We start from the raw sequence: 43395 nt of genomic DNA, 5'->3' as shown, positions 1-43395 counted from the left end.
AACGCCGGCAACTTTCGCAATGGGACGTGGTATCCGAAACTCACCCGAGGTTTGGCGTTCCGTGCATCCGAGGAGATGCCCAGAGAATGGGCACGCGGAACTGAGCTAATGCGGGTGAAAGACAGATGGTATGCCATCTTCCCTGAGCCCGTGAACGAGCAGTGTTCGTTAGCAAAGGGGGTGGTTGCGCTTGACCCTGGGGTAAGAAGCTTCCTTACAGGGTTTGATGGGGCAGGTTTTGTAAATATTGCCAAGGGGGACTTTGGCAGGATCGTTCGGCTGTGCTACCACCTAGACGATCTGCAATCTAGGCTGAGCAAAGCACCGAGACTCAAACGTAGGCGAATGCGGCAAGCGGCGTTTCGTCTGCGGGAGAGAATCAGGAACTTGGTGGACGAGTGCCATCGCAAGGTAGCGGCGTTCCTAACGGATAACTACCGATTGATATTCCTCCCCACTTTCGAGTCAGCCAAGATGGTTGCCAAGGCAGGGAGGAAGTTTGGTAGCAAGACAGCAAGGGCGATGCTCACCTGGGCGCACTATCGGTTCAAGCAGTTCCTGAAGTTTCAAGCCAAAAAGAAAAACGTGGTCGTCGTGGAAGTATCGGAGGCGTACACCAGTAAAACCTGTACCAAGTGCGGGCACATCCACACCAAGTTGGGTGGCGCAAAGGTGTTTAGATGCCCAAAGTGCAGCCATAGGCTACCACGAGATTGGCAAGGCGCTCTGGGTGTTATGCTCAGAGCTTTGCGGGATACCGCCTTTCTGTTCGGAAACGGACAGAATGCTATCGCTGCACCGTTGAGCAGTAATGGTCAGCAGTGTTCAGCGTAAATGTATCAGTTTTGCCTGCTGCATCAGAAGTTAACTGGGGATCCCCTGTCTGGGCAAGATGTCCATTAGGATGAGTTCCAGGGGCTGGCCAGCGCAGGGAACCGGCGTAAAGTGGGCAAAGTGGGATCTGCCGAGCGCTGGGTTATGGGGAAAGCTTCAACAAACTCGCAGGCGAGGTTGCAACACCATGGCACCGACTTGGCAAACGGATGGGCATACTTGGTTCCTTCTGCCCCCTCAACCCCGCGCCGTCGTTCACTTTCTGGGTGGAGCTTTTGTGGGAGCTGCCCCGCAAGTGTTCTACAGCCGCCTGCTGGAAGAACTGGCCCGTATGGGCATGGCCGTTGTTGCTACTCCCTACACCACCGATATCGATCACGCCCAACTGGCGCTCAGCGCAGCCCAATCTTTGCACAGAAGCCTGCAAAGCAAGGGTTTGCTGGAGTTGCCCCTGTTTGGTTTGGGTCATAGCCTGGGCTGTAAGTTGCAGATCCTCTCTTGTCTAGCCGTTCCTTCTCTGGGATCCCAGCGGCGAGGCAATATTTTCCTGGCCTACAGCAATGCCGGGCTAGATCGGGCTTTGCCATTGCTGCGGCTGTTGGCTCAAGCTTGGCCTCAACAACAGCTTGCCGATCTGTGGCGGATGTGGATGGGATCCTCCTCGCCACCTGTGAATCTGTGGTTAGAGTTCGAGCCTTCCCCAGCAGAAACCAACCGCTTAATTGAGGAGCAGTATCCGGTTAGACACAACCTGCTCGTAGAATTTCGACAGGATGATATTGACGACATTCCTCTGCTCTACCAACAGCTTTGCCGCAAGTATCAAGGCCACACCGAGTGGCAGCATCTCGAGGGGGATCACCTCACTCCACTGGGTTTTAGCTATCCTTTCCAAGTCGGGCAAGAGTTCAGCCCCATCGATGCTTTTGGACAGTTGATCTACCAGAACCTACTGGCCCCCAATCACCAGATGATTCGAAGCATTCAAGCCTGGCTAGCAACCCAATTGGCCTAGTCAAGCCAGCTCAAATCGGAGAGCAGATCTTGAGAGTAGGAAGAGGGGGACTGCGCTTGCAGATGAAACAACATCTGCAGGGTATCGCTCATCAAAAAGTAACAGGTCAAGACGCCGCCGGCAGCCACAGCCACCAGTGTCCCTGCCAACATGCGCGAGAACTCCTGACTCTGAAAAGCCTGCTCCATCAAGCGCAGCGCCCAGAATCCCAGGAGGACAACAATGGCAAGGATGATCAACATATCGTAATTTATTGTAACAAGCCTGCTGCTCAACGGCCATTGACAGAATTGAATAAGAACATAGGGACTCCCCTTGTCCCTCATGCTCCATGACTCTGAGTCAGCTAGAAATCGCAGGAGCCCCGCACTGTACCCATAGGGTCAGTGTCGGGAGGAATGCGGAAGTTATGATAGAACCATGACCCACGTCCTGACCGTCTCCTGCAAGCTCAAGGCGTCCCAGTCGCAAGCCGCAAAGTTGGATGCGACAATGGATGCCTTTGTGCAGGCGTTGAACTGGGTCAACCAAAACACACCAGAAAAAGTAGTCAACGCAGTCAAACTCCAGTCCCTTTGCTATTACCAGATTCGCGCTCGGTTTGGCTTGTCCAGTAATCTGGCCCAGCAGGTCTGCAGACGGCTGGCCGGTGCCCGTAAAGTTGCCCGACAGAAAAACCGTCCGGTCAAAGCGTTCAAGAGAGGCTTTGCGACCTACGATGCCCGTATCTTTTCGTTCCGCGAGAAAGACTGGACGGTGTCGCTGACCACGGTGGAGGGTCGGGAGCGCTTTGAGCTGGCGATTGGCCGCTACCAGAGAGAACAGTTGGCAGGCTCCAACCCCAAATCCGCCACTCTGGTCAAGCGTAAAGACGGTTCCTACTCTATTCAGATCTGTGTGGAAGCGGAGCCATCCCCACCGCAACGCACGGGCAGAGTGCTGGGGGTGGACTTGGGGAGGACGGATATTGCCCATACGTCAGACGGGGACAATTGGAATGGACAGCAGTTGAACAGAGTCCGAGACCACTACTCCAAGCTGAGGGCGGCACTCCAACGCAAAGCCAGTAAGGGCACCCGCAGTTGGCGGCGCAGATGCAGAGAACTGTTGCAACGGCTGTCTGGCAAGGAGAGGCGCTTTCAGGCGTGGGTCAATCATCGCATCTCCAAAGCTATTGTCTCTAGGGCAAAGGCGACAAACAGCGCTATTGCTCTGGAAGACTTGACAGGGATCCGGGAAAGGGTCAATCAACAGCCACGCAGCAAAGCCGAACGGCGCAGGGCCAACGGTTGGGCGTTTTATCAACTCCGTCAATTTTTGGAGTACAAGGCTCTGCGTGCGGGGGTTGCTCTGATTCTTGTTCCGCCTGCCTACACGTCGCAGACCTGCCACCGGTGTTTGCACATTCATCCCGACCCTGCGCAATCCTACCGCAGTGGCAAGTCGTTCAAGTGTGGGCACTGTGGATGGGAAGGGGATGCGGATTTGAATGGTGCGAATGTGATTGCGCTTTTGGGGGCTGCTGTAAACCAGCCTAGAGGTTCGTGGTTGGCTTGCCAACTGCAGGGCTACCGAAAGCCCGCCCTGTACTGCGAAGCAGTCAGGGTCGGGTAGTTTACGAGCTGATGTGGCTGATTCAGGTGGGGCTGTTGCGGCGGGAAGTGGATGGGCAGGGGATCACCGACCGGTACCGTCTGGCACCTCTGGGTCGGCAGTTGCTGCAAGATCTGGAGAGGGATGAAACTTTTGCCGGGATCTCGGCAAGCTGGGCAGACCACCTGCAGAATAGGCTGACCCGCTGGCGGCTGCTCCCCTGAGGATCCCCTACACTGGATCCAACGTTCAACGCTGCTCCTGAGGTGGGACATGGTACGGCCAAGGTTGATGCGTGCGCCCGGATCCCTGGCACTCCAACGTCCACTCCAAACCTCTTTGCATCGGCGCAGCCAAGCAATTAACCGGCGCAGCAAGTCTATCTACCGCAAAACCCGCTCCCTCTACCGACGCAACTTGCCCCTTTATCTGCGCAATTTGCTGTTGCAATACCGCACCAGCCTTATCTACAACCTCAAAGCCAGGCCTGTCAGCAGAACCCGTCGAGGATAGCAAGCCCCCCTCTGGATCCCAGCACAACAGTCTTCACCCCGTCGGAGTTGGTGATGGAGATTGTCCACCCCCAAGCCTGTGTAACCCCGTAGGAGGGGTACTTCTTGCAGGAGACTATTGGATTGTGAAGCGGCCAACTCCCACCTTCTCGCCATTGACATGAATCTCGACGCGGTAGCGGCCGGTGTAGGGTTGGCTGAAGCTCAGAAAGCCTCGCACGGTATCGGCCAAGGGATCCCAGGGAACATCTAGCCTGCGGATCAGTTGCTCGCCCCCAGCTTCTCCGCCCTCGTAGTACCAGAGCATCTCCACCTTGGCGTTGGCAGGAAGGTTGCCCACCGGCAAGATGGCCCAGATCAAGGTGTCAGTGGTCTTGAACTCGGTTGTGGCCTCGCCAGGGCTGCCGTCCCCCCGACCTCGGTACAGGCCGATTGTCCTTAGCCCCGCCTCTTTGGGGATCTCTCCGCTGTAGGCACGGGCATCCGCCTGCGCTTCCTGACCTAGGCGATCCAGCTCGGCCAGCAAATCTTCCTGCTGCTTCAGGGCATCGGTTGCTTCCTGCAGCCACCGGGCGATCTGCCGCTCTGCGGTTGGGGCTTCCGAAACCGGGGAAGAAGGCTGTGCAATCGCCCCGCTGAGGTTGCGAATGGGAAAACCCTGAGCTGTCCCCACCTCGCTGCCCAGTAAGTTCAGCCAGCGGCTTCGCACTTCGGACGTCATCTCTGGCTTTGCGGCATAGGCAATGCGCACACTGCCGCTTGGGCCTCGGGTGATCCGGCCAATCTCATGTTCCTCAACTCCACTCACCGTTCCACGACAGCCAGCACTGCGAAACTCGTAGAGCACATCTTCTTCGCTCTCCCGATGGAACTCCCAAGTCGTTTGGGGACAGTTGGCCAGGAGGTTGTCCCGCATGTGGTTGGCAAGAAAGCGCGGCGATCCCTCGACATGAACGTCCATGACGGAGAGCATCTCTCTCCAAGAGGCCAAGCTCTCTCCGGGCCGTGTGAGAAGGGTTAGAGTAACCCCTTCTAGGACTTGATGATCGGCGAAAACCCATTCCCTCGAATCCCCTTCGATAACAACGTTTCCCGAGGGGCTGATGAAAGCGGATGCAAACAGCAGGCCGGCAAAAAGATTCAACACAATGCCCTTCCTTATCCTGGGATTTGCACCTGAAAACGGGACAGGAGAGCTTTCAAACTGCTCACTGGGCAAGCAAAGAAGGGCTGAACAAGGTCGTTGCCGTTTACAAGGCTCACCTCAGAAGAATCTTGATAGATTCCTATAGCTTGATTTTGCTAACCTTACCCAAATGTTATTGACTCCCTAGAACGCCGACTAGCTTAGCACAATTTAGCTCAATTCTGAACCCTATTATGCAGAAATGTTGTGTTTTTCTGATGAGTATATCCATTTACATTGAAAAGACAGCAGCCTGTTCGTTCAGAAACCTCATGGCAATTGAAAGCTGGTTACTGTAGTAAGTCACTGCGGCCAACTGAAGAGGAGATCTTTCCGGTAATTAGCCAGTTATCCCCCAAGGTCTCCAGCCGCGGCTCCACCAGTTGCCAGCTTTGGTTGACATCAGGGATCCCCTCGCCTGCTACCGGGGTTGGCGCAGCGGCTCCCCCCAGGATCTTGGGAGCGATAAAGGCGGCTACTTTCTGGATCGCCCCATCTTTGAGGGCTGCCCAGGCCAGCGTGCCCCCGCATTCCCAGAGGGCGCTCAGACACCCCCGCTGAAAGAGCACTTGTGCCACCCGCGAGGGGGTTACCTGGGGCAGATGCAGCAGCTCCACCCCCTGCTTGGCCAGGGATCCCCACAAAGGATGGGTTGCCACAGCTTCTGTGATCACCAACGTCGGCGCTTCTTCCACCTGCCACAGATGGGCGACGGGAGGTAGGTTCAGGGAACGGCTGAGGACCACCCGCAACGGCTGGGATCCCTGCAACTCCGCCAGGCGACAGGTGAGGCGCGGGTTATCCTGCCAAACGGTTCGGGATCCAACGATGACGGCATCATGCCAGGCCCGCTGTTGGTGTACCCACTGCCGCGCCGGAGAGTTGCTGATCCAGCGGCTGTGGCCGGTGGCGGCGGCGCTCTTGCCATCCAGGGTCATGGCGTATTTCAGCAGGCCGAAACACTGTTGCCGCACAATGGCGAAGGCAAACCCCTCGTTCAGCTCCTGGCACTCCCGCTCCAGCACTCCCACTGTCACGTCGATCCCCGCCTCCTGCAGGCGGCGGATCCCTTTGCCAGCCACCAAGGGATTGGGATCCTGCATCCCCACCACCACCCGCCGGATCCCGGCGGCCAGGATGGCCTCGGTACAAGGGGGAGTGCGCCCATAGTGGTTGCAGGGCTCCAGGTTGACGTAGAGCGTTGCGCCTCTGGCCAGGGATCCCGCCTGTTGCAGAGCCAACACCTCGGCATGAGGCTGCCCTGCCCCCGGATGAATGCCTTCTCCCACCACCCGATCCTCCTGCACGATCACGCAGCCCACCCGTGGATTGGGAGAGGGACGCTGAGGTGTGGAACGGGCCAGGGATAGACACCGTTCCATCCACTGCTGATCCGAAATCATAAAATGGGCATCCGCTCCAGAGCGGCTCAAGCCGGTGACAAGGCTGCCAACTTGCGGTTGAAAGCTGCAATTGCCTTGGATTCTAGCTCTACCACCTGCAATGCGTAGTCGCGGGCGCGGGCCTTTTGTTCGTTGCTGACAATCTCTCCCGAACGCAGGCGATCCAACAAATCGAAGGGATCCAACACCTCATCCATCGGGAAGCGGCCCAGATGAATCATGATCGGCAGGCGATATTCCTCCCCGAGAATCAGAGCGGAAGTGAGTGTGGGCGATTCCGTCTCTCCCGGCCTGAGGGTGGGGCGAGCCTTGAGGCCAACCACCACCTGGCGATGGGTCTCGATCACTGCTCTGGCCCGATCCAGATCTTGATTTTTCCAATCCACAGCCAGCCTGAGGCGGTGGGCGATGAAATCCGCAGTGGCGATGTAGAGCAGAGAAGGATCAAAGCATAAACCCGCGTCTGGGCAGTTGACGCCACCGTTGCACAAAACGCCGGGAAGGTGATCCCCGCCTCCACCACCGTGGTCACCCCTGAGCGGATCCCCGCCTCATCCGCAGGCAGACAAAAATCCCCCACCGACGTGAAAACCCAGTTGCCCGATCTCGTCCAATCCCTGGTCGGGATCCAGCAGATGTGCGTTGATAAACAGGGTGGCAGCCACCAGAACTCCTGTCAACAAGGCGTTAGACCGGTATTGCGGCAAGGTAAAACACTTTTTTCTTGCAATTTGTAGGCTCAACTACAAAATCCGACGCGGAGAAGACCGCAATCTGAGCGTGATACCTGCTACATCTGCCGTTTCGACAAACAGGCTCTAATATTGGGATGGTTATTCTAGGAGCTGCCTTCATGACCTCTTCCCCCCACCTGACCGCTGCAGAGGGGGCAGCGGGTTCTGCCAACGGGCTAAAGGAGGCATCCCTGTTTGGGGAACGGGATCCCTTGGCCCATTCCCTTCAAGTCAACGAAGCCTTCAACCGCAGGAACAACCTGTTGAACCGTCGCCTGCAATTGGTGGAAGAACTCTGGGAATCGGTGATCCTGCAGGAGTGCGGTCAGTCTCTGGTGGATCTGTTGCAGCGACTGCGTTCCATGTGTTCCCCAGAAGGACAAGCCCTGGAGTACCCGATCCCAGAGGTACTACAAATTATCGAGTACCTCAGCCTCGACGCCACCATCCAAACGGCACGGGCCTTTGCCCTCTTCTTCCAGTTGATCAATATTGTTGAACAGCACTACGAACGGGCAGAAGACTCGGACATGCGCATGGTGGATAGCCAACAACGTACCGTGCGAGAAAACGAAAAATTTGAACGGCTGTTCCCTTACCTGCGGGCTCAAGGGGTGCCGCCGGGCCTACTGCGCAGATTGCTGGAGCAGTTGCACATTCGCATGGTCTTTACCGCCCACCCCACCGAGATCGTCCGCCACACCATCCGCGAGAAGCAACGAGCTTTCTCTCGCCTGCTCGGCCAACTGGATTGGGCAGAACAAACCCAGCCTTTGCAGGCCCAGATGATAAAAGAACAGATGGCGGAAGAAGTTTTGCTTTGGTGGCGCACCGACGAGTTGCATCAGTCCAAGCCGACTGTTTTGAACGAAGTCGATTACACCTTGCACTATTTTGAAGAGGTGTTGTTTCAGGCCATCCCCCTGCTGCACGAGTACCTCAGCCGCAGCCTGAAAAAAGCTTTTCCCAGCGTCGAGCCGCCGCCGGCAGGATTTTGCAACTTCGGCTCATGGGTAGGCGGGGATCGGGATGGCAACCCTTCCGTCACCGCCGATGTTACCTGGCAAACGGCTCGCTATCAGCGCAACCTCATCCTGGGCAAGTACATCGAATCGGTGAAGGCTCTCACCAAAACCCTGAGCATTTCCCTGCACTGGGGGGATGTGGACAGCCAACTGCTGGATGCCCTTGAGCAGGATCACCGCCTCATGCCTGAGGTTTACGAATCGTTTTCGCTGCAATACCGCCAAGAGCCCTACCGCCTCAAGCTCAGCTACATTCAGCGGCGGCTGGAGTTGACGCGGGAGCGCAATCGCAACTTGGCCGACTCCGCTTGTTTGCCCACCCCTCCCCCTGTGGACAACGCCTATGCCAACGCAGAAGAATTTCTGGCCGACTTGCAGCTTATCCAGAAAAGCTTGAAAAACAGCGGCCTTTCCTGCCGTCAGTTGGATCATCTCATTCAACAGGTACAGGTGTTTGGCTTTCACCTGGCCCATCTGGATATCCGCCAAGACAGCAGCTACCACGAAGCCGCTCTCACGGAGATTTTCGAGTACTTGCGCATTTTGCCGCGTCCCTACAACGAGATGACGGAAGAGGAAAAAACCGCCTTTCTCCTGCAGGAGCTACAAACACGTCGGCCTCTGATACCGCTGGAGATCGCCTTTTCCGAGAAAACGGCAGAGCTGATCGCCACCTTTCGCACCCTGCGCCGCATGCAGCAGGAATTCGGCTTGGCCATTTGCCAAACCTATGTGATCAGCATGAGCCGCCAGTTGAGCGACCTGTTGGAGGTGCTGCTGATGGCCAAGGAGGTGGGGCTCTACGATCCCATTAGCGGTCGCGGATCCCTGGCGGTGGTGCCGCTGTTTGAGACCGTCGAAGACCTGAAGCGGGCCCCGGAAGTTTTGCGGCAGTTGCTGGAGATCCCTTTCTATCGCCAGTACTTGGCTCAGCAGGGAAATCTGCAGGAGGTGATGCTGGGCTACTCCGACAGCAACAAAGATTCCGGCTTTTTGAGCAGCAACTGGGAGATTTACAAAGCTCAACAACGCCTGCAGACGGTGGCCGAATCCTATGGCGTGAAGCTGCAAATCTTCCATGGCCGGGGCGGTTCGGTGGGCCGTGGGGGGGGCCCGGCTTACGAGGCCATCTTGGCTCAGCCAGGGCGCAGTGTGGGGGGCCGCATCAAAATTACCGAACAGGGAGAGGTGTTGGCCTCCAAGTATTCCCTCCAGGATCTGGCCATTTTTAACCTGGAAACCGTCACCAGCGCCGTGATCCAGGCCAGCCTACTGCGCACCTACCCCAACGATCTGCACGAGTGGTCGCGCCTGATGGAATCCTTGGCGGAGCGCTCCCGGCAGGTGTACCGTAACCTGGTCTACGAGCAGGAGGGCTTTGTGGAGTTTTTCCACGAGGTCACCCCCATTGAAGAGATCAGCCAACTGCAGATCAGCTCCCGTCCCGCCCGCCGCAGCGGTAGCCAAAAAGACATCGGATCCCTGCGGGCCATTCCCTGGGTATTCAGTTGGACGCAAAGCCGCTTTCTCCTGCCGGCCTGGTATGGAGTTGGCACCGCCCTACAGGAATACGTGGCCAGGGGCGAGCACAACCTCAACCACCTGCAGCACCTGTATCGCGAATGGCCTTTCTTCCGCATGGTGATCTCCAAAGTGGAGATGACTCTGGCCAAGGTGGATTTGCAAATAGCGCGTCACTACGTGCGGGAGATGAGCTCTCCAGAACGTCTAGAGCGGGCGATGGAGCTGTTTGAGTGTATTGCCCAAGAAATGCACCGCACCCGCACAATAGTGCTGCAGATTACGGGTCACAGCGAACTGTTGGAGAACGACCCTTATTTGAAGCGCTCGGTGCAGTTGCGCAACCGCTCTATTGTGCCCCTCGGCTTTATCCAAGTCTCCCTCCTCAAGCGCCTGCGAGAGCATCAGGGATCCCGCACCGGACGAACACGCTACGACCGAGCTGAACTTCTGCGTGGAGCTTTACTTACCATTAACGGCATTGCCGCCGGGATGCGCAACACAGGCTGAGGGATCCGACTAATTGACCCTGGCGCTGCTTCTATCAAGTTCAGATCGGCATTGAGAGCCTATCAGAACAGATCGTCATCATACTCTTCTGGCTCCACCTCTACTGGCTCTACTTCGACAACGCGGCGGGAAGGACGGCGGGGGGGTTCATCTGCGTAGCTTTCCCCTTGGTCTTGGGGCAACCGTGGGGGACGGCGACGAGTAGCTGTACCTGTGCTGCGCTCTTCCTGCACATCCACATCCTCTGGATACTCTTCGGTGGCAGGACGACGGGGGCGGCGGGCCTCTGGCGGCGGTGCTGGTTCATCGTAGTCCGTATCCTGACGCGGGCGGACCCCTGGCTCCTCGTAATACTCATCCCCTTCGGGTCGGCGGCGGGGACGCACACGGGTATCGCTGGTCAGTTGGGGCCGCGGGCGACGGCTCGGCTCTGCGCTGCCTTCGGGAATGGAGCGGGTGGAGGAGGTGTCGCGAATACGGGATCCCTCGGCTCGAGTGGAAACCGTGCGTCCTTGGGCATAGCCATCCGGGGGATAGGTGCGGCTGAAGCCTTGCCGCCGAACGGTCGGACGAGCCCCGCCCACCTGCCGTGCTTTTTCGCTTAAGAGAATCCGCAAACGGAAGGTTTCGATGGCAAACCAGCCGGCCATCACCGCCAGCAACACCTGCGCAAAGAACAGCAACGGGATGAGCCGCTGACCTTCCAAGAGCAAGCAGACGGAATAGATCAGGCCCATCGTGGCAAAAATCACGTCATACTCAGCGGAGGCCTCTCGCTTGATGAACCGAACCGCGAAGATGGCTCCACTGGCAATCGCCACCAGCGCTGCCATCAAGAAGTAGGGGCTTTGGGTGAGAAACATGCCAGGGATCCCTAAACGATGAAGACGGGAGAGCGTTGAGCCTTACCCATTCCACAGCCGATCCTAGCATTGATCCTCCTGGTGGCACGGACAACAAAACCCAGGTTTGGGTGTAGGGACGGGATCCCTCTTCAATAAAAGGGATCGGTGCTAAAATCGGCAGCATCTTCCTGCATGTTCCATGCTGTATTTGGCACGGGTACACAAAAAAAGTCTCTTCGGCCAGGGGGAGCTGCAGCTCTTGGCCCGGCAGGCCGAGGACGGGGTTTGGATGCCGCTGCGCAAGCCAGAAGGGGTCACCTGCAAAGAGGTTGGCCCTTACAACATTGGGGTGTTGCTGCTGGTTGAGCTTTCGGAAGAGCGGCAGGTACGGCGGGTGGAAGAGGCAGCCATGAAGCTGGTGGAGATGTTGCACAACCTATCCCGAACCCACAGTCTGGTGGATCTGTCGGAGATTGAAAGCTGGCGGCAATCCTTGACTCGGCAAAGCCAAGAGCTGAGCCGTCGCGAAGCAGAGGTGGCCGCTCGCCAAGAGCAACTGCAACAGTGGGAAAACCGTCTGCGAGAAAAGCTGTCTCCTTGAGCTCTCAGATCTACTCTTATCTTAAGTAGAGTCATTTTAAGCTAATTGAGAAGCCCCCCAAGTGCTCTGTGCCGCTGCCATCACCCCATCTCCCAAAAAGAAAGGGGAGCTGGATGGAAATGTTTCATACCTGTTTAAAATGACTGTAAGTCCAAGTAAGTCTATGAGTGAATCTGGATGTTCTGCGCCTTCCCAAATCAGTAGTGATACGACCCGGATCAACTTGAGTTAAGCCATTCTTTTCCCCCAGAATAAGCGGGGCAAATCCGGGATCCATCATGCCCCACGTTGCCCATGGCAACAGACTGTCCCACCTCCAGTGTAGAAATCCCCCGACTTTAGTCGGTGAGAGTGTCAACCCTGTGCTGGTGCTGTATGGATCGATCAAACAGTGCTGAGATCTGGCCTTAACTCGCGGGCACCTCGCAGATAAACATGCTGCATGTCCGCTTGAGCAAGTGGAGTATTCAACTGGATCAAAACCCGAATGCAACGGGGTAAGTCGCCGCTCACCTCCATCTGTTGCACATCCAACAGAGGCACCGACTCCCAGCCAGGGCGACGACGGGCAAATTGGGCAGGAAAAGCTGCATTTAAATCAGGAGTAACAGAAAAAATAACGCTGACCAACTCAGCCGGATCGAAGGCGTTGCGGTGCTCTAGCGTATCCAGCAGCTCAGCCACCGCCGCGCCAATGGCCTCGGCACTGTTTGTAGGTACGGTGATGGCTCCCCGAATTGCTCTGACTCGCCACCCCAATGGCCACACCCTCGTGCGCTTGAGCTCGCCTCGCTTCCAGAAAATTATACAGACTCATCTCTACTGGGATCCCATCCCTCTGGGGAAAACCAGCCCCCATCGCCTAGCTGGGCTGCAGGAGCTTTTCCAGGATCTGCTCGTGGCTGAGGCCGGAGTCCACCCAGGCTTCTCCCTCTTTGAGGCGGGCAGCAGCGGTTACGACAAACAAATTGCTCTTCGCTCCCAAAGCCTCGCTGGCGGTTTGCACGCAGAGCAAATCCTGGCCGGTTAGCTGGCTAAACCAGGTGGCCAACAGCCCTGCCTCCAAAAAGCCCATCGGACGCTTGAAATGGGGAGGGGTGACAGCAGCGAAGGGGGAATTGCGAATCGACACCACCAGGACTCCCTGATCTTTGTAAGTCCAGTCGATCTCGATCAATCCCCAGCCATGAGTTTTCCAAGCTTGTCTCAGACTTTGCAGGAAAAGGCCCATCTCCAGCTCGGCCAAAGGCTTCTGGTAGTAGTCGGAGAGTTCTTGGGCAAAACGGCGGAAAAACTCCTTGCCCCACATCCGACCACAGTTGCGCAATACCAAACGAGCAGCCTGGCCAGTCTCGTATTCCAGGCCCGTGTAGATGCCCCGCAGCAATGCCTCTGGAAGGGCCAAGAGACGCTCACCGTGGCGACTTTCCAGCAAGCCCGATTCCAAATCGCTTCGCAGATAGGCGCTGGGTGCATAGTAGTTGGCCAAAACAGGCGTATAGGGATCGAAGTTGACTGAGCCATTGGAGATAGAGCTGGTGCCGTTCATAAGGGATCCCCTGGTTATCCAATCCAAGTCGTTATTGAGCTCTAAGCATCCAAATAGGAGCAGGGTGCAGTTGACAGTTCGTTGGTTGTTGAGCTGGGAGAACGGTTGTTTACGCTCCAAATCTTATGGCGATCCCTCCAGCAATTGAATACCCCTTGGGCAGATTTACTACAACGCTAACATTAACTCCAACGACACTGAAGTCTCCGGCTAGTTGAGATAGAGCGCTCTAGCACCGAAAAATGCAAAAAGCAAAAAAGTATCTAGCTCTAAAACAGCAAGGCCACCTGTACCTGGGTGATTAAGGGGCGGATAAACTCCAACTCTCCAGGGGCCAGATGGTCTCTCAGCTCCTGCTGGAAAATCCGATAGGCAACCTCATAAACCCTCTGCAGCCCGTACAGGCGCACCTCTTCTTCCATCCACTCGATCAGCCGCTCCTTCAGGAGGTTTTCGTCCTGCAGCAACATGGCCATAGCGCTGTGACGCAGCAGCAACAGCAGGTGTCGCCGGCACAGATCCAACACTTGGGGAGAAAGGTCGGGCATCTCCTTTTGCAGGGCATCTAGGGTTTTGCTCACCACCTGGCTCTCCCGTTCCCGCAAAACTCGGTACACATGTTGTCGTTTTGGCCAGCCGAGAACATAGGCCTTCAGATGCTCCAGCTCCTCTGGCTTGAGGTAGCGGGCTTCCGACTCGATCAGCATCTGCTCCAAGGGGCTTACCATCTCGCTTCTTCCGGATGTCAGTGGGTGCTAGGAGACTCAAAACAAGCTGAACAGATCTGCCAAGGTGATCTGTTCTTCTGCCGGCTCGGGTTCTGGTGCTGCCGACAGGGATCCCAGAGAATGCGCGGCCAAACTCAGGGGATCCCCCGCCCAGGGGATGGAACCAAAATGCTCCCGCACTTGCAGAAAAGGCATTGGCAGAGAGCGCATCTGTAGGGGGCGGTTATCCCAATTTAGACGGGCAAAAAAGCTCTGCACCGAATCTTCTAAAGCAATCTTCCAGGTCATGCCTTGGCTACTCCCTGGCCTGAACGCAATTTTTGGGCAATTTCGCTGGCACTGGCCCCTTCGTTTAGCCAGAAGGCAGCCGCATCGATGCGATCTTTGCTGCCGAGCAAAAACTTGCAGTAGCTTTCTCCCATGGAGTAGCACTGGATCTCGATGCAGTTCAGTTGCCGTTCCACCATGGTGCTAAAAAAGCCGGCAAACAATCCGGCGTAAAGATGACAGACAGGTTTGCCCACATCCCCCAGGGTGCGGGCCACGGCGGAGTCAAAGAGGTTGATGAAAATAAACCCTTGCCGCCGACTCTCGGTTTCTACCTCCCAGCGCCCCCATCCTTGCGAGGTCAGAGGCCACCACCAGGTTTCCAAGAGAAACATGAGATTACTCTGCTTGGGCTGGCGCCGATATTCCTCCTCAAACCAGCGGGAAAAATGGAGGGCATCGTTGCGTCCCCACTCTCGGCCAATGGTGTACATCAGAGAAGCCGAGGCATCTCCCACTTCTTCCTCCAGGCCCTGCTGTAAACCCAGGATAAAGTCTTCGCTCACCAAGACATTGCGGGCGCCCGTCCAGTCCACAAGGGATCCCTGGGAGAGATTAAAGCGGAAAAAGTCTTCGCGGCTGTAGTGGTTATGCCGTTGGGCGGCAGGCTGAAGAGGTATCTCAATGGGGGTAGTCGTCATGGTTGGGTGAGGAGAGATCAGATTTTTTAACACTCCTTATCATACCCTTCTTAATTGGCATTTTTACCAAAAAACTGGGTCTAAAGCCTCGTCCTCAAGGCCTACGGCCCGCTGACGCAGTTGCAACAGCGTTGCGGAGCAATGGGGGACGGCTTTGGGATAGACTCAGGGCGACGGCAGGGTAGTCAACCGCTCCAAAAACCCAGCAGGAGTGGGTCAACTGGAGAAAACTGCCCTCAGAGGGAGACAGAAAAGCCCTGAGTTGTTGTAAAGATTTATTCAAAAATTGGGAAGAAGAGCTGTACAGGGATCCGGAGCAGTACTTAAGACTGAGGCCTGACCTTGATGAAAGCAATGGCAGACCGCCACAGCAGCGACTCCCGCCCCTCGGCATCGGCTAAACAGAGGCAATCGGGATCCTGCCAGCGCAACTGGCCGACGAAGACATCTCCGGTATTGAGTTTGACCTCGAGGGTTTCCCGATCCTTGATGACCTTCTGCAGGCGACGCACGCTCGGGATCCCGGTGTTGAAATCGGTCACGACAGCCCTATCAGCCAGCGAGAAACGGTATGTCAGCAAGCCCACTGCCCCCAGTATAGGGGATCCCTGCCGCTTCCCACTGCCCCTCCACCACACTTCCACAACTTGGGCTCAAAACTCGCCCTCATCTTTGCCCATTTTTTCTGCTGGCGAGTACTATGTAGGGGGGATGGCGCTTAGAAAAGCGGTAAACCTTTCGAGTTCGCCGTCTTTTTTAAGCGAATCTACGGGTGTTCTCCCCGAAAAAAGCCAGCACAATAGGGCTAGGGTGATAGAGGGTGCGGCTGTCGCCCTAGGGAAGGTGAATCCTCAGCTGGGATCCCTTCTACATGCCATTTTGCCGCCGAGTTGTCTGTCCTTTTCAACCCTCATCAGTATCAGCAGTATCAGTGCAGGAGAGATCGTTATGGCAGTAGAGAAAGTGAACTCCTCGTCCAGCTTGGCCGAAGTGATCGATCGCATCTTGGATAAAGGTATCGTGGTCGATGCCTGGGTGCGGGTTTCTTTGGTTGGGATCGAGCTGTTGGCCATTGAAGCCCGCGTCGTTGTGGCTTCTGTGGAAACCTACCTGAAGTACGCTGAGGCTGTGGGTCTGACGGCTACTGCTGCTGCCCCTGCCGTCTAAATCTGGCCCAATCACTCAATCCCCTTGCCTTCAATACCGTGATGGTTTGACTGGTCATGGGTCTTGGGCGGGGGTCTGGAGCTGGCCGCTGTGAAGGCTCTCGGAAAGCGAGGCAGGGATCCACCTCTGGTCTCTGCCTTGCTCTCATGGGTTTCGTTCAGGGATCGAGTCTTGCAGACGTGTTGGGCTGCAGACTGGCATGATAGCTGGATATCGAGTTTGAAGGGGCAGAGAAGCTGTATCCACTCAAGCATTGAAAACGACGTGAGGGATTGGAGATCATGAGTTTGCAGGAACAATGGGCCATGGCCCGCAGCCAGCGGGTGGCTCAGAATCGAAGTTTGTTAAGCCGATCCCGGCAGCAGCGCCTAGAGCAGCACCAAGCCCTGATGGTTGAGCTGGGGCAGCGCCGCCAGCAACGACAAGAAGCAATACGGCACCAGACGGAGCAAACCCGCAGCCAATTGCAGAAACTGAGGCAGGAGCGGGCTGTGAGGCGCTCCCTGGACGAATGCTCCCGTTCGGAAGCGGCGGCTCAGCGGGCCAAGTCGGTGGCAGAGAGTCTGGCTCGCCTGGAGCAGGAACGAGCTGCTCAATCGGAAGCCAGCCGGCAGCAATTGCAGGCTTTCCGGGCTAACTTGACTGCGGCTGTGGAGCATTTGCTGAGCACCTATACGCAGGCTCGGCAGGCGATGGCCGACAAAACTCAGCAAGCGCGGCAGTCTTTTTGCGCCGATTTGCGGCAGTGGGTACAGGCTCTCCGGCAAATGGCTCGACAGGAGCTGGCTCAGATGGCTCAGGAACAGCAAGCCCAGGCCCAGGCCCTGCGGAGATCCCTGGCCACTTTCCGGGCGGAGTTGCATAAGCAGGTGTGGGGCAATGGGATCCCTGTCCTCATCCCAGAACCTGAAGTCTCCACTTCCAGTGCAAGCTCTAACAGTGCCGTTGCGACTGCCGGTGAGGCGCCAATATCTGCCTCTGACTCAACGCCCATAGCCGAAGACCAAGCCCCGGTGGAGCCGCCTGCTCCCGTCTCTGTTCCCCAGCCCCAGCCCTCGGAGGGTTTAATAACGCCTGAACCCCCTGAAGTTCCGCCTACTGTCGAGAAACAGGTGGATCCCATCCTTGACTATGTCAACAAGTATGTGAGTGATCTACAAGCGCAGGATCCCAACTTGACCCTGCTGCAGGTAATTGGGGATCGGGAACGGGTGCGGGATTTGTTGGCCCGCGGCGCGGTGGATCTGGGGTTGGATCCCTCGGAAATCTTGGCTACGCTGCGGCGCATGGTGTCGGGGACGGTCGCAGTTTAGTTGTGCCGAGCGCAGGAAGAACATCCAGGCTATAGTCAAGGCAAAGGAGTCTAGGGCAGCAAAGAGGTTGAGTATCTCCATGGCCACGGTTCTGCAGGCGCGTCCCCGCCAGTTCGTGAACACCCCCTACATTGAGCGGATTACCCGCCGCGCTTTGCGCTATTTGCAATCGGGCTTTGCGGTGCATTTGCGGGGGCCTTCGGGTACGGGCAAAACCACTTTGGCGATGCATCTGGCCAGCCTGCTGGGCCGCCCCATCATGCTGATCTATGGGGATGACCGCTTCGATTCTTCCGACCTCATCGGGGGGCGCACCGGTTTTACCCATCGGCGGGTGGTGGACAACTTCATTCACTCGGTGGTGAAGACGGAGGAGGATGTGCAGCAGCGCTGGGTGGATGCCCGCCTCACCTTGGCTTGCCGAGAGGGGTTTACCCTCATCTACGACGAGTTCAATCGCTCCCGCCCTGAGGCCAACAATGCTCTCCTGAGTGCCTTGGAGGAGAGGCTGCTGGTGTTGCCGCCGGACAGCAACCGCTCGGAATATCTGCGGGTGCATCCCCAGTTCCGGGCCATTTTTACCTCTAACCCGGAGGAATATACCGGGGTTCACAGGGCCCAAGATGCGCTGCTGGATCGGATGATCACCATCGATATGGGGGAGCCGGACATCGAGACCGAAAAGGAGATTCTCACCTCGCGAATAGGCTTATCCGGCCCCGACGCCCTCAAGATTGTCCACATTGTGCGGGCTTTTCGCCGCAAGTTGGATCTGACGCGCCACCCCAGCCTGCGCAGTTGTTTGATGATCGGGCGCATTGTCAAGGAACATGAGCTGGCGGTCAGCAAAGAGAATGCCGATTTTCGCGCTTTGTGTGCGGATGTGCTGTTGCCGCGAGCCGGCAAGCGCTATGAAGAGGGATCCCAGCTGCTGAATTATCTGCTAGACCAACTGCCTGGCTGAGTCTTTTGCCTGTTGGTACGCTTTGGAGGTCGATTAACCCTGTGCCGATTAGCTCTCAACCCTTGACCACGGCTACTCACGGCTCCTCGCTGGCCGATGTGTTGGAGCGGGTACTGGATAAGGGCATTGTGATCGCCGGAGACATCACCGTTTCGGTGGGCAATGTGGAGTTGCTGAATGTGCGCATTCGCCTGCTGATTTCTTCGGTGGATAAGGCCAAGGAGATCGGCATCAATTGGTGGGAATCGGATCCCTATCTCAACAGCCAGGCGCGGGAGCTGCTGGAAGCCAACCGACAGCTCATGCAGCGCGTTGCCGAATTGGAAAGACAGCTTGCCCAAGCTCTGCCCCAGGGGGGAAAGGGAACGGACCCATAGGCTGCCCCCCGCCATTGTGACCTGGATTGACGGGCTAGACTGGCTGCTGTGGTGGTTTGACGGGGTGATGGGGCATGGCTTTGGAGATGGCGTTTGACCGGAAGGGTTGGCAGCGGCTAGGGACGCTGGGCTGGGCTGTGGGTGTGGTGCTGGCCCTTGGAATCCCGGCTTGGGGTCAGAATCCCCGTGCCATCAGCATCAGCGCCGATGTGCAGGAGGCCAACGCCAACACAGGGGTTTTTACGGCCATTGGCAATGTCACCCTCAGTTTTCCTGCCGAGCGGCTTACGGCCCGCGCCCAAAGAGCTGTGTATTACAGCCAGGAGCAACGCATTGAGCTGGAGGGCCAGGTCATCATCAACCAAGGGGAGAATCAGTTGCAAGCGGAGAAAGTCATTTACCACATCGACAAGGGCACCATCCAGGCAGTGCCATCGGCAGGGCGGCAAGTGGAGTCCATCTACGTTTTGCCGGAGCCCAGCTCAAGTCCTTAGCTGATCCCCACACTTTTTTCCAGCAGCACGGACTCAGCCAACACGGCTATACCGTGATTTCGTCACCGATCATCCCAGCCTGCAGGGTTTCCCTCACCCCCAACCCCTCTCTCAAAAGGAGAGGGAAGCCAGGGACAGACATAACAAATCGTTTCATTGCTGTTTGAAATGACTACATTTGAAATGACTACACATGGGGCAGCGCTGGAAACGAGCTCGGGGAATGTCGGCTTAGATCCGTTTAGGATGTAGTAATTCATTTAGGATGTAGTAGTTCGGGCGGCAGACTTTTTCCCTGACTCTGAATCAAAGGATGGCTGATGGATGTTCGGGATCCGAGTTCCTCACCCCTGGCAACGAGAGGCACAGGTCACTCCAGAAGAGATGTTTTTCAGCCGGCGGCAATTTCTAGCGCAACTGGGATCCGTTGGGGTGGGAGCCAGTTTTTCTATTTTTGGGTTTGGCAGCAGGGGAGCTGCTCCCTCGGTAGAACGAGAGCTGAGGGGGATCCCACTCAACCCCCACTTTTCGGATGTGGGCAGGCCCGTCACCGAGGAGATTGTAGCTGCTCGTTACAACAACTTTTACGAGTTTGGCTCCGGAAAGCGCGTCTGGCGGGCTGCACAGGCTTTGCCCACGGATCCCTGGACTGTCGAGATTACCGGGCTGGTGCGGCATCCTCAGCGGTTGGGCCTGGAAGATCTGTTTAACTTCCCCCTCGAAGAGCGCATCTATCGCTTTCGCTGTGTGGAAGCCTGGGCGATGGTGGTGCCGTGGTTGGGCTTTCCGATGCGGCTGTTGCTGGAACGGGTGGATCCTTTGCCGACGGCTCGATTTGTCCGCTTCACTTCCTTTTACGATCCGGAAATTATGCCTGGCCCAATCTGGCCCCCCAACTTGCCTTGGCCCTACACGGAAGGGTTGCGGATCGAGGAAATGGCCAACGAGTTGGCCTTTTTTGCCCTCGGCGTTTATGGCAAGCCGTTGCCCAAACAGCACGGAGCGCCAATTCGCATGGTAGTTCCCTGGAAGTATGGCTTTAAGGGGGGAAAATCCATCGTCAAAATCGAGTTTTTGGCCCGTCAACCCTCCACGTTTTGGAATACCCTCGCCCCTGGGGAATATGGATTTGAGGCCAATGTGGATCCTAGGGTGCCCCACCCCCGCTGGTCACAGGAGCAGGAAGTCTTGATCGGTTTCGGATCCCGTTCCCAGTGGCAAATCGTTCCCACCTTGCCCTACAACGGGTACGGAGAGTATGTTGCCCACTTATATGGCTGAACTTGTATGCCTGAAGACGCCCACGAAAGGATTCGAACCTCCGACACCTGGGACCGGAACCCAGTGCTCTAGTCCACTGAGCTACGTGGGCAATGCAACTGCATTAACCATCATATCTGCTGACTTTCAGTTCTGCCAAGGGGGCAAAGCTGCGGCGGTGCTGCGGGGTGGGCCCCAAGTTCTGCAACGCCAGTCGGTGCTCCCGCGTGCCATAGCCAGCGTTGGTGCGCCAGCCGTAGCCGGGGTACTGCCGATCCCAGCTCTGCATCAAGGCATCTCGCCAGACTTTGGCCACAACTGAAGCAGCGGCAATGGAGAGGCTGATGTGATCCCCCTTGACCAGGGCCGTTTGCCGGGATCCCAGCTCGGCCAGCGGCAATCCATCCAGCAAAATGTGTTCGATTGGATCCAACTTGGCCAAAGCCCGCTGCATGGCTAGCACCGTGGCCTGGCGAATGTTGAGCCGGTCGATCTCAGCAGCAGAGGCACTGCCAACGCCCACAGCCAAAGCCACCTGCCGAATCCGTTCCGCCCATTGAGCGCGTTGCTGCGGACGCAGTTGTTTGGAATCCCTCACTCCCTCCAGTTCTTTGGGATCCATCTGGGCCGGCAAAATTACCGCCGCCGCCACTACCGGCCCGGCCAGGGCCCCCCGCCCCACCTCATCCACCCCCGCCACCCGCAGGATCCCCTGCTGCCAAAGGGATCCCTCCCAGATCAAACTCGGCCTTGCCCGCTCCACCATACTCCCATGCCTGCCCCTGGGCTTGAGAGCAGCGCCTAACTGCTGCGGGAGCGCCGTCGCCTGGAGGCTGCTGGAGATTGCTGGGCAGGGCTGATCCCCAGTTCCGCGGCTGGCTCGGCCAAGCTGCTCTGCACGGCTGACGGGAACGATTCAGCAGAGGAGATTTCGGGTTCCGAGGGTTCGGGTGGAGAAACGGTATCCAGCGGCTCCTTCTCCTGCAAGGCATCCGGTTCGGGCGCCAATTCCTCCGCCTGAGAAGTTGCCTCAGTCTCCACCTCTGGGCTACTTTCCACCTCGACAGTTCCCGGCAGAACCACCCTAACCGCCGTGTCTCGGCCCCAAGGCGGCGGCTGGTCAAGCAGCAACAGCGGCGACAGCCCCAGCTCCGAGTAGACCCGTTGTTGTAACGGGGTCATCTCCACGGTGACGGTTTGCCGTACCGGAGCCGGACGGCCTTCTGAGGACTCCGTCCCGCTGGCGCGAACGGTGCGGGCTGGGGAAGTGTGATCTTTGCGTGCGGTGGATTCTGCCTCTTCCCCAGGGCCAGAACGGCGGGGTTCTTGACGCTTTAGGTCTGCTCCGCCCCCTGGCAGTTGCATCGGCTCTGGGGCTTCCTCTTCTACAGGAGTATCCAGGCTCCGGGCAACGAGGCGCTGGCCAGTGCGGGGATCCCCCCAGTCTTCGCGGGGACGCTTGCGTCCCGTTTCAACCCGTGGCTCTTCCTCCAGATCGTCTGAAGTCGTAAAGGGATCCGGGCTGGGGCGTCGTTGTCCGGGGGCAGATCGCGACCGCCGCAGCAGCGCACGGCTATCGCCTCGAGACAGCCCATCGCTTCCCACTCGCAGGCGCGCCCGTTGGGAGTTGCCATCGCGGGGCAGGATCGGGCCGGCGTCTTCCTCATCCCCTTCTTCCACCTCGGTGGGCAGCGTTACCGTCAGGCCGCTTTCTATCGTCAAGAGATGTCCCGGCTCGGCCCCCGGCAAGCGGGCCAGGATCCCCAGCCCCTCACAGGTGGGGCAAGAATAGCCGAAGATCTCGTAAAGGCTTTGCCCCTGCCGTTTGCGGGTGAGCTCCACCAGCCCCAATTCCGACAGTTGGACCACCTGTGGGCGAGCTTTGTCGCTGGAGAGGGCCTTGTTAAAATGCTCCAAAACCAGCAACTGGTCGCGGCGGGAATCCATATCGATGAAGTCCACCACAATCACACCGGCAATGTTGCGCAGCCTCAATTGGCGGGCGATCTCGGTAGCCGCCTCACAGTTTGTCCACAGCACTGTCTCCCGAGAAGTGGCCGATTGGGTGAAGGAGCCCGAGTTAACATCAATTACCGTCAGGGCCTCGGTGGGCTCGATGATGATGTAGCCGCCAGAGGGCAAATCCACCCGTGGCCGCAGCGCCTGCCGAATAACCGCGTTGACCCGAAAATACTCCAGAATGGGGGTGGGCTCGCGGTGGGCATCGACAACGACACCAGGGGGCATTTGGCCCTTGTTCCAGCCCTGCAGATAGCTACGGACTCGCTTCGCTCCTGCCGCAGAGTCGGTCACAATACGGTTCACATCGTCGGAGTAAACATCCCGCAGCACCCGCTGAATAAAGTCGTCATCCCGGTTGAGTAGCCCCGGCCCCCGTGCCGCCTGATACTGCTGTTGAATATCTTCCCAGAGTTTCTTCAATTGCTCCAGGTCGTCGATCATCGCTTCTTCGGACACACCTTCCGCTTCGGTGCGCACCAACAGGCCCATCTGCGGGGGCTTAATCAAAATGGCCAGCGACTTCAAACGGTTGCGTTCTTCTCGATCCTCGATGCGGCGGGACAGATGAACGCCTTTTCCGTAGGGTCGCAACACCAAATACCGCCCTGGAAAGGCCAAATCTCCGGTAAGCCTTGGCCCTTTGTTGCCGGTAGGCTCTTTCATCACCTGTACCAGCACCTTTTGCTGCGGCAAGACCAGCTCAGAAATCGAGGCATGACTTCGCTTGAGGCGCAGCGGGCCCAGGTCGCTGACGTGGATAAACCCATTGCGCTCTGCAGGGCCGATGTTGACGAAAGCGGCATCGATGCTGGGCAGAACGTTCTCGATGATTCCGACGTAAACGTCTCCCACTTGGTGAGCGCCGCTGGCGACGATCAGCTCCTGCACTTGATCTTCGGCGAAGACGGCTGCCACTCGATGTTGCTCGGCAATGACAATCTGCCTGGGCATTAACTTCCCTCCCCGCCCCAAGGGCACGCGGTTACGGGTTGAACCCTCATTCTGGCGAGGTGTTGTCCTTTTGCTGGGATCTGCTCAAGTTTCTTTAACCAGGATCGAGTCGTCATGGGGCTGTCCATTACCCTCAGCTCTGCTTTGACGCTTGGCTTTGTTTCCTCTCCAATGAGTGAGGTGAGTTTAAGTGCATGTGAACTACCCAATGCTGGCTCTGGTGGGTACAGCGGGGGCTTCTGCTGATTGGAAGGAAAACTCATCGGATGGGATGAATGGATTCGGTGAGGTTTGCATGGAGATTCATGGATGGGCTCAATCGATAGGCTCAGGGAGCAAGACGGCTCCGCCTCGGGAGATCCAACGCTGGCCCATTGCAGAACCCCAGTTGTGCGGCCCAGCCTGTTCGCGAAAGCGTCGCGTAGCGATAGTCCACAACAAGACAGGGTTTGCGCGCGGAAAGAAGCACCTTCTCAGGGTAAAATTTTCTGGTTAGATCTGGGCCAGGTCGAAGAGGCACACTTTTCTGTTGCACCTATCGACTCGACCCCATCACGCCTGTTACCTGCCCTGGGTACTGAGTTAAGAGTGTCTCCATTCCAGAATCCGGCCCAGCTTTTGCCTGCTGCTCACCCCGCCCTTGGTCAAGTTGATGCTTGGCGAGCCCCACAGCGGCAGGAGCCAGCAATAGCAGCATTATAGCGCTTGTGGGATCCCTCAGCCCAGACAGACCCTTAGCCCTTGGGTTGCTCCCAGAGGAAGTGCTCAATCTGGATCGGCTAGGGGGTTCTGATACATTTACGCTGAACACTGCTGAACATCACTGTTCAACTATGCAGCGATAGCATTCTGTTTGTTTCCATTCGCGTTAGCGGGACGGAGTCCAAACAGAATGGCGGTATCCCGCAAAGCTTTGAGTAGAATACCCAAAGCGCAGTTTCCGTGTCGTCTTACTACCAATTTTCTGCTTTGCTTTGGCTACCATGTTGGCAGACTCGAAAGTAAACAGAAAGATCAACTGGTAGTAATCCGTACTGAACATATTATACATTATTTTCAGTATAGTTGAGCTTATTATTGACTAGAGTCATGCTCCCACAACAGGCGCAGCCGCTTTGCCGTCTGTAGTGTCCAGTGGGGCAACCCCAATGACTCGGCCATTTGAACCAGATGGGTGGGCCGCAGGTAGGCACCGTCGTTGCGGCAACTGCCCCGGTAAAGGAGGCAAGCGCTGCCCTCGGGGGTCAGGCCCTGAAACTCTAGGTAGTAAAGCAGGGCGCGGGCATTGAAGGGAGAGGACTTGCCAGACTTGGAGGTTTTTTCAATCCAGATTTCCTGCGCATCCAGAATCTGGGTAACCCAGGCAGGCCAAGAGGACTCCATCCCGCTGACGCAAATGGCTTTGGGCAACTCGCAGCTCACCGTAAGCTGATATTCGGCGGCGTAAACGGCTTCGGTGGCAGAGGGATCCCGAAGGCTAATTTCCTGGACGGCTTGGATGGGGATCTCCGGGGGCAGCTGTTCGCTCAGAAGGGCGCGCAGTTTCTCAGGCGTCAGAGGACCTTCAGGCCGATCCAGCAGCTCCAGATCCAGGATTTCGCCATAGCCTTCCTGGCCGATGGGCAGAGCGTTGGCGTTGGCCAGGCGGGGCATGGGGTGGTAGCCGCCGCTGAAGGCCAGAGGTAACCCCGCTCGCCGACAGGCCCGTTCCCACAGGCGCATGAGATCCAGGTGGCCCAGCCAGCGCAGATCCCCGGTTTTGCCGTAGGTGATGCGGAAACGCTGGGCAGGTGGCTCCGGCTCCAGGGGATCCGGGGTGGGGGTGGGTTTGCTCTGCAGGGGCGGGACGGGCGGAGGGGGAATGACGATGTTGTGGCCGAAGCCGGGGCCGCAGATGCCGCAGGCGGAGCAGCCCTCGAAGGAGCAGTCTTCCACGGTGAGGGCTTCCAGGGCGCGGCGGTAGTCTTTTTGCAGCCATTTTTTGTCGATGCCGGTATCGATGTGATCCCAGGGCAAGGGATCCTCCAGGCCCAATTCCCGGATGGGGAGATGGGCGCAGAGGGCGACCGGATCGGCGGCAGGATCCACCTCTTCGCCGCAGTAGGCCCTCACCCAGGCAGCGTAGGCGGCGTCGATGTTTTCCCACCAGGCGTCCATGCCGGCACCGGCCCACCAAGCCCGCTCGATCATGCGGCCTAGGGAGCGATCCCCTTTGCCGATGAAGTCTTCCAGGATGCTGAAGCGGATATCGGTGAAGTGGGCCTTGACTCCCCGTAGCCGGCGCAGCTCCTTCTGCAGCAGGGCCTGCTTCCGCTGCACGTCGGCATAGTCTACCCGGTGCCACTGGAAGGGGGTGTGGGGCTTGGGGGTGAAGTTGGAGAGGGTGAGGGTAAACTCCACCCGCTTGCGACCCAGGGCTGCACATTCTCGCTGCAGCATCTCGACGGTGCGGGCGATCCCCAGGACATCGGCGTCGGTCTCGCCGGGCAGGCCAATCATGAAATAGAGCTTGATTTTGTCCCAGCCCTCTTGGACGGCGGTGCGAATGCCGCGAATCAAGTCGGCATCGGTGAGGCCCTTGTTGATGATGTCCCGCAGCCGTTGCGTGCCAGCTTCGGGGGCAAAGGTGAGGCCGGAGCGGCGGGATCCCTTCATGATGGCGGCAATTTGCTCATCAAAGCGATCCACCCGCTGGCTGGGCAGGGAAAGGGCAATGTGTTCTCTGAGGAGACGGTTGTGCAGCTCCGCTCCCACCGCCGGCAGGGAAAGGTAGTCGGAGCAACTGAGAGAAGAGAGGGAAAATTCGTTGTAGCCGGTCTTGCGCAAGCCCTGCACCACAGCCTCCACCACTGCTTCCGGATCCACATCCCGCGCTGGGCGGGTAAGCATTCCCGGCTGGCAAAATCGGCAGCCCCGTGTGCAGCCCCGCCGCACTTCCATCACCAGGCGGTCGTGGACGGTTTCCACCAAAGGCACCAGGCCGACGGAGTATTGGGGTTGAGGCAGGGCCACCCGACGGCGGACGCGCTCCGGCACCCCAGGCACGATGGGTCGAGGCGGGATCCCCTCGTAAAACTGGGGCACGTACACCCCCGGCACCTGCGCCAGCTCCAGCAAGACCTCTCGGCGGGGCTTGGACAGGGATCCGGCCAGCACTTGGCCAATTTCCGGCAGCACCTCTTCCCCATCTCCGAAGACGAAGAAATCGAAAAAGTCGGCAAAGGGCTCCGGGTTGGAAGTGGCGGTTGGCCCACCGGCAAAGATCAGAGGGCACTCTTCCGGGGTAAAGGGCTGCCGCTCCCACCACTTGAGCGGGATCCCGGCTAGGTCCAGCATCTCCAGGATGTTGGTGCCCCCCAGCTCGTAGGCCAGGCTGAAGCCAATGATATGGAAAGCGCGCAGAGGGCGGCGGGACTCCACGGCAAAGAGGGGGATCCCCAACTGCCGCAGGCGGGCCGCCAGATCCGGGCCTGGCAAGTAGGTGCGGTCACACAGTTGATCCGGCTGGGCGTTGAGGATGTTGTAGAGGATGAGGTGGCCCAGGTTGGAAGCTCCCACCTCGTACAACTCTGGATAGCTCAGCACCCAACGCACCCGCGCCGAATCCCAAGGACGGTGGACGGCACCGAACTCTTTGCCCAAGTAGCGGGCTGGCCGCTGAATCTCAGGGGTAAGCAGGCGATCCAGATCGATGGGACTCAGATGCGGTTCAGTTGCAGCCAGAGAGAGCATGGGGATCCGCCGAGACGTTGACACAGTCACTGATCTGACTCTAGCCGAACTTTTCCAGCAACCCAAACGAAGGGAGAAGCACTTTGCCCCTCTGAGCCCCTAGGTTACAGCCATATCCATTTTGAATGAGCCCGAGGAATGCTCCTCAACCCCTATTCTCGCAGCCAACGGGTGGTGCCATCTTTTTGATCGATGAGGGTGATGCCGAAGGCTTTCAACTGATCCCGAATGCGATCTGCCTCTGAAAAGTTTTTCGCCTTGCGGGCTGCCGAGCGCTGCGCGATCAGCTCCTCGATTTTTTTAAAGTTAAGTTCCCCATTTGTAGCTGCTTCTTTGGATCCCTCGAATTCAGAGAATGAGGGCCAACAGAATCCCAAAGTAGCCAAAATCTCCAGCAAGGCAGCGCTTTTTTGTTTGAGGGCCTGGGGCTCCAGATGGGTTTGGCCTTGATGGGTGAACAGGTTGTGTTCGCGGGTGAGTTCTTTGGCCAATTCAAAGGCGATAGCCAGCGCTTCAGGGGTGCCAAAATCATCGTCCATAGCAGCTTGAAAGGCTTGCATGGCCTCAGCATCAGGGGATCCCTTTTCTTCTTTGCAGAAGTGCTGGGCACAGTGGATCCCTTTCTGGAGGGTTTCCCAGCCACGGCTAGCCGCCTGCATGGCTGCCTCGGTGAGATCTATGGGGCTACGGTAGTGGGTCTGCAACAGAAACAGCCGCAAGGCCATGGGGTGATAGACGGCGAGGGCCTGTCGTAGGGTGGTGAAGTTGCCCAAAGATTTGGACATTTTCTCGCCGTTGATGTTGAGAAAACCGTTGTGCATCCAGTACTTGGCCATCGGCTTGCCGGTGATTGGCTCCGATTGGGCCAGCTCATTTTCGTGGTGGGGGAAAATCAAATCTGCCCCGCCGGCGTGAATGTCGATGTGATCTCCCAGGGTCTCCCGCACCATGGCGGAACATTCGATGTGCCAGCCCGGTCGCCCCCAACCCCAAGGGGAGGCAAACCCCGGCTCAGAAGGGGGGGCCGCTTTCCAAAGGGCAAAGTCGAAGGGATCCTGTTTCTCAGCTCCTTCTTCTCCTACCCGGCCACTGGCTCCCGCCTCCATCTCCTCCAGTTTTCGACCGGATAGCTGGCCGTAATCCGGGAACTTGCGGACAGAGTAGTAAACAGAGTACTGAACAGAGGCGGGGGTCTCTGGCTGGTGTCCCGCTTGCAGGAGGGAAGACGGGTCGGTCTGGTGTCGAATCGGATCCCGTACCCGGTAGGCAAAGCCTTTGAGTTCCAGAGATTGGATCAACTGGAACATGGCTTGCAGCGATTGCGTTGCCCTCGGGTAGAGATCGGCCCGCTTGATGTTCAGGCGATCCATGTCCTGGAAATATTCGGCGATGAAGCGCTCCGCCACCGCTTGCATGGATTCGCCACGTTCCAACGCCCGCTTGAGGATCTTGTCGTCCACATCGGTAAAATTCTGCACATACTTCACTCGGTAGCCGCGCCACTCCAAGTAGCGACGCACCGTGTCCCAAACCACGTAGGTACGCGCATGGCCGAGGTGGCAGAGGTCGTAAACCGTTACACCACAGACATACATCCGCACCAGGGGCTTCTCCTCCGCAACTGGAGCTGCAGATCCCTGGGAATTGCCGACGGAAACGGATTGAGATCCACCTGCTGCCAGCGGCTGAAACACTTCCTTGCGGCGAGTCAATGTGTTATAGACAACCAAATCCATGGGTATCCCTAGTTTGTAGTTTCAGCTACAGCAAAACAGGCTTTGTCTTCCAAAAAAAGACGATGGCGCACTTTGTCTTGAATCGGATGAGGCTCGACAAAATCTCAACGAGCCAAGGGCTGGAACCATTGTGAGGCAAGCATTGTGGCTGAAATTACCTGCCAAGACTTGTCTAGATTTGTTAACTACGGTACTCTAACCTGAGTGCGAGCCAGCCTGTTCATTAGCGAGCTCCACCCCGGCTTGAGTCACCCCTGGGGTGCTCGGTGCCAAGGGGCTTATGCCCCTCATTTTGACATCTTCTTCTCTTGCACTCTAGTGTCAGCCTGTTGGTGTGAGGATGCCTTTAAAACCCACTTTCCCCAATCCCCAAAACGGGGAGCTGGATTTCCGCGGTGCTGCCGTGAGCACCCTTTCCCCCCCACCCCCAAAGGGCTCGGCAGGGATCCCTTCAGAACAGTCCTGGACTTCTGCGGATTCATCTGCCGAGGAAGCCTATCTTCTGGAGTGGGCTCCAGCCCCTCTCTCTGGGCGGTCGAAGCCAAGATGGGTTGGTTTGGCCCTCTCTCTCAGCTTAACGGGCCTGGTATGGCTTCTGAAGCTGGAGGCGGATCCCTGCGCAGAAGCTGGGGAAGAGCAGCTGCCGGCCACCCCCAGGTGCCCAACCGAGCCTGAGACAGCCCATCCAGAGCCGGGGGATTCTGCTCCTGCGCGTCGGGGATATCCGGCTTGGGCCACTGGTCTTTTGCTGATGCTGGGCTTGGCCGGAGTCGCTACCCTACAGCAGCGACAGTTGAATCGCCCCCTGTCTCCGGCGGTAGAGCCGATCCCACCCTCTGTGCATACGCTATCTGGCGCTCTGCAGCAAAACTACGAGCGGAAAAAGGAGCAGCTGCGCCAAGCCTTCGCAGAAGGGCGAATCCCGACAGGAGAAGGGCCCAGAGGCATTCTGGAGCATGAAATTCAGCCGGGGGAAACCCTCTGGCAACTGACCCAGATGTATCAGCTCGACGCGGCTGCCATCACCGTCTCCAATGGTATTCAGGCCAGTACTGAGCTGAAGCCGGGGCAAGTTCTCCTCATCCCCAGCCAGCCGGGATTGATCTACACCGTCAAGCAGGGAGACACACTGGAGGACATTGCCAACCGCTACCGAGTTCCCCAGCAGCGGATTATCGAAGCGACTCCTCTGGATCGCCCGGAATATCTGCGCATTGGCCAACGCCTGCTCATCCCCGGCGATGTGGGCGAGTTGATCCAGCGTCAGAAGGAGATGATCGCTGCCCAGAAAGCTCGCGAAGAGGAAGAGCGCCGCCAGCAAGAGGAGGAAGCCCAACGCCAAGCCGAAGCCCAAGCTCGATTACAGGCGGAGCAGCAACGCCGGGCCCAGCAAATGGAACAAGAACGGCAGGCCCTCTTGGCCGGTGGATCCCTGACCCACACAGTTGGAGCCGGTGACACCATCGAACGGATCGCCGCCCGCTATGGGGTAACTCAGCGATCCATTATTCAAGCCAACAACTTGCGCAATCCCCACTGGCTGCGCATTGGCCAACGCCTTACGATTCCGGCGCCGGGTACGCAGCCCACCCCAGCTCCTGCCCGACGAGCTCAGAGCCAGCCACAAGCTCGGCCAGCGCCGCCAGCGCCCCCTCCAGCTCCTCCTCAGGCCCGCAGCAGTGGGTTTATCTGGCCGGTCTCCGGGCAAATCACCTCTGGCTTTGGCTACCGTCGCGGTCGCCTTCATGCAGGGGTAGATATTCCTGGCCCCGTGGGATCCCCCATTGTAGCCGTTCAGGAGGGAGTGGTGATCTTCGCGGGGAATGGCGGGGATGGCTACGGCAATCGGGTGGATATCCGCCATCCCAACGGAATTGTTACTCGCTATGCCCACGGCCATCAGATTTACGTTTCCACAGGCCAGTACGTGCAGCAGGGGCAGACAATCATGAGCCGCGGCAGCACTGGCTGGAGCACAGGGCCGCATCTGCACTTTGAAGTCCGCCCCGGCGGGGGCGCGCCTGTGGATCCCCGGCCCTATCTGCCCTGATCCTGTCCCAAAGCGAGACTACACAGAACAGCCAGCCTGGCCATAAATTGCTAGCCTAAAAACAGCAAACTCCAGACCGTAGGAACACGCCGATGCAGTGGGTGAACGCGCTCTCCCAGCTCCCTTCCCTAGAAGCGGCTCTGCGGCAGGTGGTGGAGGAAGCCAAGGCCAAGCTTCAGGCGGCCCAGCTGAAAAGTGCCTTGAGTCGGCAGGTGCAGACGGTGGGATCCGGCAGCTTGCCGGGGCTGCTGACAGGGTATGTTCCCTCTCAGCCTCTGCGGCCCAACCTGGGGGTTTTGTTTGTGTCGGCGGCCTTTGCCAGCGAATACATCCGGGTGTTGCCATTGCTGTCGGGGCTGCTGGAGGTGGACGTTTTGATCGGCTGCTCCGGGGGTGGCATTGTGGGTGGCGGGCATGAAATTGAGGATGGCCCGGCTCTCTCCTTGTCTTTGGCGGTCATGCCGGAGGTGGTGCTGCATCCTTTTCATCTGCGGGGGAACCAATTGCCAGACTTGGATGCGGCTCCTTCTGCCTGGGTCGATTGTGTTGGGGTTTCGCCGCAGAGCAAGCCTCATTTTCTGCTCTTGGCCGATGGATTTTCCTCTGGCATCTCAGAGTTGCTGCAGGGGTTGGATTTCGCCTATCCGGGATCCGTCAAAGTGGGGGGATTGGCCAGTGGGGGCCGCGGCCCTCGGGGCAATGCTCTGTTTTTGCTGGATGCGCGTACCTCCACACCTCGGCGGGAGCTGTATCGAGAGGGCACAGTGGGGCTAGCGCTCTACGGCAATGTGGTGCTGGATGCAGTGGTGGCCCAGGGGTGTCGCCCCATTGGGGATCCCTTGCGGGTGACGGAAGCAGAGGGGAATGTGATTCTTGGCTTGGAGGGTCGCCCTCCTCTAGCGGTTTTGCAGGACTTGGCAGAGCGGCTCAGTCCCGTGGATCAGCGATTGGCCCGCCACTCTCTCTTCATCGGCCTGCTGATGGATGAGTTCAAGTCGGAGCCGACGCCGGGAGATTTCCTCATTCGCGTAATCTTGGGCGTTGATCCGCGCGTGGGGGCGCTGGCCATCGGGGATCAGGTGCGCCCTGGCCAGACGGTGCAATTTCATCTGCGGGATGCCCAGACTTCGGCAGAAGATCTGCGTTGGGCCCTCAGCCGCTATTGTGCCGAGCGCAACTTGAGGCAAAGCTCCTCTCAACCGAGGCCGGAGCCTTGTGGGGCGTTGATGTTCTCCTGTTTGGGGCGAGGCAAGGGCCTGTACGGCACTCCCGATTTTGACTCGCAACGGTTTCGGGAATTGCTTGGAGAGCTGCCCTTGGGGGGGTTCTTTTGCAATGGTGAGATCGGCCCCGTTGGGGGATCCACCTTTTTACACGGCTACACTTCCTGCTTCGGGATCTTCCGGCCCGCCCACTAGAGGGGGGATCCCTCGCCCTAAGAGCCGGCGAAATTGGATAGACTGAGGATCTGCTGTCAACAGCTTGGTCAAGGGTTTCTCATGCAGCTTCATCTTAGCGAGCCGCCACTCACTCAAGGGGAATGTGCCCTGGTCTATTGCTTTGCCGCTTCCGGCGGGAATGGCCGCTTTCCTCTGCCCCCTGAGATCGCCTCTTGGGATGAAAAGGTGTGGTCGGGGCTGGTGGCGGAAACCGTTCAGGAGCAGGGGTTTCAGGGGAAGCCGAATAGCAGTGTTGCCCTGCGCCTGACAGGAGAGATCCGCAAACTGGTGTTGGTGGGGCTAGGGGATCCCGCGGCCCTAACGCTAGAAGCCCTACGACGGGCCACAGCCAACGGCCTGCGCCAGGCTCACAGCTTAAAAGCCAAGCAGGTGATGCTGTCTTTGCCGGAGACGGGGTTGGATCGGGTGCGTGGGGTTCAGGCGGTGGCCGAAGCCTGCCTACTGGTGGCGCACCGGGACAATCGGTTTAAATCTTCAGCCAAAGGGGAAGAGGAAAACAGCTTTTCTGTGCAGGAAGTAACTCTCTTGGTGCCGGGGTTGGCCCAGGCTCGCCCCGATTACGAAGTCGCGCTGCAGCGGGCCATTGAGATGGCGGCAGGAACCATCTTGGCTCGGGAATTGGTGGCTGCCCCCGCCAACATTGTTACTCCTCTTGCCCTGGCCGATACCGCCCGCCAACTGGCCCAGGAATATGGTCTAGAGGTGGAGATTTTGGGACAGGAAGAATGCGAGGCTCTGGGGATGGGGGCTTTTTTGGGTGTGGCCAAAGCCTCTGACCTGCCGCCCCAGTTCATTCACCTCACCTACAAGCCGCCACAAGGGGATCCCGTCACCAAATTGGCCCTGGTGGGCAAGGGGCTGACCTTCGATTCCGGTGGGCTGAACATCAAAACCGACTCCCGCAGCATCGCCATGATGAAAACCGACATGGGGGGAGCAGCGGCAGTTTTGGGAGCTGCACGGGCCCTAGCCGCCCTCAAGCCGCAAGTGGAGCTGCACTTCATCGTCGCTGCCACGGAAAACATGATCAGCGGCCATGCCATCCACCCAGGGGATATCCTCACCGCTTCTAACCAGAAGACCATTGAGGTCAACAACACCGACGCAGAAGGTCGCCTCACCTTGGCAGATGCCCTGGTGTTTGCGGAAAAGCTGGGCGTTGATGCCATCCTCGATCTGGCTACCCTGACCGGTGCCTGTGTGATTGCCCTGGGGGAAGAAATTGCCGGCTTGTTCACCCCAGATGAGACGCTGGCCCAGGAGCTACAGCAGGCTGCCAATCTTTCCGGCGAAAAAATCTGGCGCCTGCCGCTGGAGGAAGGCTACTTCGAGGGTCTCAGCTCCATTGTGGCCGACATGAAAAACACTGGTCCCCGCTCAGGGGGATCCATCACCGCTGCCCTGTTCCTGAAGCAGTTTGTGGAGAAAACCCCTTGGGCCCACCTGGATATAGCAGGCCCCGTTTGGACAGAGAAGGATGCAGGCTACAACAACAAAGGGGCCACCGGTTATGGGGTGCGCACCCTGGTGGAGTGGGTCTTGGCGCGGCAAGCCGCAGCAGCTTGCTCATAACCCCGCCTTTCTGGACGTTGGGCCTTGAAAAAGCATCTACTGAGGGAGGAGCCAAGGGCTGCTTGGCTGGAGCTGTCCGATCCCTAAAATAGGCTTAAAAAAGAGTCTAGGTATTGAGTAGCACTTTGCAAGGCTTCCCCTCAGGGAATAGGATCCCCGCATCAAAGTAGCTGGCACAAGGCCCCCTGCGCGGGATCCTCCCATGAAAGACCTTTACCGCGAGCTGGAATTACAGCCCAATGCAACTCTAGAAGAAATTAAAGAGAGCTACAGGCGGCTTGCCAAAGAATACCATCCCGATAAACTTCACCCAGATACACCTGTTAAGGGGCGGCAGTACATTGAGGAAAAGTTTAAGTCTATTCAGGAAGCATACTCGGTCCTGAGTGATCCTGTGAAGCGAAAAGCCTATGACTCCCAAAGGCTTTCCCAGACTTCGCCCACAAAAGGGAGCGGGTATGACCAAGACTTAAAAGCAGAACGCGGTTACAGCACACAAGATGGCAAACCTTGGCCCTTTGACTTCGACAAGATAAAGGAAGCTGCAGAAGAGATAGAACGTCGTAAGAAAAACATCGAGGCCAACTATAACCAAAGAGTAGAGCAAGTTAAGTCTGAGTTAAGGAGAAACTTGATCTCTATCGGAATAAAACAAGAGGAAGCTAAAATTGATCATACCTTTGCCACCAAAAGTGACACTATACTGGGTGCCCTCTCGCTTTTAGTCCTGAGCTTGTTCATTGGTGCCTTAAGTAGCTCAATCGGGCTTGTGCTCTTTCTAATCTCAGTTATTAGTCTTTTTATGGCCATTTTTGATAAAGGATATAGCAAGTCGCAAGTTGAGAGCGCTAAGAAGCTACAGGAAGAGGCAAAATCAGTAATAGCCCAGATAGAGAAAGATAGGAACTCGAAGCTTTCCCAGCTTGAGCTTCACTGTAGAAGTAGGATCGATCATTTTAAAGCTGTCCCTATCGAATCTATATCCCCATTTTATAAGTGGGCTGAGTGGGGAGGATCAGCTATTTTTGCTAACTGCAATGAAGGAAAAGGCAGATGCTAAAAGCCTAGAAGAAAACTTGAAGATAGCGGCTGGAGTTGCTGTGGGTATTGGCATACTAGCTGCTTTATTTGGGCTTGGAGGTGGATTTTACCCATTTTGAATTTTGATCTTAGGAAGAGGCAAAACATTGCTTCATTTCCTGCAGCACCTGGGCATCTTGAGAGGCCGTTCTCGCGCCCGCTTGAGCAGCCCAGCACTTAAGACTCTCGATTTGGTCGCGGGCAATCGAGGACAAAGGCACGGTTTCGCGGATGGCCTGCAGGATATCCTCTTGGGTAAAGTCCCGCCGAGTGCTGCTGCCACTGCCCCCAAAGGCGTTGTACATGGCATCTACGATGGCTTGCTCGATCTCGGCCCCGCTGAAGTCCTGAGCTGTGGCTGCCAAGGCTTCCAGGTCGAACTCCCGCAGGCGGCTGGGGCGCAACCGCTGCAAATGCACCCGGAAGATCTCTTTGCGCTCAGCGTGGGTGGGCAGGTTCAAGAAGAAAATCTCGTCAAAGCGGCCCTTGCGCAACAGCTCTGGCGGCAGCAGCGGCACGTTGTTGGCAGTGGCCACAATGAAAACGGGGCTGGTCTTCTCCTGCATCCAGGTAATCAGGCTGCCAAACACCCGGCGGCTGGTACCAGAATCTCCATCGGCACTGCTGGTGATGTTGCCAAAGGCTTTGTCGATCTCGTCGATCCAAAGCACGCAGGGGGCCATCGCCTCTGCCAGTTGGATCATCTGCCGCACCCGGCTTTCCGACTCGCCGACGATGCCGGCAAACAGCCGCCCGGCATCCAATCTCAGCAGGGGCAGCCGCCACTCATTGGCGATGGTCTTGGCGGAGAGGGATTTGCCGGTGCCCTGGATCCCGACCAGCAGCACGCCTTTGGGGTTGGGCAGGCCATAGCGCCGCGCCTCTTCGGTAAAGGCTTCCTGGCGCACCCGCACCCAGGCCTTGAGATTATCTAGGCCCCCCACGCTTTTGAGGGTCTCGCGGGCGGTGAAAAACTCCAGGATGCCGGTTTGGCGGATGGCCTGCTTTTTTTCCTCTAGCACCAGGTCGATATCGGCTTCATTGACCTCCTGCTTGGCGGCCAAAGCGCGGGCCAAAACGCGGCGAATACGTTCTCGGCTCAGCCCTTGACAGGCTTTGACCAGTTGCTCGCGGGCTAGAGGGGTAAGCTTGAGCTTATCTGGAGCCACATAGAGCTGGATGAGGCGGCTGATCTCTTCGCTGTTGGGCAGGGGAATATCGACGACGGTGATCTCCTCCGTCAGGTCGCTGGGCACTTCCAGGGTGTGGCTGAGCAGGATCAGCATCTTGCGGGTGCGTTTTAGCTCGCGGCTGAGGTTTTTCAGCTCCCGGATGATGGGAGCGTTTTTGTCGCTGGTGGCGTTGCGCAACACAAAGTGCAGATCCCGCAGCACAAACAGGGTGTCCTCGTTGGGGGCAGAGCGCCACACCCGCCCCAGAGCTGCCATGATGGAGCCCCGATCCTCGCCTGTATCTTGCCAGCCCCGCACCAAGTCCCAGAACAACAATTGCCGCGGTGGGTCTGTCCGTCTGGCTACTTGGGTTAGCACGGCATCGGCAGGCTCTTCTTCTGGAGAGACCAAGTAAACCAGGGGGTAGCGGGCCCGGATCATCAAATCCAGCTCTGTCACCAGCCCTGCTTGCAGCTCCGCCGGGATCTCGACCAGGGCAGGATCCCTGCTGTCTGGATTTGTTTTTCTTTCGGCTTCTGTCATCGCCTCTGGAGTTTAGAACATCCTTACTTCATCTTCCTCTCACTTGTTCAGAAACCATTTGGATTGGAACAGCCAATAAGCAGCAAAATGCTCACGGTTGAGCTTCACGGTTGATCTTTAGGATAGGGCAGGGATCCCTTGCAGTTCGGCCAGCATGGTGCGGGCTGTCTGGGTGGGATCGGCAGCTTCCATCAAAGCCCGCACCACAGCTACACGGGTGGCCCCAGCTCGACGCACCTCGGGTAGGTTGTGGGGATCGATGCCGCCGATGGCAAACCAGGGCAAGTGGGCTTTCTCGGCAGCCAGGCGCACGTACTCCAGGCCGGCAGGGGGTTTCTCCGCCTTGGTGGGGGTGGGGTAAACGGGGCCGACGCCGATGTAGTCCACGTCGCTGTTCAGGGCTTGGGCCAGCTCTTCGGCGTTGGTGGTGGACAGGCCAATGAGCCGCTGGGATCCCAGGAGGTGCCGAGCTTGGGCGACCGGCAGATCCGTCTGGCCCAGGTGTACCCCATCTGCCTGGCTGAGCAGAGCCAAGTCCACCCGGTCGTTGACGATCATCAGCGCCTGGTAGCGGTCGCACAGCTGCCGCAGCTGTTTGAGATCCCGCAGCATCTCGCCGTCGGGGAGGTTTTTGCGGCGATATTGCACCAGGGTCACCCCGCCCCGCAGGGATTTTTCCACCACCTCTAGCCAGTGGGGCACAGGGCTGGTCACCAAATAAAGATGGGCTGCCAGGAGACGCTGCCGCAGGGATCCGCCCAGCAGTTCACTTTCCAAGACGTAGAGCCGATAGCGCATGTCTTTGGCCAGCTTGGCCAGGCCAGGGGCCACCCAGTGGTGGGATTCGGCCAACTTGCCGTATTCTTCTAACACCCGCAGGGCTTCTTGCACACGGCTGCAATTGGCTTGCAAGAGGTGGCGGAGATCCCGCCGTTGCTCCTCTTGGGGGTGGGAGATCTGGGTGCCTGGATCGGCGGGGGTATCGCGGGCCAAACGCAGGGGATCGCTGTGCCAGCGGGCTAGGGCTTGGCGCATGGCCTTGCATTCGGCAGAGAGCTCTCCCTCTTCCAGGCCGAAACGAAACCATTCTTCCAATACCCGTAGTCCTTCACGAGCTCGATCGAGGTTGGCATCCAGAATACGGGCGACGGCCTGGGGTTTCATGTTCCCTATACGTGGGAAGAGAGTTGCTTAATTTTTACCAAAAAAATGCGCCTAAAGCCCCGTCCTACCCTTAGCCGGAAGCAAGTCAGTAGGGTGGAGAGTAGTCAATTCACTGTAAATCACTGTAAATCGGAATGGTTTCCCTGAGGCTGTCCTTGGCCCTGAGGAGAAAGAGGGTGATGCCATAAGGCGCTAAGAAAGGCTTGCTGCGGCGTGTGTCCCCAGGCGAAGGCCCGTGGGCCGGCCCCTTCCGGCAAGTAGGCCCAAGCATAGCGCTCGCAGGCGGGAAAATAGCGGATCTCCCACCAAGTTCCCCCTACAGGCACATCTTTCACTGCCCGCAAGAAAGGGCCGCGATGGCGGGTGAGGCGCTCTTCTATAAAGTAGGGGCCTTCCAGCTGAAGGGCTTCTACCGCTGCAATAAGCTCGGCTCGTTGTCGCTCATTTCGGATCATCTCCCGGGTTCCCCTCTTGGATTGGCTCTATTCTATGAGGAGATTTCTGGTGAGCTGGGGGATCCCTCTTGATTCAGCCCAGATTGCGCCTACGGCAAGCTGTGGAAACCCAATGGAATCCAACGAATCCACCGCAGGTGCTGTGTCTGAGCAATGGACACGGGGAAGATGAGGTGGGCAGTCGCCTTGCTGTTGCCCTAGTCCAACTGGGGATCCCGGTGCAAGCCTTGCCGATTGTGGGAGAAGGGACAGCCTACCAACGCCAAGGGATCCCCCTGCTGCCCATTGCCCAGGTGATGCCGTCGGGGGGGTTTATTTATCAGGATTGGCGGCAGTTGTGGCGGGATTTGCGGGCCGGTTTGCTGGGGCTGACGGGGCGGCAATTGGCGTTGGTTCGGCGGGCAGCAGCCCAGAGGAACCTGGTGCTGGCCGTGGGGGATATTGTGCCCTTGCTGATGGCATGGTGGAGCGGGATCCCCTACGTCTTTGTGGGCACGGCCAAGTCGGACTATTACTGGCGAGATGAACGGGGGCCCTACCGACGCCCCTGGATCCCTTTTGGGCAGCCGATTTCCGATTACCTGCCCTGGGAGCGCTGGCTGATGGCCCACCGACGCTGCCTGGGTTCTTTTTTGCGGGATGAGCTGACGACTACAGCTTTGCAAAAACGGGGCCTGAGGGCCTTCTACCTGGGCAACCCGATGATGGATGGCCTAGAGCCACGCGGGACATTGCCTTTGGATCCCCACCGACCGGCCTTGCTGCTCTTGCCCGGATCCCGTCCGCCGGAAGCCTATCGCAACTGGGCTCTGATGATGCAGGTGGTGGAGCGGCTCCCAAAGGAGCTGCAAGTCTATGCTGCCCTCAGCCCCAACCTGGAGCGAGACCCGCTTCAGGCTCGGATCCCATCTCAGCGCAGCGATGTACTTCTGGTTTGGGGGGACTTCGGGGCCTGTGCCCAACGAGCAACAGTGGTGCTGGCCATGGCGGGAACGGCTACCGAGCAATGTGTGGGCTTGGGAAAACCGGTGGTGACCCTGCCGGGAGAGGGACCGCAGTTTACCCCGCGCTTTGCCGAAGCACAGACTCGTCTTTTGGGATCCGCCGTCCACCTGACCTCAGTGGAGCAGGCTCCCGCCGTGGTTGGCCGGATTCTGGAACGCCTGGCCGCCGATCCCAACTACGCGGCTGAGTTGCAGGCCCATGGACGCCGCCGCATGGGATCCCCAGGGGCCGCCCGGCGCATTGCCGCTCAACTTCGAGATTGGCTCAAGCCATCCGGCCCGGTTTTGGAACCGTTCGAGCCAGACAAATTGTGAGCCAGACACATTGTGAAATATATTGTGAAATGGGGAGCAGGTCGTTAAAAGGCCCGACTTATTGCTGTTAAGTTTAGTTTTCCGTTTTTAAGTATTTGATGGCCTTGAACCTTCTTTTGGGGTTGGAGAGCAGTTGGTGGATCCCTTGCTATGGGTGGGCGGGAACAGCTTTGGCCATTCCCTGGGCAACGGGGTGGGTCAAGCGCAGTGGCCCGCGTCCGGCAGCTTACCTCAACATCCTTCTGACTTTTGCCGCCTTTGCCCATGGCCTTTGGCTGTTGCGGCAGGTTTGGGGTCGGGATCCCCAGATCTTGAACTACCTCTGGTTTCGGGTGGCCGATTTGGATTTGACTCTGTCTTTGGAGATCTCGCCTCTGACAATGGGGGCCGTCGTCTGGATCAGCGGTTTGAGCCTGCTGGCCCAGATCTATGCGCTGGGGTATTTGGATAAGGACTGGGGCCTGGGTCGCTTTGCCGCTCTAATGGGCTTTTTCGAGGGGGGAATGACAGGGATCGCCCTCAGCGACTCGCTGTTTTTCAGCTATGCCCTGCTGGAGATGCTCACCCTTTCCACCTATTTGCTGGTGGGCTTTTGGTACGCCCAGCCTCTGGTGGTGACGGCGGCGCGGGATGCGTTTTTAACCAAGCGGGTAGGAGATCTGCTGCTGCTGATGGGGGTGGTGGCGGTTTCCAACTTTTCCGGGGCCTTGACGTTTTCCGACCTGCGGGACTGGGCGGCTACGACTAGCTTGGATCCGGCTTGGGCGGCTTTGATGGGGTTGGCTTTGATTGCAGGGCCTTTGGGGAAATGCGCCCAGTTTCCGCTGCACCTGTGGCTGGATGAGGCGATGGAAGCGCCCAACCCGGCTTCGATTTTGCGCAATTCGGCAGTGGTGGCCTGCGGGGCTTTTGTGCTGATTAAGCTGCAACCGCTACTGGCCCTGTCGCCGATTACGAATGGGGTCTTGGTGGCCATCGGCACGATCACAGCCCTGGGCGGATCCCTGGTGGCCTTGGCGCAAATCGATATCAAACGCACCTTCTCCTACTCCACGAGTGCCTACTTGGGGTTGGTGTTTGTGGCAGTGGGAATGCAGCAGCCGGAGCTGGCCCTGGAGCTGCTGCTCATGCACGGCTTGGCTAAGGCGCTGCTGTTTATGGGGGTGGGATCCCTCATCTACACCACCGCTACCCAAAACCTGACGGAATTGGGAGGGTTGCGCAGCCGCATGCCGGCCACGGTGGCCGCTTTTGCCGTGGGATCCCTGGGGATGGTGGCTCTGCTGCCCCTAGGGTGCTTTTGGACGCTGACCCGCCTGGCGCTGGTCTACAGCGGGGTGCAGCCGGCCCTGGTGGGGGTGCTGCTGCTGGTGAATGGGCTGACGGCTCTCAACCTGGCGCGGGTGTTTGGCCTGGTCTTTTTGGGATCCCCGCAACCCAAAACCCGCCGGGCCCCTGAGGTGGGCTGGTTGATGGCTCTGCCCATGGGCATCCTGACGGTGCAAACCTTGCTCATGCCCTGGCTGTTGGGGCGCTGGGGGCTCTATCCCGACTGGAACCCGCAGCTGAGGTGGATGGCGGCTCTGCTGACGGCTGCTGGGCTGGTGGGGGCAGCCATTGGCGGCTGGCTGTACTGGGGGGACCAACGGAGGGTATATCTGCCCTGGCCGGAGTTGCAGGATCTGCTGGCCCACGACTTTTACACGGGGCACCTCTACCAAGCCCTGGTGGTGCAACCGGTCAGCGCCCTCTCCCGCGGATTGGAGTGGCTGGATCGCAACGGAGTGGACGGCTTGGTGAACGGGGTGAGCCTGGCCTTTTTCTTCAGCGGCGAAGCCCTCAAGTACACCCTGTCGGGGCGGATGCAACTCTATGTGCTGGTGATTGTCATCGGGATGGTGTTGGTTACAGCTTGGCTACTGCGTTCGCCCCATTTGGGGTTGGCCTATTGATGGGAGAGAGCCATGTTGAGCCTTTTGATTGGGATCCCGTTGTTGGGGAGCATCTTGATTGGGTTGATTCCCGAGCAGGCGGGGAAGGGCTTGCACCGGGCTTTGGCCTTGGGGTTTGGGTGGGTTTTGTTTGGCCTGAGCGCGGGGCTGTTGCTGATCTTTGACCCCCACCTTGGATCCCTGCAATTGGCGGAAAGGATGGCCTGGATCCCCCAGTTGGGCTTGGTTTATGAGGTGGGAGTGGATGGGATCTCTCTGCCTTTGGTGGTGATGACCGGGCTGCTGGTGCTGATGGCCATTTGGGCCAGCGGCCAGGTGGAGCGGCCCCGCCTCTACTACAGCTTGGTGCTTATGCTGGCGGCAGCGGTGGCCGGAGCTTTTTTGGCTCGGAATTTGCTGCTGTTTTTCCTGTTCTACGAAGTCGAGCTGATCCCCCTGTATTTGCTCATCGCCATCTGGGGAGGGCCGCGCCGCACCTATGCCGCCACCAAGTTTTTGGTTTACACCGCTCTGTCGGGGATCCTCCTCTTGATTGGCTTTTTCGGCCTCAGTTGGCTGAGCGATGCCCACAGCTTTACCTACACCGTCCTGCAGGCTCACCCCTTGCCCCTGGTGCAACAAACCCTGTTGCTTATTCCCATTCTGCTGGGGCTGGCCATCAAGATCCCCTTGGTTCCCTTCCACACTTGGCTGCCAGATGCGCATGTGGAGGCTTCCACTCCCATTTCCGTGTTGCTGGCGGGTTTGCTTTTGAAGTTGGGCACCTACGGCCTGGTGCGCTTTGGCCTGCAGCTCTTGCCGGATGCCTGGGATCAAGCCGGGCCTTGGCTGGCCGGTTGGGCGGTGGTTAACGTGCTCTATGGATCCCTGAACGCCTTGGTGCAGCAGGATATGAAAAAGCTGGTGGCCTACAGCTCCATTGCCCACATGGGCTACATCCTCTTGGCTGTAGCAGCAGCCACTCCCCTCTCCCTAGTGGGATCCATCTTTCAGATGGTCAGCCATGGCCTCATCTCCTCGCTGCTGTTTCTTCTGGTGGGAGCCGTCTATGCCAACACCGGCACACGGGATCTCAAGCTGCTGCGGGGATTGCTCAACCCGGAGCGGGGCTTACCGCTTATTGGCAGCTTGATGGTGCTAGGGGTGATGGCCAGTGGCGGCACACCGGGCATGGTGGGCTTTATAGCTGAGTTCACCCTCTTTCGGGGCAGCTTTGCCGTCTTTCCCCTGCAAACGCTCCTGTGCATGGTGGGGACGGGATTGACGGCGGCCTATTTTCTGCTGATGGTGAACCGTGTCTTTTTTGGGCGCCTCTCGCAAGTGGCCATAGCCATGCAACGCCACGCCACTGAAGAGCGCCTGCCTGCTGTTGTTTTGGCAACGCTGGTGGTGTTACTGGGCCTGCAGCCTAGCTGGGCAACCCGCTGGGTGGAGTCCACCACCTTGGCCTTGGCCAAGGCTAACCTAGCTGGTGTTGCAGGACTGGTCACTGCCTTTCAGCTAGAAATCGCAGGAGCCCCGCACTGTACCCGTAGGGTCAGTGTCGGGAGGAATGCGGAAGTTATGATAGAACCATGACCCAAGTCCT

The 43395-nt window shown here is 58.1% G+C and carries 37 protein-coding genes, 1 tRNA gene and 1 pseudogene; 20 read left to right on the top strand and 19 right to left on the bottom strand.

Annotation, left to right across the window (positions count from 1 at the left end; all coding sequences use genetic code 11):
• Together ACVWXW_RS12345 and ACVWXW_RS12340 are read left to right on the top strand one after the other, a co-directional pair.
• Window positions 1-834: RNA-guided endonuclease TnpB family protein (locus ACVWXW_RS12345; protein WP_457404031.1), on the top strand; the 834-nt coding region annotated here is incomplete at its 5' end.
• Between the two features lie 187 nt (window positions 835-1021).
• A complete protein-coding gene (locus ACVWXW_RS12340) occupies window positions 1022-1849 on the top strand; it encodes a DUF1350 family protein (protein WP_457404030.1) in 828 nt (275 codons plus the stop codon).
• On the opposite strand, the gene ACVWXW_RS12335 is transcribed toward ACVWXW_RS12340, so the two are convergent.
• Window positions 1846-2091: a hypothetical protein gene (locus ACVWXW_RS12335; RefSeq protein ID WP_414419019.1), complete on the bottom strand. Its 246-nt coding sequence runs from the start codon at window positions 2089-2091 to the stop codon at window positions 1846-1848. The two genes, ACVWXW_RS12340 and ACVWXW_RS12335, sit on opposite strands and share 4 nt — an antisense overlap.
• A 178-nt stretch (window positions 2092-2269) precedes the next feature.
• Between ACVWXW_RS12335 and ACVWXW_RS12330 the strand changes: the two genes are divergently transcribed.
• From ACVWXW_RS12330 to ACVWXW_RS12320, 3 genes and pseudogenes are all read left to right on the top strand, one after another.
• Entirely contained in the window at window positions 2270-3463 is a 1194-nt protein-coding gene (locus tag ACVWXW_RS12330; RefSeq protein WP_457404029.1) for an RNA-guided endonuclease InsQ/TnpB family protein, read from the top strand.
• A gap of 5 nt (window positions 3464-3468) precedes the next feature.
• Window positions 3469-3666 (top strand): annotated as a pseudogene (locus ACVWXW_RS12325) (Npun_F0494 family protein); the annotation flags it as partial.
• Window positions 3667-3715: 49 nt separating this feature from the next.
• Complete coding sequence (locus ACVWXW_RS12320; RefSeq protein ID WP_457404028.1) at window positions 3716-3955, top strand: hypothetical protein; 240 nt, start codon at window positions 3716-3718, stop codon at window positions 3953-3955.
• 114 nt (window positions 3956-4069) lie between these two features.
• Here the strand turns inward: ACVWXW_RS12320 and ACVWXW_RS12315 are convergent, their stop codons facing one another.
• The 3 genes from ACVWXW_RS12315 to ACVWXW_RS12305 all read right to left on the bottom strand — a co-directional run bounded on the left by ACVWXW_RS12315 (window position 4070) and on the right by ACVWXW_RS12305 (window position 7034).
• A complete protein-coding gene (locus tag ACVWXW_RS12315) occupies window positions 4070-4927 on the bottom strand; it encodes a hypothetical protein (RefSeq protein WP_457404027.1) in 858 nt (285 codons plus the stop codon).
• Between the two features lie 503 nt (window positions 4928-5430).
• Window positions 5431-6543, bottom strand: a complete 1113-nt coding sequence (gene ribD / locus ACVWXW_RS12310; RefSeq protein ID WP_457404026.1) for a bifunctional diaminohydroxyphosphoribosylaminopyrimidine deaminase/5-amino-6-(5-phosphoribosylamino)uracil reductase RibD — start codon at window positions 6541-6543, stop codon at window positions 5431-5433.
• A gap of 26 nt (window positions 6544-6569) precedes the next feature.
• A complete protein-coding gene (locus ACVWXW_RS12305) occupies window positions 6570-7034 on the bottom strand; it encodes a hypothetical protein (protein ID WP_457404025.1) in 465 nt (154 codons plus the stop codon).
• Window positions 7035-7396: 362 nt separating this feature from the next.
• Between ACVWXW_RS12305 and ppc the strand changes: the two genes are divergently transcribed.
• A complete protein-coding gene (ppc, locus tag ACVWXW_RS12300; protein ID WP_457404024.1) occupies window positions 7397-10333 on the top strand; it encodes a phosphoenolpyruvate carboxylase in 2937 nt (978 codons plus the stop codon).
• Between the two features lie 62 nt (window positions 10334-10395).
• Here the strand turns inward: ppc and ACVWXW_RS12295 are convergent, their stop codons facing one another.
• On the bottom strand, window positions 10396-11196 hold the full coding sequence (locus tag ACVWXW_RS12295; RefSeq protein ID WP_414424296.1) for a Ycf66 family protein: 801 nt from the start codon (window positions 11194-11196) through the stop codon (window positions 10396-10398).
• A 181-nt stretch (window positions 11197-11377) separates the two neighbouring features.
• Here ACVWXW_RS12295 and ACVWXW_RS12290 point away from each other — a divergent pair, with 181 nt between their 5' ends.
• Window positions 11378-11779 carry a hypothetical protein gene (locus ACVWXW_RS12290; RefSeq protein ID WP_414330894.1) on the top strand — a complete coding sequence of 134 codons (402 nt, stop codon included), beginning with the start codon at window positions 11378-11380 and terminating at the stop codon, window positions 11777-11779.
• Window positions 11780-12163: 384 nt separating this feature from the next.
• On the opposite strand, the gene aroH is transcribed toward ACVWXW_RS12290, so the two are convergent.
• The 6 genes from aroH to ACVWXW_RS12260 all read right to left on the bottom strand — a co-directional run bounded on the left by aroH (window position 12164) and on the right by ACVWXW_RS12260 (window position 15668).
• Window positions 12164-12538 carry a chorismate mutase gene (gene aroH, locus ACVWXW_RS12285; protein WP_457404023.1) on the bottom strand — a complete coding sequence of 125 codons (375 nt, stop codon included), beginning with the start codon at window positions 12536-12538 and terminating at the stop codon, window positions 12164-12166.
• A gap of 103 nt (window positions 12539-12641) precedes the next feature.
• A complete protein-coding gene (locus tag ACVWXW_RS12280) occupies window positions 12642-13328 on the bottom strand; it encodes a V4R domain-containing protein (RefSeq protein ID WP_457404022.1) in 687 nt (228 codons plus the stop codon).
• Between the two features lie 269 nt (window positions 13329-13597).
• On the bottom strand, window positions 13598-14056 hold the full coding sequence (locus ACVWXW_RS12275; RefSeq protein WP_414330903.1) for a globin family protein: 459 nt from the start codon (window positions 14054-14056) through the stop codon (window positions 13598-13600).
• Between the two features lie 36 nt (window positions 14057-14092).
• Window positions 14093-14344, bottom strand: coding sequence for a hypothetical protein (locus ACVWXW_RS12270; protein WP_414399553.1), 252 nt, complete (start codon window positions 14342-14344; stop codon window positions 14093-14095).
• The gene (locus ACVWXW_RS12265) at window positions 14341-15024 is read right to left on the bottom strand and encodes a V4R domain-containing protein (protein ID WP_457404021.1); all 684 of its coding nucleotides are present in this window, start codon (window positions 15022-15024) and stop codon (window positions 14341-14343) included. The genes ACVWXW_RS12270 and ACVWXW_RS12265 overlap by 4 nt, the downstream gene beginning before the upstream one ends.
• A 323-nt stretch (window positions 15025-15347) precedes the next feature.
• Window positions 15348-15668 carry an Hfq-related RNA-binding protein gene (locus ACVWXW_RS12260; protein WP_414415719.1) on the bottom strand — a complete coding sequence of 107 codons (321 nt, stop codon included), beginning with the start codon at window positions 15666-15668 and terminating at the stop codon, window positions 15348-15350.
• A 304-nt stretch (window positions 15669-15972) separates the two neighbouring features.
• Here ACVWXW_RS12260 and gvpA point away from each other — a divergent pair, with 304 nt between their 5' ends.
• From gvpA to msrP, 6 genes are all read left to right on the top strand, one after another.
• Entirely contained in the window at window positions 15973-16191 is a 219-nt protein-coding gene (gene gvpA, locus ACVWXW_RS12255) for a gas vesicle structural protein GvpA (protein WP_011429717.1), read from the top strand.
• Window positions 16192-16472: 281 nt separating this feature from the next.
• Window positions 16473-17504, top strand: a complete 1032-nt coding sequence (gvpC, locus tag ACVWXW_RS12250; protein WP_457404020.1) for a gas vesicle protein GvpC — start codon at window positions 16473-16475, stop codon at window positions 17502-17504.
• Window positions 17505-17583: 79 nt separating this feature from the next.
• Complete coding sequence (gene gvpN / locus ACVWXW_RS12245; protein WP_011433426.1) at window positions 17584-18468, top strand: gas vesicle protein GvpN; 885 nt, start codon at window positions 17584-17586, stop codon at window positions 18466-18468.
• A gap of 41 nt (window positions 18469-18509) precedes the next feature.
• Entirely contained in the window at window positions 18510-18845 is a 336-nt protein-coding gene (locus ACVWXW_RS12240) for a gas vesicle protein (RefSeq protein ID WP_011433425.1), read from the top strand.
• A 74-nt stretch (window positions 18846-18919) separates the two neighbouring features.
• Window positions 18920-19339 (top strand): LptA/OstA family protein, encoded by a 420-nt coding sequence (locus ACVWXW_RS12235; RefSeq protein WP_011433424.1) that lies wholly within the window; start codon window positions 18920-18922, stop codon window positions 19337-19339.
• Window positions 19340-19663: 324 nt separating this feature from the next.
• Window positions 19664-20620, top strand: a complete 957-nt coding sequence (gene msrP / locus ACVWXW_RS12230) for a protein-methionine-sulfoxide reductase catalytic subunit MsrP (RefSeq protein ID WP_457387789.1) — start codon at window positions 19664-19666, stop codon at window positions 20618-20620.
• A 17-nt stretch (window positions 20621-20637) separates the two neighbouring features.
• Here the strand turns inward: msrP and ACVWXW_RS12225 are convergent.
• From ACVWXW_RS12225 to cysS, 5 genes are all read right to left on the bottom strand, one after another.
• Window positions 20638-20711, bottom strand: a tRNA-Arg gene (locus ACVWXW_RS12225).
• Window positions 20712-20723: 12 nt separating this feature from the next.
• Window positions 20724-21365: a ribonuclease HII gene (locus ACVWXW_RS12220; protein ID WP_011433421.1), complete on the bottom strand. Its 642-nt coding sequence runs from the start codon at window positions 21363-21365 to the stop codon at window positions 20724-20726.
• A 35-nt stretch (window positions 21366-21400) separates the two neighbouring features.
• Window positions 21401-23572, bottom strand: a complete 2172-nt coding sequence (locus tag ACVWXW_RS12215) for an Rne/Rng family ribonuclease (RefSeq protein ID WP_457404019.1) — start codon at window positions 23570-23572, stop codon at window positions 21401-21403.
• A gap of 1074 nt (window positions 23573-24646) precedes the next feature.
• The gene (locus ACVWXW_RS12210) at window positions 24647-27304 is read right to left on the bottom strand and encodes a TIGR03960 family B12-binding radical SAM protein (RefSeq protein ID WP_457404034.1); all 2658 of its coding nucleotides are present in this window, start codon (window positions 27302-27304) and stop codon (window positions 24647-24649) included.
• Between the two features lie 152 nt (window positions 27305-27456).
• Window positions 27457-29040: a cysteine--tRNA ligase gene (gene cysS / locus ACVWXW_RS12205; protein WP_457404018.1), complete on the bottom strand. Its 1584-nt coding sequence runs from the start codon at window positions 29038-29040 to the stop codon at window positions 27457-27459.
• A 340-nt stretch (window positions 29041-29380) separates the two neighbouring features.
• Between cysS and ACVWXW_RS12200 the strand changes: the two genes are divergently transcribed.
• From ACVWXW_RS12200 to ACVWXW_RS12185, 4 genes are all read left to right on the top strand, one after another.
• Complete coding sequence (locus ACVWXW_RS12200; protein ID WP_457385734.1) at window positions 29381-31090, top strand: LysM peptidoglycan-binding domain-containing protein; 1710 nt, start codon at window positions 29381-29383, stop codon at window positions 31088-31090.
• A 92-nt stretch (window positions 31091-31182) separates the two neighbouring features.
• Window positions 31183-32508, top strand: a complete 1326-nt coding sequence (locus tag ACVWXW_RS12195; protein WP_457404017.1) for an FIST signal transduction protein — start codon at window positions 31183-31185, stop codon at window positions 32506-32508.
• An 81-nt stretch (window positions 32509-32589) separates the two neighbouring features.
• Window positions 32590-34122 carry a leucyl aminopeptidase gene (locus ACVWXW_RS12190; protein WP_457404016.1) on the top strand — a complete coding sequence of 511 codons (1533 nt, stop codon included), beginning with the start codon at window positions 32590-32592 and terminating at the stop codon, window positions 34120-34122.
• A gap of 202 nt (window positions 34123-34324) precedes the next feature.
• Window positions 34325-35182: a DnaJ domain-containing protein gene (locus ACVWXW_RS12185; RefSeq protein ID WP_011433414.1), complete on the top strand. Its 858-nt coding sequence runs from the start codon at window positions 34325-34327 to the stop codon at window positions 35180-35182.
• A gap of 109 nt (window positions 35183-35291) precedes the next feature.
• On the opposite strand, the gene ACVWXW_RS12180 is transcribed toward ACVWXW_RS12185, so the two are convergent.
• From ACVWXW_RS12180 to ACVWXW_RS12170, 3 genes are all read right to left on the bottom strand, one after another.
• Entirely contained in the window at window positions 35292-36815 is a 1524-nt protein-coding gene (locus ACVWXW_RS12180) for an AAA family ATPase (protein ID WP_457404033.1), read from the bottom strand.
• A 219-nt stretch (window positions 36816-37034) separates the two neighbouring features.
• The gene (locus ACVWXW_RS12175; RefSeq protein ID WP_414522124.1) at window positions 37035-38081 is read right to left on the bottom strand and encodes a thiamine phosphate synthase; all 1047 of its coding nucleotides are present in this window, start codon (window positions 38079-38081) and stop codon (window positions 37035-37037) included.
• Window positions 38082-38200: 119 nt separating this feature from the next.
• Window positions 38201-38536 (bottom strand): hypothetical protein, encoded by a 336-nt coding sequence (locus ACVWXW_RS12170; RefSeq protein WP_457404015.1) that lies wholly within the window; start codon window positions 38534-38536, stop codon window positions 38201-38203.
• Window positions 38537-38637: 101 nt separating this feature from the next.
• On the opposite strand from ACVWXW_RS12170, the gene ACVWXW_RS12165 reads away from it, so the two are divergent.
• The 3 genes from ACVWXW_RS12165 to ACVWXW_RS12155 all read left to right on the top strand — a co-directional run bounded on the left by ACVWXW_RS12165 (window position 38638) and on the right by ACVWXW_RS12155 (window position 43385).
• A complete protein-coding gene (locus ACVWXW_RS12165) occupies window positions 38638-39855 on the top strand; it encodes a lipid-A-disaccharide synthase-related protein (RefSeq protein ID WP_457404032.1) in 1218 nt (405 codons plus the stop codon).
• A gap of 98 nt (window positions 39856-39953) precedes the next feature.
• The gene (locus ACVWXW_RS12160; RefSeq protein WP_457404014.1) at window positions 39954-41807 is read left to right on the top strand and encodes an NAD(P)H-quinone oxidoreductase subunit F; all 1854 of its coding nucleotides are present in this window, start codon (window positions 39954-39956) and stop codon (window positions 41805-41807) included.
• 12 nt (window positions 41808-41819) lie between these two features.
• Window positions 41820-43385 (top strand): NADH-quinone oxidoreductase subunit M, encoded by a 1566-nt coding sequence (locus ACVWXW_RS12155; RefSeq protein ID WP_457404013.1) that lies wholly within the window; start codon window positions 41820-41822, stop codon window positions 43383-43385.
• Window positions 43386-43395 lie beyond the last annotated feature (10 nt).

The organism is Thermostichus sp. MS-CIW-30 (genome assembly GCF_054058015.1).
Note: the sequence above shows the minus strand (reverse complement) of the source record. Positions and strands in the feature narration are given on the sequence as shown.

Excerpts from the sequence above, each read along its gene's own strand:
- ACVWXW_RS12340 (WP_457404030.1), top strand. The coding sequence starts at position 1,022 with ATGGCACCGACTTGGCAAACGGATGGGCATACTTGGTTCCTTCTGCCC.
- ACVWXW_RS12335 (WP_414419019.1), bottom strand. The coding sequence starts at position 2,091 with ATGTTGATCATCCTTGCCATTGTTGTCCTCCTGGGATTCTGGGCGCTG.
- ACVWXW_RS12330 (WP_457404029.1), top strand. The coding sequence starts at position 2,270 with ATGACCCACGTCCTGACCGTCTCCTGCAAGCTCAAGGCGTCCCAGTCG.
- ACVWXW_RS12320 (WP_457404028.1), top strand. The coding sequence starts at position 3,716 with ATGGTACGGCCAAGGTTGATGCGTGCGCCCGGATCCCTGGCACTCCAA.
- ACVWXW_RS12315 (WP_457404027.1), bottom strand. The coding sequence starts at position 4,927 with ATGCTCTCCGTCATGGACGTTCATGTCGAGGGATCGCCGCGCTTTCTT.
- ribD (WP_457404026.1), bottom strand. The coding sequence starts at position 6,543 with ATGATTTCGGATCAGCAGTGGATGGAACGGTGTCTATCCCTGGCCCGT.
- ppc (WP_457404024.1), top strand. The coding sequence starts at position 7,397 with ATGACCTCTTCCCCCCACCTGACCGCTGCAGAGGGGGCAGCGGGTTCT.
- ACVWXW_RS12295 (WP_414424296.1), bottom strand. The coding sequence starts at position 11,196 with ATGTTTCTCACCCAAAGCCCCTACTTCTTGATGGCAGCGCTGGTGGCG.
- ACVWXW_RS12290 (WP_414330894.1), top strand. The coding sequence starts at position 11,378 with ATGCTGTATTTGGCACGGGTACACAAAAAAAGTCTCTTCGGCCAGGGG.
- ACVWXW_RS12280 (WP_457404022.1), bottom strand. The coding sequence starts at position 13,328 with ATGAACGGCACCAGCTCTATCTCCAATGGCTCAGTCAACTTCGATCCC.
- ACVWXW_RS12275 (WP_414330903.1), bottom strand. The coding sequence starts at position 14,056 with ATGGTAAGCCCCTTGGAGCAGATGCTGATCGAGTCGGAAGCCCGCTAC.
- ACVWXW_RS12270 (WP_414399553.1), bottom strand. The coding sequence starts at position 14,344 with ATGACCTGGAAGATTGCTTTAGAAGATTCGGTGCAGAGCTTTTTTGCC.
- ACVWXW_RS12265 (WP_457404021.1), bottom strand. The coding sequence starts at position 15,024 with ATGACGACTACCCCCATTGAGATACCTCTTCAGCCTGCCGCCCAACGG.
- gvpA (WP_011429717.1), top strand. The coding sequence starts at position 15,973 with ATGGCAGTAGAGAAAGTGAACTCCTCGTCCAGCTTGGCCGAAGTGATC.
- gvpC (WP_457404020.1), top strand. The coding sequence starts at position 16,473 with ATGAGTTTGCAGGAACAATGGGCCATGGCCCGCAGCCAGCGGGTGGCT.
- gvpN (WP_011433426.1), top strand. The coding sequence starts at position 17,584 with ATGGCCACGGTTCTGCAGGCGCGTCCCCGCCAGTTCGTGAACACCCCC.
- ACVWXW_RS12235 (WP_011433424.1), top strand. The coding sequence starts at position 18,920 with ATGGCTTTGGAGATGGCGTTTGACCGGAAGGGTTGGCAGCGGCTAGGG.
- msrP (WP_457387789.1), top strand. The coding sequence starts at position 19,664 with ATGTTCGGGATCCGAGTTCCTCACCCCTGGCAACGAGAGGCACAGGTC.
- ACVWXW_RS12220 (WP_011433421.1), bottom strand. The coding sequence starts at position 21,365 with ATGGTGGAGCGGGCAAGGCCGAGTTTGATCTGGGAGGGATCCCTTTGG.
- ACVWXW_RS12215 (WP_457404019.1), bottom strand. The coding sequence starts at position 23,572 with ATGCCCAGGCAGATTGTCATTGCCGAGCAACATCGAGTGGCAGCCGTC.
- ACVWXW_RS12210 (WP_457404034.1), bottom strand. The coding sequence starts at position 27,304 with ATGCTCTCTCTGGCTGCAACTGAACCGCATCTGAGTCCCATCGATCTG.
- cysS (WP_457404018.1), bottom strand. The coding sequence starts at position 29,040 with ATGGATTTGGTTGTCTATAACACATTGACTCGCCGCAAGGAAGTGTTT.
- ACVWXW_RS12200 (WP_457385734.1), top strand. The coding sequence starts at position 29,381 with ATGCCTTTAAAACCCACTTTCCCCAATCCCCAAAACGGGGAGCTGGAT.
- ACVWXW_RS12195 (WP_457404017.1), top strand. The coding sequence starts at position 31,183 with ATGCAGTGGGTGAACGCGCTCTCCCAGCTCCCTTCCCTAGAAGCGGCT.
- ACVWXW_RS12190 (WP_457404016.1), top strand. The coding sequence starts at position 32,590 with ATGCAGCTTCATCTTAGCGAGCCGCCACTCACTCAAGGGGAATGTGCC.
- ACVWXW_RS12185 (WP_011433414.1), top strand. The coding sequence starts at position 34,325 with ATGAAAGACCTTTACCGCGAGCTGGAATTACAGCCCAATGCAACTCTA.
- ACVWXW_RS12180 (WP_457404033.1), bottom strand. The coding sequence starts at position 36,815 with ATGATCCGGGCCCGCTACCCCCTGGTTTACTTGGTCTCTCCAGAAGAA.
- ACVWXW_RS12175 (WP_414522124.1), bottom strand. The coding sequence starts at position 38,081 with ATGAAACCCCAGGCCGTCGCCCGTATTCTGGATGCCAACCTCGATCGA.
- ACVWXW_RS12170 (WP_457404015.1), bottom strand. The coding sequence starts at position 38,536 with ATGATCCGAAATGAGCGACAACGAGCCGAGCTTATTGCAGCGGTAGAA.
- ACVWXW_RS12160 (WP_457404014.1), top strand. The coding sequence starts at position 39,954 with ATGGCCTTGAACCTTCTTTTGGGGTTGGAGAGCAGTTGGTGGATCCCT.
- ACVWXW_RS12155 (WP_457404013.1), top strand. The coding sequence starts at position 41,820 with ATGTTGAGCCTTTTGATTGGGATCCCGTTGTTGGGGAGCATCTTGATT.